The following is a 43,811-nucleotide window of genomic DNA, read 5'->3' on the forward strand; positions in this document are numbered from 1 at the left end:
CCCTGGGTCAGCTTCTTCGCCGCGACACGCAGCTCGTCCCACGTGGCGGGCGGCTTGACGCCCGCCTTCTTGAGCATCGACGTGTTGTAGTACAGCGCCAACTGGTTCACACCGGGCGCGACACCGTACAGCTTCCCCTGGTACTTACCCGCCGCGACGACGTTCGGATACAGCCCGTCGGTCTTCACACCGGCCGGACCGAGGTCGGTGAGGGCTCCCGTGGCGGCGAGCTGCTGCAGGTCGGGATTGTCGACGAGAATCAGGTCCGGCAGCGCCCGGCTGTTCGCCAACTGGAGCACTTTGGTGCGCAGGTCCGGCACAATCTGCCGCTTGATGGTGACCCCGGCCTTCTTGCCGCACTGGTTGAGCTGCTCACCCAGGGGGCCCCGCCCGGGTGGGGTGTTGTAGTAGTCCATTTCGGTCAGAGTGAGGTTGTCGCCGTCCGCGGACTGCGGCGAGCCATCGTCGCCGCAGGCGGTCAGCAGCAGACCGGCCGCGGTGGCCGTCGCCACCAAAGCCATGGCTGACCGGGTGCGACGGGACTTCACAGAGGTACGCATGGCGGCTCCAAGGGGTAACGGTGTGCAGGCGTTGATATGTGCGGCTCAGGCCTTCTGCCGACGTGAGAAGAGGCGCACACGGATCACCACGCGAAGGACCACAGAATTCGCAGCGGATCATCCGTGGACGCTGCTCCTGGGCATTCCGGACGTGTGGCGCAGAACTGCGGGTGAAAGCTCGGCGTCCAGCCCTGCACGGCGGGCGTATCGCGGGAGCCGGGCCAAGTCGCCGGGATGCCGCGAGCTGCCGGATCAGGGCGGAATGGGCCATGGGTGGAAGGCACTGCCGGACTGACCACCGCATGGAGCAACGCCTCAACGGATTCGCGAACCGGTTCAACAGAGGCATTACAGGCACGCCTTGTCGGCAATGTCAAGAAATGTCCTGCATTTCCCGTAAAAGGCATATGATGGCTGAGGCAAAATCCTGGTGCCCGGGCTCCGGGCCGGAGGCGATCACGCCGATCGGTCTTCTCCACCCGGACCGACGGCTCGCCGGTGGGGAAAGGGATACCGGACCGCCGGATCCTCCGGACGTCCGAGATCCGGGCGCTTGCGTTCATCGCTTCTGCGGGCACGGCCCGCAGGGCCCGGTCGTGACCGGTGGACTCCGAACAGGAGCCGGCGCTGCCCCTTGGTCAGCCTCGTCGGGGCCGTCCGGGTGCCCGGCCGGCCCGGTGGAGGAACCGGCGCAGCCGGTCCAGGGGCCAGGTGTTGATCACGTCCTCCGCGGTGAGCCAGCCCCGCTGGGCCGTGCCCACGCCGTAGCGCAGGCAGTCCAGGTGGAGGGTGGAGTGCGCGTCGGTGTTCACGGCGAACTGCACGCCGTACCGCTTGGCCAGCAGGATGTTCTCGTCGGACAGGTCGAGGCGGTCGGGGTGGGAGTTGATCTCCAGGGCGGTTCCGGTGCGGGCGCAGGCGGCGAACACCGCGTCGAGATCCAGGTCGAGCGGCTGCCGCTTCCCGATGAGACGGGTGGTGGGGTGCCCGATGATGTCGACGTACGGGTGCTCGCAGGCGCGGATGAGCCGCTTGGTCAGGGCGTCCCGGCTCTGGTTGAAGTGGGAGTGCACCGAGGCGACGCAGAGGTCGAACCCGGCGAGGAAGTCCTCCGGCCAGTCGACGTTCCCGTCCGGGTCGATGTTGAGCTCGGTGCCGTGCAGCAGCCGCATCCGGCGGTGCCTGCCGTCGAGTTCCCGCACCCGCTCCCGCTGGGCGAGCATCTTCTCGTCGGTCATCTGCTGCATGTACAGGTTGGGCGCGTGGTCGGTGACGGCGTAGTAGCGGTGGCCGCGCCGGGCGGCGGCCTCGACCATGTCCTCCAGGGTGGCGACGCCGTCGGTGAGGTCGGTGTGGGTGTGCAGGTCCCCCCGGATGTCGGCCTCGGTGACCAGGTCGGGCAGCTCGTCGCGCAGTCCGGCGGCGACCTCGCCGCGGTCCTCGCGGAGCGGGGGCGGGATCCAGGGGAGGCCGAGGCGGGCGTAGACCTCCTCCTCGGTGCGGGACACGATCCTCCGCCCGCTCCTGGCGTGGAACAGGCCGTACTCGGACAGCTTGAGCTTGTTGCGCACGGCCATCTCGCGGGTGCGGATGTTGTGCGCCTTCGAGCCGGTGAAGTACTGCAGGCCGGCGCCCCAGGAGTCCGGGGGCACCACCCGCAGGTCGATCTGGAGGCCCTTGGTGGTGCGGATCGAGGTCTTCTTGGCGCCGTGGGCGATGGTCTCGGTGGTGAACGGGAGGCGGGTGAAGGCCTCCATGAACGGCTCCGAGCGCTCCGACGCGACCAGGATGTCGACGTCGCCGATGGTCTCGCGCATCCGGCGCAGCGAACCGGCGTAGGCGCACCTCTCGCAGCCGGGCAGCGCGGACAGTTCGGCCACGATCTCCTCGGCGACCTCCATGGCGGTGTCGATCTGCACCCGGTCACCGGCGGCCTGCATCAGGGAGATGCCGTGCAGGATGTTCTCCTCGGTCTTCGGCCCGAAGCCCTTGAGGTCGCGCAGCCGCTCCTCCGCGATGGCGTCGCGGAGTTCGGGGACGGAGGCGATGTGCAGGTCCTCGTAGAGCGTCAGGGCCTTCTTGGGCCCGAGGGTGGGGATGGCCATCAGCTCCCGCACTCCGGCGGGGATCCGCGCGCGGACGTCCTCGACGGCGGGCATCCGGCCGGTGCGCAGGTACTCGGTCACCTTGTCGGCGATGGAGCGGCCCACGTTGGGGATCTCGCGCAGGCCCGCGGCGTCGAGCCGGGAGACGTCGGTGTGGTATCCGCCGATGGCCCGTGCGGCCTTCTCGTAGGCGCGCGCCTTGAACGCGTCTCCGCCGGTGATCAGGACGAGGTCGGCGTACTCCTGGAGCAGAGCCTCGACGTCCTTGTTGGGTCGGGCCACGTCCCAAGTCTAGATCCGGGGCAGGGGTCCGGCCCGTGCCCGCGGTGGTGTGGGGGCGCCGGACGCGGGGCCGAAGCATGGACCCGGCGCTTGCCCCCGGGCGGCACCGGCCGATGGGGGCCGGTGCCGTGCGGGCCCGCGCACCGGGGGCCGATGTGCGACGGACCGGCCCCGCCGCGGGCGTCGCCCCTCGGGGCGCTCGGGTCACATCGCCAGATGTGCCCGCAGATGCGTGACCTCCTCGATCTCCACCCCCGCCTTGGCCAGCAGCTGCCGGGCGAGGTCGTTGAGGGCGCGGGCCGCGGCGATCTCCTCGCCGACCCGTGGCTGCTCCGGGTCGTCCGGGTGGCGGTTGGCCCGCCCGTGCGCCCGCAGCTCCGTCCCGTCCTGCACGCGCAGCAGGGCGGCTGCTTCGGTCTTGTTGTCGACCTCGCGGAACTCCATGTCGACGTGCCATCCGGTGATGGTCTGCATGACAGTCACCTCCAGCTCAGTTTCCAGGATGCGCCTCGGGGTGCCTCCGGGTCGACGCCGGGCGCGCGGCGCCCGCGGGGGTCTCCGGGCGGACCCCGGCGAGATGCTCCAGGAACCAGTCCCGGGCGAGGTCCGACACGGCGTCCAGGGCGCCGGGCTCCTCGAACAGGTGGGTGGCCCGCGGTACGACGGCGAGCCGGTGTTCGCAGGTCAGCCTGGTCCCCGCCTGGCGGTTGAGGTCGAGCACGGTGGTGTCCCGGCCGCCCACGACGAGCAGGGTGGGCGCGGTGACGTCCGCGAGCCCCGGGCCGGCGAGGTCGGGCCGCCCGCCGCGGGAGACCACGGCGGCGATGCCGCAGTCGCGCCGGGCCGCGGCCCGCAGCGCGGCGGCGGCGCCGGTGCTGGCCCCGAAGCAGCCGACCGGGACGCCCCCGTAGCGGCGGCGCAGCAGCGCGACCGCTCCGAGGAGCCTGCGGGAGAGGGTCTCGATGTCGAAGACGTTGGCCCGGTCCAGTTCTTCCTCGGGGGTGAGCAGATCGAAGAGCAGGGTGCCCAGGCCCGCGTCGTTGAGGGCCGCCGCGACGCTCCGGTTGCGCGGGCTGCGGCGGCTGCTGCCGCTTCCGTGGGCGAACGCGACGAGGCCGCGCGCCCCCTCGGGGACCGTCAGGTCACCGGTGAGCCGGACCCCGTCGGTGTCCACCCCGATCTCGCGCCGCGTCGCGGCGGGCTCGGCCCCGGACGGCGTCGCGGGCGCCCCGGCGGTACGGGGAGCTCCAGGAACGGGATCCGGTGCGGTGGCCGCTGATCCGGTGGTGTCCGGTGCTCGGTCCGGTGCCGTGCCTCCCGGGGCGGCCTCCCGGGAGGCGCCGCCGGGCGGGTCCGGGCCGGTATCGGCTCCGGTGCCGGCCCCGGTGTCCGGGGCCGCCCGGGCGAGGAGGTCGACGACGTCCCGGTCCGGGGTCTGGGCGAAGTCCTGGTACCACTCGCCGACCGCGTAGAAGGCGCTCGGCGTGGAGAGGCACACCAGTTCGTCGACCTCGGAGCGGAGCGCGACGGCGGCGTCCGGGGGCGCCACGGGAACGGCCAGGACCACCCGGGCCGCGCCGTGCGCCCGCGCGACCCGGCAGGCGGCGGACGCCGTCGCGCCCGTCGCGATGCCGTCGTCCACCACGATCGCCGTCCGGCCCGCCAGGGGGATCTGCGGGCGGCCGCCGCGGAACCGCAGCGCCTGCCGCTGGAGTTCCGCCTCCTCGGTCCGCTGGACTTCGGCCAGATCCGCCTCGTCGACCCGGCTCATCCGGATGATGCTGTCGTGCACCACCCGCACCCCGCCCTCGCCGATCGCGCCGAAGCCGAGTTCCCGGTGGTAGGGGACGCCGAGTTTGCGGACGAGGATGACGTCCAGCGGCGCGTCCAGCGCGCGGGCGACCTCGGAGGCGACGGGCACCCCGCCCCGGGGCAGCCCGAGGACGACGGGGTGTTCGGTGCGCAGATGGTCCAGCTGCCCGGCGAGGCGGCGCCCGGCCTCCGCGCGGTCGGCGAACCGCATGATGCACCTCCAGCCCGGGGAGACGACGGCCCGCAGGACTGGGTACCCGGAAGACTGGTACGTATCGAATCAATACGAAATGCGGCGAAGATGCAACCGGGTGGCGGCAGCACGGCCCGGCGGTGCAGGCCGGCGCCACCGGCTACCGGGCAGCCGCGGGACGGCGCGGAAGCGGGTGGCCGGGCGCGGGGCCACCGCCGGCGGGGCGTACCGGCCGCGCGGGGCATACCGGCCGCGCGGGGCGGCGAGCCCCCGGCGCCGGCCGGGCGCCGGCTCAGTCCTCCAGCGCGGCCCGCACCCGGGCGGCCGTCGCTTCCGCCTCGGCGCCGTCCGCGTACCGGCCGCGGGGCCAGAAGAATCCGCGCAGCCCGTCCTTGGGGTTGCGGGGCACCACATGGACGTGGAAATGCGGCACGGACTGGCTGATCCGGTTGTTGGCGGCCACGAACGACCCGGCCGCACCCATCCCCCGCTCCACGGCCCCCGCGATCCGCTGCACCCGGAGGAAGAACGGCCCCACCTCGGCGCCCGGGAGGTCGCCGAGCGTCTCGCTGTGGCGGCGCGGCACCACCAGCGCGTGCCCCGGGAAGAGCGGTCGGGCGTCCAGGAACGCCACCACGGTCTCGTCCTCGAAGACCCGGTGGCTGGGCACCTCACCCGCGACGATGGCACAGAAAACGCAGTCCACGCCCCCAGTGAACCGCCCCCGCGCGGCCTCCGCCGGGCTTTTCGTCCGCACGCCGGTCCCCGCTGGCCGGGAGGGGCGTACCGGGAGCACCCTGGAGGCATGAAGAACGCCGCGAGCGCCCCCGAGCAGGACGTACCGGTCGTGGTGGCGCCGTTCGACACCGATGGCCGGTACCGGCTGGTGCATCTGCGCGGGGTCGGCTGGGAGCCGCTGGAGCGCGAGGAATTCGACGTGCGGGTGCGGCAGGTCTTCCCGGACATCGACTTCGACGATCCGGAGCAGGTCCACTGGACCGACCGGCCCGGCAAGTGGCCGAAGTGGCACCCCGGGGAGGCCTGACGGGAACCGTGGCGGCCGTCCCGTCCGTCCTCTGGAGAAGGTGCCGCGGGGTGTCGTGAGCGGCGTACCGAGGGGAGGGACCGACCGGCATCCGGGCCATGACGGGGACGGCATCCGACAGCGGACGCCGTCCTTTCGTTCCACGCCCCGCGTCCCGTATCCGACCCGGGCGGATCATGCCCGTTCGGGCGGGATGTGACCTCGGGCGATTCCTTTCGCGCTCCATTGAGCACAGAGCGGTCTTCGTCCGTGAATGAGAGTGGGCGCGCGAATGACCGGGACGTGGTGGAGCGGAGGTGGGCGGCATGATGCCGGAGCGGGCGGGCAGCGCCAGTGGGGATGAGCTGGCCGTGCCGATGGCATGGCTGTACGCCGAATACGTCGCCGACGAGGTGCTCCGGCAGGCCGAACTGATGCAGCCCACCACCCTGGAGTTCCGGGCCGGCCGGGACGCCCTGGCGCTGACGGCCTTCCTCTCGGGCGGGGCGCAGCTGTCGGGGGCCGGTGTGGTGTCGCAGCTGGAGCACTGGTGCGATCTGACGGCGGCGGCGGAACCCTGGCACAGCTGGTGCTCCCGCCGCCTCCAGTACCTCCAGCGGGAGGAGCAGGCGATCGGGCACACCGGAGCGGATCTGCCGTTCGCCCGGGCGGCGTGGCGGCGGCTGGTCGAGACCGAACTGCTGTCGGCGGACGAGGACTACGACGCCGGCACCTGGGAGGGTGCCGACGTCGACGAGGACCCGGCCCCCACCGTGTGGACCCCGGCCTGGCAGCTCGGGCTTCCGCTGGCCAGCCTGGCCCTGCAGATGTTCTGACGGGAGACGTTCCGGCGGGAGGTGGCGGGGTAGGCCCCCGTCCCCCCGGTCAGCGTCCGGGCGGGGGACGGGGTCCGGGGACCGGCCGGCGCTTCCCGGCGCCAGAGGCCCCGGCCGGGAGCGCTGCTCGTGAGGGGCTCGGCGCGCCGCGAGAGGCCGCTCGCCCGATGGGGCCGCTCAGCGCCTCGCGGAGCTGCGCGGCCCCGCGGAATCCCCTCAGCCCGTGGCGAGGTCCACGATGCGCTGGACCAGATCGGGGTAGGCCCAGTCCGCGCCGCTGCCCGCGAGCGGCAGCAGGCTCATCGCCGTCAGGCCCGGGAGGGCGTTCACTTCGAGGCACATCGGCTCGCCGGCGGCGTCGCAGCGGAAGTCGGTCCGCGAGTACGCGTCGTCGCCGAACCCCAGCGCCCGGTGCGCGCGCAGCGCCGCCTCCTGCAGCCGGGACGCGAGGGCGTCCGGGATGCGGGCCGGACAGACTTCACTGGCCGCCCCGGGCTGGTACTTGGCCGCGTAGTCGAACAGCGGTGTCGTCAGCTCGATCTCGATCACGGGCAGCGCCCGGTCGCCGACCACGGCCACCGTGAACTCCCGCCCCGGCAGGAACGGCTCCACCAGCAGCTCGACGGCGCCGGCGTGCACCTCGGCCGCGACCCGCGCCAGCTCCGGCAGCGAGTCGACCCGGTGGACCGCCACGCTCGAACCGTCCGCGACCGGCTTGGCCACCACCGGTCCGGCCTCCACCAGCCGCCGTACGTCCCGCGGCACCTCGGACTCCCCGGACGGCCACAGCACCCGCTCGGCCACGGGGACGCCCGCCGCGCCCAGGACCGCCTGTGCCCGGCCCTTGTGCCACGCGGCCGCGCAGGCCGCGCTGCCCGCGCCGGTGAAGGGGACGCCGGCCATCTCCAGCAGCGCCTGCACGTGCCCGTCCTCGCCCCAGCCGCCGTGCAGCGCCAGGAACACCAGCTCCGCGTCGCGCAGCAGTTCCAGGACCGGGCCGCCGGTCAGGGCGGTGTGCATCCGCTCCCGCAGCCGGTGGCGGTCCGCGAGGGACGGCGGTTCCTTCCCGACCTCGAACGCGTGGACCGCGTCACCGGGTCGCAGCGGTCCGGCCAGGACCGGCTCCGCGGCGGCCGGGTCGACGAGCACCACCTCGTGGCCCCGTTCCAGCAGTGCCCCGGCCACCGACGAGCCGGACGCCAGGGAGACGTCTCGCTCCGGGCTCTCTCCACCACACAAGATCACAACACGCATACGGGAATTCTGCCGCACTCCCCCGGCCGGCGCCCACGCCGGCGCCCGGCCCGAAGCCCGCCCGCACCTGCGGCCACCCGTACCCGCAGCCGTCCGTACCCCCGGCCCGTACCCGCGTGTCGGCCACCGGCGCCGGACAGCGGACGTCAACCGCCCGGGGCGCCGGCCCGCCCCGCTCCCCGTACCCCGCCACGGGAACAGCGGGCGCCGTGCGGACCGTCAGTCGGGCAGCCCCAGCTCCCGCAGCGCCGACCGGGCCGCCAGGTGGCCGCACATGCCGTGCGCGCCGGCTCCCGGGGGCGTCGCCGCGGAACAGAGGAAGACGCCCGGGATGCCGGTGCGGTACGGGTCCGGGGTGATCCGCGGCCGCCGCAGAGCCAGTTGGAGTGCGGTGTTGGCCCCGCCGATGACATCGCCGCCCACGCAGTTGGGGTTGTACACCTCCAGGTCGGCGGGCGGCCGGACGAAGCGCGCCACGACGCGTTCCCGCAGTCCGGGCGCGAACCGTTCGAACTGGGCGAGGACCGCCTCCGTCGCGTCCCCCCGGTAGCCGTGCGGGACATGGGCGTAGGCCCAGACGGGACGGACGTCCCCGGCCGACCGCCCGGGGTCGGCGAGGTACTGCTGGGCGACGAGGACGAACGGCCGCTCCGGCATCCGGCCGCGGCCGATCTCCCGTTCGGCGGCGGCGACTTCCTCCAGGGTGCCGCCGAGGTGGACGGTTCCGGCGCGGCGGCAGACCTCGTTCCGCCACGGCACTCCGCCGTCGACCGCGAGGTCGACCTTGAACGCGGCCGGGCCGTACCGCCAGTCGCGGTAGGCCCGGCGCACCCGGGGCGGCAGCCGGTCGCCGGCGAGGTCCACCGCGGCACGCGGGGAGAGGTCCAGCAACACCGTGTCCACCGGGGGCAGTTCGGCCAGCGAACGCACCCGTACGCCGGTCTCCACCGTGCCCCCGAGGTCGGCGAGGAGTGCGGCCAGGGCGTCGGTGACCGCCCGCGATCCGCCGCGCGCGACGGGCCAGCCGGTGCGGTGCCCGGCGGCGGTGAGCAGCAGCCCGACGGCGGCGGTCAGGGGCCGGTCCAGCGGGCCGAGGGTGTGGGCGGCGGCACCCGCCCACAGGGCGCGCGCCTCCTCGGTGCGCCACCGGCGGGCGACCGCGGTCGCCGGGAGGAGCGCCCGGCTGCCGAACCGCGCCAGCGCCACGGGGTGGCCGGGCACCCGGAGCACGGGCCGCAGCACGTCCTCGGCCAGCCGGCCGAGGTCGGCGGCGAGCGGGGCGAACAGCCGCAGCCAGGCGGCCCCGTCCGTTCCCAGACCGACGGCCGTCTCGGCGGCGGAGCGCACCAGCGCCGGGGCCGCCCCGGAGTCCAGCGGATGGGCCAGTTCGACCTCGGGCCGCCGCCACAGCAGCCCGTACCGCTCCAGGCGGAGGGAGCGGAGGAACGGGGAGAGCGGACCGAGCGGGTGCACGGCCGAGCAGTGGTCGTGCAGCACGCCGGGGACGGTGAGTTCGCCCGACCGCGTCCCGCCGCCGATCGTCGGCGCGGCTTCGAGGACGGTGACCCGCAGACCGGCCCGGGCGAGGGTGACGGCGGCGGCGAGCCCGTTCGGCCCGGCGCCGACCACGATCGCGTCGGTCATCGGAGGCCCCCGCGACCGTGCGTCGCCGAGGTACCCGGCCGCCCCGCATGCCGCGGCCGCGTGGCCTGTCCCGGGCGCGGCGGCTCCCGCCCGCCCCGGGAGGCCGCGGCAGCCGGAAGGCGGCGGCCGCGTCCGCTGTCCGGCGCCGGAGTCATGGGCCTGCCCTCCCTCCGCCCGCGGCGTCGCCGGGCCCGGTGCCCGGCGCCCCGGAAGGGGTGGCCCCGGCGGTCCCGCCGGATTGTGGCGGGTGCGGCGGCCACACCTTCGAGGGTAGCGAGCCCGCCGCGTCGGAGGCGTCGGCCCCGGCGGAGGGTCGCCGGGACGCCGGGGTGCCGGGATACTGTGCCGGGCCCCGGGGCAGGTGCCCCACTCTCGGCACCCCGCTCGGGGCTCCGCTCTCAGGGCCGGGCCGGACGCATGGCCTACGAACCCGCCTCGCGGAACGCGTCGAGCAGCCGCTCCGCCGCCAGGGTCGCCGTCAACGCGCCCTCGCGGACCCGCTGTTCGAGCTCCGGGGCCAGCCGGCGCACCTCCGGGTGCTCACGCAGCCGGGCCAGCAGCTGGTCGTGGACCATGGACCAGGTCCAGTCGACCTGCTGGTCCCGGCGCTTGGCGGCGAGCCGGCCGGTGGCGTCCAGCACCTTGCGGTGCTGCTCCACCTGCTCCCACACGGTGTCCAGGCCGGTGCTCTCGCGGGCACTGCAGGTGAGCACCGGCGGGTTCCACTCCGCGTCGTGCCCCTGCAACAGCCGCAGCGCGCCCGCCAGTTCACGGGCCGCCGACTTCGCGTCGCGCTCGTGGGGGCCGTCGGCCTTGTTGATGGCGACGACGTCCGCGAGCTCCAGCACGCCCTTCTTGATGCCCTGGAGCTGGTCGCCGGTGCGGGCCAGGGAGAGCAGCAGGAAGGTGTCGACCATGTCGGCCACGGCCGTCTCCGACTGGCCGACGCCGACTGTCTCCACCAGCACCACGTCGTACCCCGCGGCCTCCATCACCACGATGGTCTCGCGGGTCGCGCGGGCCACCCCGCCGAGGGTGCCCGCGCTCGGCGAGGGCCGGACGAAGGCGTCCGGGTCGGCGGAGAGCCGCTCCATCCGCGTCTTGTCGCCGAGGATGGAGCCGCCCGTCCGGGTGGAGGACGGGTCGACGGCCAGCACCGCGACCCGGTGGCCGAGGCCGGTGAGCCGGGTGCCCAGCGCGTCGATGAAGGTCGACTTGCCGACACCCGGTACCCCGCTGATGCCGACCCGGCGCGCCCGGCCGGTGTGCGGCAGCAGCTCGATCAGCAGGCGCTGCGCCGCCTCCCGGTGGTCGGGCCGGGTCGACTCCACGAGGGTGACGGCCCGGGCGATGTACGCCCGGGACCCGTCGAGGACGCCCTTGGTGTACGCATCGATGTCGATCGTCCGCGGCATGGGCTCACAGCTCGTGGCCGAGGGACCCGGCCAGGCCCTTCAGCAGGTCGTGGGCGGCGTCGGGGATGACGGTGCCGGGCAGGAAGACCGCGGCGGCGCCCATCTCGCGGAGGGGCTCCACGTCCTGCGGCGGGATGACCCCGCCGACCACGATGGTGATGTCCTCCCGGCCCTGCTCGGCCAGTTGCTCGCGGAGCGCCGGCACCAGGGTGAGGTGGCCCGCGGCGAGCGAGGAGACCCCGACGATGTGGACGTCGGCCTCGACGGCCTGCCGGGCGACCTCCTCCGGCGTCTGGAACAGCGGGCCGACGTCGACGTCGAAGCCGAGGTCGGCGAAGGCCGTGGCGATCACCTTCTGGCCGCGGTCGTGGCCGTCCTGGCCCATCTTGGCGACGAGGATCCTGGGCCGCCGGCCCTCCTCGCGCTCGAACGCCTCGACCAGCGTCCTGGTCCGCTCCACGCCGGACGACGCTCCGGCTTCCTCCCGGTACACACCGGAGATGGTACGGATCTGGCCGGAGTGCCGTCCGTACACCTTCTCCAGGGCGTCCGAGATCTCCCCGACGGTCGCCTTGGCGCGGGCCGCCGTGACCGCCAGCGCGAGCAGGTTGCCCTCCAGGCCCTGGCCCGATCCGGCCTCGGCGGCGGCGGTCAGCGCCCGCAGCGCGTCCTGGCAGACGGCCTCGTCGCGCTCCTCGCGCAGCCGGCGCAGCTTGGCGATCTGCTGGGACCGGACGGAGGAGTTGTCGACCTTGAGCACCTCGATGGCCTCGTCGCCGCCGACCCGGTACTTGTTGACGCCGATGACCGGCTGCCGGCCGGAGTCGATCCGGGCCTGGGTGCGGGCCGCGGCCTCCTCGACGCGCAGCTTGGGGATGCCCGCGTCGATGGCCTGGGCCATGCCGCCCGCGGCCTCGACCTCCTCGATGTGCTGCCAGGCCCGGCGGGCCAGGTCGTGGGTCAGCCGCTCCACGTACGCGCTGCCGCCCCACGGGTCGATGGACCGGCAGGTCCCGGACTCCTGCTGGAGCAGCAGCTGGGTGTTGCGGGCGATCCGGGCCGAGAAGTCGGTGGGCAGGGCCAGCGCCTCGTCGAGGGCGTTGGTGTGCAGTGACTGGGTGTGGCCCTGGGTGGCGGCCATCGCCTCGACACAGGTGCGGGTGACGTTGTTGAACACGTCCTGGGCCGTCAGCGACCAGCCGGAGGTCTGCGAATGGGTGCGCAGCGACAGCGACTTGGCGTTCTGCGGGTCGAACCGCTTGACGAGCTTGGCCCAGAGCAGCCGTGCGGCGCGCAGCTTGGCGATCTCCATGAAGAAGTTCATGCCGATCGCCCAGAAGAAGGACAGCCGCGGCGCGAACGCGTCCACGTCGAGCCCGGCCCCGAGCCCGGCCCGCAGGTACTCCACGCCGTCGGCGAGGGTGTACGCCAGCTCCAGGTCGGCCGTGGCCCCGGCCTCCTGGATGTGGTAGCCCGAGATGGAGATCGAGTTGTAGCGCGGCATCTTCTGCGAGGTGTACGCGAAGATGTCGGAGATGATCCGCATCGAGGGCTGCGGCGGGTAGATGTAGGTGTTGCGGACCATGAACTCCTTGAGGATGTCGTTCTGGATGGTCCCGGCCAGCTTCTCGGGCGGTACGCCCTGCTCCTCCGCGGCGACGATGTAGAGCGCCAGCACCGGCAGCACGGCGCCGTTCATCGTCATCGACACGCTCATCCGGTCCAGCGGGATGCCGTCGAAGAGCTGCCGCATGTCGTAGATGGAGTCGATGGCCACGCCCGCCATGCCGACGTCACCGGTGACCCGCGGGTGGTCGCTGTCGTAGCCGCGGTGGGTGGGCAGGTCGAAGGCGACGGAGAGGCCCTTCTGGCCCGCGGCGAGGTTGCGGCGGTAGAAGGCGTTGGACTCCTCGGCGGTGGAGAATCCGGCGTACTGACGGATCGTCCACGGCTGGTTGACGTACATGGTGGGGTACGGGCCGCGCAGGTAGGGCGCGATGCCCGGGTAGGTGCCCAGGAAGTCCAGCCCCGCCACGTCCTCGGAGGTGTAGAGCGGCTTCACGCCGATCCCCTCCGGGGTCTCCCACAGCAGGTCGGCGTCGCCCTTGCCGGTGCTGTCCTGCAGCGCGGCGCGCCACTGCTCGGCGTCGGCCGCGGACGCCCCGGCCGGCTCCAGGCCGATGCCGGTGAAGTCGGGGATCGCTGCCTGCTGTCCGGTGCTGCGCTGCATCACGCCACCCCCAGGTCGTCGAGTGCGGAGGAGAGGACGGCGACCGCGTCGCCGCCCGCGGTGACGAACGTGTCGATCCCCGCCTGCCGGTACGCCTCCCGCCGCTCGCCGGGGCGTCCGGCGAGGAACACCCGGCGGGCACCGGCCGCCGCGAGGGCGGCGGCGACGGCCTCGGCCTGTTCGGCGTAGACGGCGTCGCTGGAGACCAGACAGGCGACGCCCGCGCCGCTGCGGGTGAAGGCGTCGGCGGCGGACTCCGCGTCCACGGTCACCGGGTCGTGGACCGGTTCGATGCCGCCCGCCTGGAACAGGTTGGCGGCGAAGGTCGCCCGGGCGGTGTGCGCGGCCGGGGTGCCCAGCGCGGCGAGGAAGACCTTCGGCCGGGCGCCGGTGGCGGCGAGGTGGGCGTCGGAGCGGGCGCGCAGCGCCTCGTACGCCTCGTCGCGGCGGACCTGCGGCAGCCCTCCGGACGGGCCGGCGGGCGCGGTCTCGCGCTCGGGGACGGTCTCGGCCAGCAGCGGGAACTCGCTGACACCGGTGATCGGTTCACGGCGCTTGGCGAGGTCCTCGCGGCGCCGCTGCCAGGTGCGCTCCAGGCGCTCGGCGATCAGGCCGGTGCGCAGTCCGGCGGCCTGGCCGCCGGCGCGCTCGATCTCCTGGAACCAGGCCCACCCGGCCTGTGCGAGCTCGTCGGTGAGCCGCTCCACGTACCAGGAGCCGCCGGCCGGGTCGATGACCCGGGCCAGGTGGGACTCCTCCAGCAGGATCGAGGAGGTGTTGCGGGCGATGCGCCGGGCGAACGCGTCCGGCAGGCCGAGGGCGCTGTCGAACGGCTGCACCGTCACGGCGTCGGCGCCGCCGACCCCGGCGCCCAGACAGGCGACGGTGGTGCGCAGCATGTTCACCCACGGGTCGCGACGGGTCATCATCACCGCGGAGGTCACGGCGTGCTGACGCTGTGCCGCGGCGGCCGGTGCGGCGCCGCAGACCTCGGCCACCCGGGCCCAGAGGCGGCGGGCGGCGCGCAGCTTGGCGATGGTCAGGAACTGGTCGGCGGTGGCGGCGAACCGGAACTCCAGCTGTCCGCAGGCCGCGTCGACGGAGAGACCGGCCGCGGTCAGGTCGCGGAGGTAGGCCACGCCGGTGGCCAGGGCGCAGCCCAGCTCCTCGGCGGCCGAGCCCCCGGCCTCGTGGTACGGCAGGGCGTCCACCGCCAGGGCGCGGATGCCCGGGTGGTCGCGGTGGCAGCGGGCGGCGAGGTCCGCGGCGGCGGCCACCCGGCCGGACAGGCCGGTGCCGCTCCCGGTGCGGGCGACGAGCCCGAGCGGGTCGGCGCCGAGTCCGCCGAGCGCGGCCCCGGCGGGCACGCCGCGCTCCGCGAGGATCCGGAACAACTCCGCGGCGGCCGGGGCGAATTCGGCTCCGGCGTCGAGCACGACCGGGGCCAGGTCGAGGTAGACGCCCTCAAGCGCCTGCGACAGGCCGCCGACGGGGATCCCCGCCTCGCCGACGGCGAGCCAGACCGAGGTCACACCGTTCTCGAGGTCGGCGAGCAGCGCCTCGTTGGACCGCTTCGGGTCCGGGTGGGCGTGGCGCTGGCGCACGTCCCAGCCGGACACCGAGGTGCCCTCCGGCCTGCCGCCCCGGACAAACGGGGGGAAGCCCGGGAACCCGGGGTCGTCGGCGCCGTCCTCGGCGGTGTACAGCGGGCGGGTGGCAAGCCCGTCCTGGAGTTCGGTGGCAAGCGTGTCCTCGGCCGCCGCGCCCGAGACATCCGTGGTGCCCGACTTGCGCAGCACGCCTTCGACAAGGCGGTGCCACTGCTCGCGGGTCGCGTCAGGGAACTCGGCGGCCAGGGAGAGCCCGTCGTCAGGCAGGACCGTCATGAGGGAAGGCTAGGCGAACCGACCCCCTGAGCAGCAGTGCGCTCGGATGTGACCTTGCCCTCTTCACCTGCGCCGGCCGGGGCGTTCCATCGGGCAGACTCGGGCAGCGTGAGAAAGATCCGCGTCATCGGCATCGGATCGGGCGACCCCGATCAACTGACCCTGCAGGCCGTAAAGGCACTCAACACGGTCGATGTCTTCTTCATCCTGGACAAGGGACGGGAGAAGTCCGACCTGACCCGGCTGCGGCACGAGATCCTTCAGCGGCACGCCGTGGACCGGCCCTACCGGCTGATGGAGGCTCAGGACCCGGAGCGGGACCGCGCCGTGTCCTCCGCGGCGTACGCCCCCGCGGTCGACGACTGGCGGCGGCGGCGCGCCGACCGGTGCGAGGAGATGATCCGCGACGGGCTCGCGGACGGCGAGTGCGGGGCGTTCCTGGTCTGGGGCGACCCGTCGCTGTACGACTCCACCCTGGCGATCCTGGACGACGTCCTGGCCCGCGGCGGGGTGACCTTCGACTACGACGTGATCCCCGGGATCAGCAGCGTCTCGGCGCTCGCCGCCCGGCACCGGACGGGGCTGAACCGGGTGGGCCGCCCGGTGCAGATCACCACCGGGCGGCGGCTGGCGGAGGGCTTCCCCGAGAGCGCCGACGACGTCGTGGTGATGCTCGACGCGCACCAGGAATTCACCCGGCTGGGCGAACCGGACCTGTACATCCACTGGGGCGCCTATCTGGGCACGCCCGACGAGATCCTGATCTCGGGGCGGCTGGGGGAGGTCGCGGACCGGATCCGGGCGGTGCGCGAGGAGGCCCGGGCGCGCAAGGGCTGGATCATGGACACCTATCTGCTGCGCCGTGAGCGGGGCGACGTCGACCGCTCCGGGGAGTAGCTGCGGGCGGGGGCGGGGGCGGGGGCTTCCGGCGGTGCCGGTCCGGCCTCGCGTCGGCGGAAGGCCCTCCTTCGGCCCGGGCGGCCGCCTCGGCCCCGACCGGCTCCCCCCGGCCCGGGCGGCCCCCTCGGCCCAGGCCGGGCCGGAGGCCCGCGGTCCGCGGCGGCACGTCCGAGCCTCCGGGGCTCCGAGGCCCGCCGGGGCCTTCCCGGGCTTGCGCCCGGTGGCGTCCTCACCGCGGCACATCCGCCGGGTCCCTGCCACGATGGAGGGGGCCGCCGGGTCCCGACCGCACCAGGACAGCGAGGGCTGCTATGACCGGTATCCAGGGCGGGGCGGAGGGGGCTGCCCCGGGCGGCGGCTCGTCCGCGGACGACGCACGGCAGGGCAAGACGTCCTTCGACGCCATCTACGACCGCCCCGACCCCCGTGCCTACTTCCGCGGGCTGCAGCCGCTGGAGTACCAGACACCGCTGCACGCCCAGCCGGTCTTCCGACGGCTGCTGGCCGCCCGCGCCGCGGCTGCGGAGGCGGACGCGGGCGCCCCGGAGCGCGGCAGGACGGGACGCGGTGGACCGGAGCAGGGCGGGCCGGAGCGCGGCCGGCCGGAGCAGGGCGGCCCCGGGCGCCCGGTCACGGTGCTCGACGTCTGCTGCTCCTACGGCATCAACGCGGCGCTGCTCAACCACGACGTCACCCTGGACGAGCTGTACCGCCGCTACACCTCCCCGGACCTCGACGCCCTGACCGACCGCCAACTCATCGAGCGGGACCGGGAGTTCTACGCCGGCCGCCGGTCGGCGGACCCCGCCCCGGTGGTGGGACTCGACGCGGCCCGCAACGCGGTGGCGTACGCGACCGCCGCCGGGCTGCTGGAAGCGGGATTCGGCGAGGACCTGGAACGGAACGATCCGAGCCCGGACCTGGTCCGGGCCCTGGAGCCGGTCCGGCTGGTCACGGTGACCGGCGGCGTCGGCTACATCACCAGCCGCACCTTCGAACGGATCCTCCGCCCCATGACGGGACCGGTATGGGTGGCCGCCTTCGTGCTCAGAACGGTCGACTACGGCCCGATCGTCGACACCCTGACGGACTTCGGGCTGGTCACGGAGCATGCGGCGGACCGCAGCTACCGGCAGCGCCGGTTCAGTGACGACTCCGAGCGGCGGCACGCCCTGGAGGCCGTCCGCGCCACCGGCCGCTCCCCCGAGGGCCGGGAGACCGACGGCTCCTACCACTCCGAGTTCCATCTCTCCCGGCCCGCCGCGCACGCCGAGGCGTTCCCGGTCGAGGACGTGCTGGACGGGAGGTAGCCCATGGCGACGACATCCGCCTGGGTGGTGGAGCGGCCCGGCCCCCTCGCCTCTGGCCCGCTGCGGCTGCGGGAGCGCCCGATGCCCGAGCCGGGGCCGTACGGGCTGCTGCTGGAGGTCCAGGCCTGCGCGGTGTGCCGGACCGACCTGCACCTGGCGGAGGGCGACCTGCCGCCCCACAAGGAGGCCTGCACCCCGGGCCACCAGGTGGTCGGCCGGATCATCGACGCCGGGGACGCGGTGACGGGCTTCTCCGCCGGGGACCGGGTGGGCGCGGCCTGGCTGGCGGGCACCTGCGGCACCTGCCGGTTCTGCCGCAGCGGACGCGAGAACCTGTGCCCGCACTCCCACTACCTGGGCTGGGACCTCGACGGCGGCTACGCCCGGTACACCGTCGCCGACGTCCGTTACGTCCACCGGCTCCCGGCCGGGTGGGGCGCGGAGGAGGCCGCGCCGCTGCTCTGCGCGGGCATCATCGGCCACCGGGCGCTGCGCCGCGCCGAGCTGCCGGAGGGCGGCCGGCTCGGGATCTACGGCTTCGGGGCCTCGGCCCATCTGGCCGCCCAGTTCGCGATCGGCCGCGGCGCCACCGTGCACGTCGTCACCCGCTCGCCCGAGGCGCAGCAGCTGGCGCTGGAGCTGGGCGCGGCCTCGGCGGGTCCGGCCGCGCCGCCCGAGCCGCTCGACGCCGCGATCCTCTTCGCCCCGGTGGGCACCCTGGTACCCACCGCCCTGGAGGCCCTCGACCGCGGCGGGACACTCGCGGTGGCGGGCGTACACCTCACGGCGATCCCGGAGCTGGACTACACACGCCACCTCTTCCAGGAACGGACCCTGCGCAGCGTCACCGCGAACACCCGCGCGGACGCCCGGGAATGCCTCGCCGAGGCAGCCCGCCTGCGCCCCCGCGTCCGTCTGACCCGCTACCCCCTGAACCACGCCGACCGTGCCCTCGCGGACCTGGCGGCGGGACGGATCACGGGGGTGGGGGTGCTTGTTCCGTAGCGGGGCGTCATCGCTTTCCACCGCGGCACCCCGGGGTGCGAGGCGACACCCCCGGCCCGCAGAGACGGATCCGGGAAGGCGCCTGGCCGAGGCGGCGCGCCTGCGCCCACGGGTCCGTCAACTCTCGTAGTGGTAGCGACACTGCGCGATCAGGATCGCGTCATCCTTGACCTTGTAGATGAGACGGTGCTCATCGTTGATCCGGCGCGACCAATAGCCCTGAAAGCCGTGCTTGAGAGGCTCGGGCTTCCCGATCCCCTCGTTGCCGTTTCGCGCCACATCCGCAATCAGCGTGTTGATCCTTTTGAGGATCTTGCGGTCCTGGGCCTGCCACCAGAGGCAGTCCTCCCAAGCGCGAGAAGCAAAGGTGATCTTCACTCCGGGTCCGCCAACTCCCGCACCGTCCCGCCACCGCTCTCCAACTCCTCGATGGAGGCCAGGAGGCGACGGGCATTCGCGGGGCTGCGGAGCATGTAGGCAGTCTCCTTCAAGGACTCATAGTCCTCCAGGGAGACAATGACCACTGGCTCGCGCCCCGCGCGAGTGATCACTATTTCTTCTCGGTCGTCCGTGACGGCGTTGAGCACCTCCGCGTACTTCGCCCGCGACTCCGAGTACGACATGGTCTTCACCGTCACACACCCCTTTCAAGTACAAGAAATTGTACGTCACCCCCTGCGAGCCGACAAGAGACGGCGAGCGAGACCGGGGCAGGCGCCTGGCCAGGGCCGGCGGACGGGGGCGCCCGCCCCACGCTCCCCCTCGAGCAGGTCACCGACGCCACGACGATCGGCCGCACCGCCGGGCCACGCACCGATCAGGCGAGGCCGATCTGCTGGTAGAAGGTCCCGTTGTCCCAGAAGAGGAATTCCTCCTCCATCACTCTGTGCTTGTTCCAGATGCCGACCGTGGCCATGTTGACGGAGAACTTCTTGCCCGTCGGCTGGATGAAGCCGCCCTTGCCGTCCGGCATGGGCCGGGTGAAGGTGCCCTTCATGACACCGGTCACCGAGGTCAGGTTCTCCTTGGCGATGCGGATCGGGTGCTCGGTGATGCGCGTGTCCGGTGCCCAGACGAACTGGCCCTTCATGTCGGCGATGTGCCGGTCGAGGCCGTCCGTGTAGTGGCCGTCGGGCCAGTGGACGCGGATGTTCTGCGCGTGGCTCTCACCGAGCCGGTCCCACTGCTGACCGGAGTAGACGACGAAGTCCAGCTCGTCGAAGACCTCAAGGAGCTTGCGCTCCCCGGAAGTCAGGTTGGGCGGCCAGAGCGACTCGGCCTCCGGGGTGGAGGCGGGGTCGCCGAGCAGTTCCCGGCCGCCTGTGGCCGCGGATGCCGGGTCGGTTCCGCCGGCCACCGCGGTGATGGCGAGGGCTCCCAGGGCAGCGGCGCCTCCGCCTCGGAGGACGTTACGGCGGTTGATCATGTCGATTCCCTTCTACAAGATCACGCTGATGGAAAGGTGGGGTGGACTCAGGCCGACAGGGCCTGACTAGAAGGCGTAGGGGCCGAAGCGGCCCCAGGCCACCACGGCGGCCAGGAGGAGCAGCGCCAGGGCGGCCGGGATCGACGTCATCTCCTTCCGACGCAGGTGCACCGCGGCGGCGCACAGCATGGTCACCGCGAGTCCGAGGGCGGCCCAGGCCACCAGGACCGGCGCGACGCCGAGCACGGCCGGGAGGATCAGCCCCAAGGCGCCGAGCACCTCGACGGCGCCGACCGCCCGCACCGTCCCTGCGGAGACATCCTCGGTCCAGGTCATGCCCGAGGCGGCGAGCTTCCCCTTCGGCAGGCCGGCCTTCATCAGGCCGGCCGCGAGGAAGGCCAGGGCCAGGGCGCTCGCGATGATCCACAAGGTGACGTTCATGGGGACACTCCATTTGCTTGCTTGAATCTTCAACTCGAGGCTAGGCCGATCCAGCTTGAATCGTCAAGTGAATTCTCTTGAGCGTTCAAGTCATGGGAGGTGGGCATACGAGTTGAGGGTTCAAGTTAAAGTTGGGGGCATGAGCGCAGACGAGCCCCACTGGCTGGACGACGACGAGCAAGCGGCGTGGCTGGCCCTGGTCAGCACCGCGGTGCGACTTCCGGCCGCCCTGGACGTCCAGCTGCAGCGCGACGCGAGGATCAGCCACTTCGAGTACCAGATCCTGGCCGGGCTCTCCATGAGCCCGGAGCGCAAGCTGCGGATGAGCACCCTGGCCGACTTCACCGACGGCTCGCTCTCCCGGCTCTCCCATGCGGTCAAACGCCTGGAGAAGGAGGGCTGGCTCTACCGCACCGCCGATCCCGACGATGGCCGCTTCACCCTCGCCGTCCTCACCGACGAGGGCTGGGACAAGGTCGTGGACTCCGCCCCCGGCCATGTCGCGGAGGTGCGCCGCCTGGTGATCGACCCCCTCACCAAGGCCCAGCAGAAGCAGCTCCGCGAGATCGGCCGCCGCATCACCAACGCCATCGATCCCGACAGCCCCTGACCCGGCCGGCGAGCTCGCGGCCCGTCGGGGCGCCTCCCGGCCGGCCGCCGGGCAGCCCGCAGGCCCGGGGTCGCGCCCGTACCGCGCGGCGTGCGCACCCCGATCGGCCGGCACCGGTGCAGCCGAGGCCACCCGCCGCCGGCCGGGGCCACCCGCGGTGTAGCCGGGCCCGCCCGGGGAACGGGACGGGGGAAGGCGATTCCCGTGCAGACCACATCCGCCCCATGCGGCACCCGGCCGACCGTGGTGCCGCGCCAGGCGACCCCGCGGCACCCGGGCGGCGCCGCACCGGCCGGCGCCTCCCCCTCCCCGGCGGCCGGGCCATGAAGCTCGCGCTGGCCGGGGACACCATGCTCGGACGGAACGTCGGGCAGCAGCTGGCCGCGTTTCCGGACGAGCCGCTGTTCACGGACGAGGTGGTGGCCGCGGCGCGGGAGGCGGATCTGTTCGTGCTCAACCTGGAGTGCGCGATCTCGGCGCGGGGCACGCCGTGGCCGGACCCGTTCAAGCGCTTCTTCTTCCGGGCGCCCCCCGTGGCCGCCGAGGTGCTGCGGGATCTCGGGGTCGGCTGCGTCACGCTGGCGAACAACCACGCCCTGGACTTCGGTCCCGACGCACTGGCCGACACCTTCCGGCACCTGTCCGCGGCGGGGATCGCCCGGGTGGGCGCGGGCCACGACCGGAAGGAGGCGCGGGAACCGGTCGTGCTGCACCGCGGGGGCACGGCCGTCGGCATCGTCGCGGTGGCCGACCACCCCGCCGACTTCGCGGCCGGCCGGGACCGGCCGGGCACCGCGTACGCCGACCTGGAGGCCGGGGTCCCCCGGTGGCTGCTCGACGGCATCGCCGGGCTCGGCACCGACATCACCCTGGTCACCCCGCACTGGGGCCCGAACATGGTGACCCGTCCGGTGCCCCACGTCCGGGCGGCGGCGGAGGCGTTCCGCGGTGCGGGGGCCACACTCGTCGCGGGCCACTCGGCGCATGTCTTCCACGGCGTCCACGACCATGTCCTGTACGACCTGGGGGACTTCGTCGACGACTACGCGACCGACCGGCGGCTGCGCAACGATCTGGGGCTGCTCTTCCTCGTCACCTTCGACGGGCGGCACCGGCCGGTCCGGCTGGAGGCCGTGCCGCTGGCCCTCGACCCCTGCCGCACCCGGGCGGCCGAGCCGGAGGAACACCGCTGGACGGCCCGGCGGTTCCGCCGGGCGTGCGCGGCGTTCGGCACGGAGGTGACCGAGGAGAGCGGCCGGCTGGTCGTCACCTGGTAGCGGGAGCCCGCCCCGAGCCCCGCCCCGGCCGCCGGCTCCGTGCCGCGCCCGGGCCGAGCCCCGGCCGCTGGACGGCCGGGCACTGGACGGCCGGGGCGCTAGACGGCCGGGCGCTGCGAGCCGCTGACGAATATCAGCAGCGCGTCGACCAGGTCGTCGGCCGCCGAGCCGGTGGCGAGCCGCCGGAGCTGGATGCCCATCACCAGGGCCACGACGGCACTCGCCGCGCGTTCCGCGTCGGGGACGCCGAGCGCGCTGAGGATCGAGGCGGCCAGCCGGTCGTAGGCGGCGAAGCACTCGGCGGCGGCGGTCCGGAGCTGCGGGTCGCGCCCGGCCTGGATGTAGATCTCGAACGGGGCGATGTGCTCGCTGTCGAAGCCCGTGTTCGCGGCCACCTGTCCGACGAGGGTGCTCGCCTCCGTCAGATCGGTGCCGTCGCACGGGTGCTGGGCGGCGAGTTCGGTGAACCGGCACGTCTCCTCGGAGACGAACGACCGCAGGCTCTCCCGCAGCAGCTCGTGCTGCGTGGCGAAGTGATAGGTGACCGAGCCGAGCGAGACGCCCGCTTCCTTCGCGATGCGGCGATTGGTCACACCGGCCACGCCGTGTTCGCCAATGATCCGCAGTACGGCACGGATGATGCGGTCGCGGGTTTCGGCCGGTCTTGACATGCCGCGCATTCTTCCATTACCGCCGGACCGCATCCGCCCCGGGCACCTCCGCGCCGGAGCTCCGCTAGTGTCCGTTCGAACGAACGGAATCGGATGACAGGGGTTCTCATGCGCATCGCCGGATCGACCGTCCTGCTGACCGGAGCCACCGGCGGCATCGGCCGGATCCTCGCCCGCCAACTCACCGCCCGGGGCGCCACATTGCTCGTCACCGGCCGTCGGCTGGAGGCGCTGCGGCCGGTGGCCGCGGAGCTCGGCGCGCGGCCGCTCGTCGCCGACCTGGCCGACCGCGCCCATGTGGCACGACTCGCGGCGGAGGCCGGGCCGGTGGACATCCTGGTGGCCAACGCCGCGCTCCCGTCCAGCGGCGAGGCACTGGACTACAGCACCGAGGAGATCGACCGGGCCATCGATGTGAACCTCCGGGCGCCCCTGCTGCTCTCCCGGCTGCTGGCGCCCCGGATGGTCGCGGCGGGCGCGGGCCATCTCGCCCTCATCGGCTCCATATGCGGCCGCACCGCCTCCCCCTCGACCTCGCTCTACAACGCGACGAAGTTCGGGCTCCGCGGGTTCGCGCACGGCCTCCGACAGGACCTGCACGGCACCGGGGTCGGTGTGTCGATCGTGCAGCCCGGATTCGTGCGGGACGCCGGGATGTTCGCCGACTCGGGTGCCGCCACGCCCGGCGGAGTCCGTACGGTCTCCCCCGGTCAGGTGGCCGCCGCCACCGTGGACGCCATCGAGCGCGACCGGGCCGAGGTGAACGTGGCACCGCTCGAACTGCGCCTGGGCAGCGCGATCGGCGGGCTCTTCCCCGGGCTGGCCGCCCGGGTGCAGCGCCGCGTCGCGGCCGACGGTGCCCTGCAGCAGATCGTGGAGTCCCAGCGGAAGAAGCGCTGAACGGTCCTTGCACGGTGGGTCCTGCGTGGTGGCGCCGGTCGCGTGCAAGGCCCCCCGGGAGCCGCCCCCGGCGCGGCCCTCGCCCGACGAGGGAATCCTGCAGGGGCCGCCGGTGTCCGCACCGGCGGCCCCTCCCCCCGTCCCGCTCGCAGCGTGTGTCCGGCGTTCCCGGCTGGTCGGGCCGAGGCGGAACGCCGGCCTCCCCGCGAGGAGGCGCCGAGTGGCGTGCGCTGCTTCCGGCGAGCGGGGCGGAACCGTGTCTGCGGGCGGCGCCGGCCGCCGGCTCCGGGGGACACATGTCCCCATCAGGCCTTCCGGCGGAAGCGTTCCACCCGCATGACGTCACCTTGTACGTTGCGCAGTGGAGATCGACTCAGTGAGCCCGCGTCCGGGTGCTGTGGCGTCCCGGTGAGGTGCCGTCCGGGTGAGGTGCGAGGACGCGGTCCGGTTTTTCGACGGAGGAGCGCGCATGGAGACGCCGGATCGGAAACAGGCCGAGCTGGTGGCCCGTCAGGAGGCGGCCCACCTCACCGCGCAGGGGGTCCGCGCGGTGGCCCTCACCTGGGTGGACAACGCCGGGATCACCCGCGTCAAGGTGGTGCCCACGGCGCGGCTGGCCGCGGCGGCCCGGCGGGGCATCGGCATGTCCCCGGTCTTCGACGTCTATCTGGTGGACGACTCCAGCACCACCAGCACCCACATCGGCGGACCCGACGGGGATCTGCGGCTCTTCCCCGACCTCGACCGGCTGACCCCGCTCGCCGCGCAGCCGGGCCTGGCCTGGGCCCCGGTGGACCGGTACGAGCAGGGCGGCGCCCCCTACCCCGCCTGCCAGCGGCAGTTCGCCCGGCGGATGGCGGAGCGCGCCGCGGCGCACGGCCTCCGGCTGCGGATGGGTTTCGAGACCGAGTGGACCGTCGCCCGTGCGGACGGTGCCGAACTCCGGTACCCCACCGAGGGCCCGGCCTACGGCATGGCCCGGGTGGCCGATCTGTCGGACTACCTCGTCGCGGTCTGCGACGCCCTCGCCGCACAGCAGTTGGAGGTGCTGCAGATCCACCCCGAGTACTCGCCGGGCCAGTTCGAGGTGTCGGTCGCCGCGGACGATCCGGTGGGCGCCGCCGACACCGCGGTCCTGGTCCGCGAGACGGTGCGCGCGGTCTCCGTACGGCACGGGATGACGGCCTATTTCGCGCCCGTCATCGAGGCGGGCTCGGTCGGCAACGGCGCCCATCTGCACCTCAGCCTCTGGGAGGGGGAGCGCAACCTGTGCCGGGGAGGCGACGGGCCCTACGGCATGACGAAGCTGTGCGAGTCCTTCCTCGCCGGTGTGCTGGAGGAGCTGCCCGCACTCCTCGCGCTGGGTGCCCCGTCGGTCGCCAGCTATCTGCGGCTCGCACCGTCGCGCTGGGCCGGTGCCTTCCGGTGCTGGGGCCCGGAGAACCGGGAGGCCGCGCTCCGTTTCATCCCGGGCGCGCCCGACGACCCCGAGGGGGCGAACGCCGAGGTGAAGTGCTTCGACGCGGCGGCCAACCCGTATCTGGTGACCGGTGGCGTCATCGCGGCCGGGCTCGCCGGGATCGACGCGGGGCTGTCGCTGCCCGCCCCGGTCTCCGGCGACCCGGCCCTGGTGGGCGGCGCGGACCGGCTCCCGGACTCGCTGACCGGCGCCCTGGAGCACTTCGAACGGTCGGCGCTGCTCCGGGAGGCGCTCGGGGACCCGCTGTTCGACGCGGTGGCCGCGGTCCGCCGGGCCGAGGCGGAGCTGTTCGCGGGGGCCGCGCCGCAGGCGGTCGCGGACGCCACCCGGGGACGGTACTGAATGACGGCCGAGCCCCCGCCGCCGGGCCTCGCACTGCCGCCGCTGGTGGACCACCACTGCCACGGTGTGGCCCGTGCGGACCTCGGCCCGGAGGCGTTCGAGGGGTTCCTCACGGAGTCCGACTCCCCCGCCGCGCCCGGCACCACGTACTTCGACACCCAGCTCGGCTTCGCCGTGCGCCGCTGGTGCCCGCCGCTGCTGGACCTCGACCCGCACTGCCCGCCCGACCGCTACCTCCGGCGGCGCCGGGAGCTGGGCGCGGCGGAGGCGACGCGGCGGCTGTTGCGCGGCGCGGGCATCGGCACGTTCCTGGTGGACACCGGGCTGCCCGGTGATCTGACGGGGCCGCAGGAGATCGCGGAGGCCGGGGGCGGCACCGCGCACGAGATCGTCCGGCTGGAGACGCTGGCGGAGCGGGTCGCGGACGGCTCGGAGACCGCGGGGGCGTTCCTGAGCCGGCTGGACGACGCCGTCACCGGCGCCGCCCGGGACGCGGTGGGCTTCAAGTCGGTGATCGGGTACCGGTACGGGCTGGACTTCGACCCGGCGCCGCCCGACCGGGGCGCGGTGCGCACCGCGGCGGCCCGGTGGCTCGCCGGGCGCCCGGCGGGCGGCCGGCTGACCGACCCGGTGCTGCTGCGCCATCTGCTCTGGTCCGCCGCCGGGACGGCGCTGCCGCTGCAACTGCACACCGGCTTCGGCGACCCGGATCTGCGGCTGCACCGCTGCGACCCGCTGCTGCTCACCGACTTCGTCCGGGCCGTCCGCCCGACGGGCTGCACGCTGGTCCTGCTGCACGGTTACCCGTACCACCGGGGCGCCGGCTATCTCGCCCACGCGTTCCCGCATGTGTACGCGGACATGGGGCTGGCCCTGTCGCACACCGGTGTCCGGGCCGAGGCGGTGCTCGCCGAGATGCTGGAACTGGCGCCCTTCGGCAAGCTGCTGTTCTCCACCGACGCCTACGGACTGCCGGAGCTGTACGTGGTGGGCGCCCGGCTGTTCACCACGGCCCTCACCCGGCTGCTGACCGGCTGGGTGTCCGAGGGGAGTTGGGCGGCCGGTGACGCGGCGCGGGTGGCGGCCCTGATCGGGGCGGACACCGCGCGACGGGTGTACGGGCTGGAGCCGTTCCGCCCCTGATGCGTCCTCCGGTCCCCGCGGCCCGTCCGGGGCCCGCCGGTTGCCGCCCGGGCGCCTCGTCCGGTCGGGCACCGGGTCCCGCCCGGCGCGGCCCCGCCCTGACCGGCTCCGCCCATGATGCGCCCCGCCCATGACGCGCCCCGTCCATGACGACCCCCGCCCGTAAAGCAGTCCCCGTCCGTAGCGGACCCCATCCGTAGCGGACCGGGTTGGGCCATCCGGGGGTTTTTCCGGCACTTCCCGTCCCCCGGACGGCCCTGCCCCGCGGGCGGATCCGCACCTCCCCGCACACGATGAGGGGGACGTGGGCCCATACGGCCGCAGCCGAACCGTCGGGAAGCGGGTAATCCATGGCTCAGAACAAGACGCCGTTCCACAGAACAGGACTGTTCGCCGAACTCTCCGCCGAGTTCGCCGGCACCATGATCCTCATCCTGTTCGGCTGTGGTGTGGTCGCGCAGGTGGTCACCGGCGCGATCCTGGTCGACGGCGCCCTCGGCGACCACGACAGCATCGCCTGGGCGTGGGGCCTCGGTGTCACGCTCGGCATCTATGTCGCCGCGCGGCTCAGTGGTGCTCACATCAACCCCGCGGTGACCCTCTCCCTGGCGGCCTTCAAGGGTTTCCCCTGGAAGAAGGTCGTGCCGTACACCCTGGCGCAGACGGCGGGCGCGTTCGTCGCGGCGCTCCTGGTGCGCTGGAACTACACCGAGGTGCTGGCCGCGTCCGACCCGGGCCACACCCTCAAGACGCAGTTCGTCTTCTCCACGCTCCCGGGCAACGGCGCGCTGCCGGTGAGCGAGTGGGGCGCGTTCCGCGACCAGATCATCGGCACCGCGATCCTGGTGCTGCTGGTCTTCGCCGTCACCGACCTGCTCAACACGGCGCCGGGCGCCAACCTCGGCCCGTTCGTCATCGGCCTCATCGTGGTGGCGATCGGCATGGCCTGGGGTACGGACGCGGGGTACGCGATCAACCCGGCCCGTGACTTCGGTCCGCGGCTCGCCAGCTTCATCACCGGCTACGACTCGGCCTGGCGAGATCAGTACGGCAATCTCTACTTCTGGGTGCCCATCGTCGGTCCCTTCATCGGCGGTCCTCTCGGCGCGGCGCTCTACAAGCTGTTCGTCGGCCGCTTCCTCCCGGTGTCCGAACAGCAGGAAGTGGGCCGGCTGCCCACCCCCGAGGGCTGATCCGCCCCACGTCGCCCGGAGCCGAGGACACATCCCGTACCAAGACGGGCCCGTACGAAGACAGGAGAGGCGGCAGCGATGCCAGAGTTCGTCGGTGCGGTGGACCAGGGAACCACCAGTACCCGTTTCATGATCTTCGACCACGACGGCAACGAGGTGGCGCGGCACCAGCTGGAGCACGCCCAGATCCTGCCGCGGTCGGGATGGGTCGAGCACGACCCGGTGGAGATCTGGGAGCGCACCAACACGGTGATGCAGAACGCCATCCGGGACGGCGGTCTGTCGGCCTCCGACCTGGCGGCGGTCGGCATCACCAACCAGCGCGAGACGACGGTCGTCTGGGACCCCACCACGGGCCGCCCCTACTACAACGCCATCGTCTGGCAGGACACCCGCACCGACACCATCGCCTCCGCCCTGGAGCGGGACGGCCACGGCGACACCATCCGCCGCAAGGCGGGCCTGCCGCCGGCCACCTACTTCTCCGGCGGCAAGATCAAGTGGCTGATGGAGAACGTCGACGGGCTGCGCGAGGCCGCCGAGTCGGGCCGGGCGATCTTCGGCAACACCGACTGCTGGGTGCTGTGGAACCTCACCGGCGGTCCGGACGGCGGCATTCACGCCACCGACGTGACCAACGCCAGCCGCACCATGCTGATGAACCTGGAGACGCTGGACTGGGACGACGAGCTGCTCCAGATCTTCGGCATCCCCCGCCGGATGCTGCCGAAGATCAACCCTTCGTCGCACGCGGAGGCGTACGGCCAGGCCCGTACCTCCCGGCCGCTGCGGGCCGCGATCCCGATCACGGCGGTGCTCGGCGACCAGCAGGCGGCCACCGTGGGCCAGGTGTGCTTCTCCCCGGGACAGGCCAAGAACACCTACGGCACGGGCAACTTCCTGGTCCTCAACACCGGGACGGACCTGGTCCGTTCGCAGCACGGGCTGCTCACCACCGTGGCCTACCAGTTCGGCGACAGCCCCGCGGTCTACGCCCTGGAGGGCTCCATGGCCGTCACGGGCGCCGCGGTGCAGTGGCTGCGCGACCAGATGAAGATCATCACTGACGCGGCCGAGAGCGAGCGGCTGGCCCGCACCGTGGAGGACAACGGCGGGGTCTACTTCGTCCCCGCGTTCTCCGGTCTCTTCGCCCCGTACTGGCGGTCCGACGCCCGGGGCGCCATCGTCGGGCTGACCCGGTACAACACCAACGGACACCTGGCGCGGGCCACCCTGGAGGCCATCTGCTACCAGAGCCGCGACGTGGCGGACGCCATGGAGCAGGACTCCGGGGTGCACCTGGACGTGCTGAAGGTGGACGGCGGCGTCACCGCCAACGACCTCTGCATGCAGATCCAGGCCGACGTCCTGGGCGTGCCGGTGAGCCGTCCGGTGGTCGCCGAGACCACCGCGCTCGGCGCCGCCTACGCGGCCGGGCTCGCCACGGGCTTCTGGCGGGACGAGGCCGAACTGCGCTCCCACTGGCACGAGTCCAAGCGCTGGGAGCCGCAGTGGAGCGAGGACCGGCGGCAGGCGGGCTACGACGAGTGGAAGAAGGCCGTGCAGCGCAGCCTGGACTGGGTGAAGGTGACCTGATCCCGGTCCTGCGGCCGGAGGGCCGGAGCCGTCGTCATCGGCTCCGGCCCTCCGCACGCCGGGGTGCGGACGCGGTCACTCCGGCCATGGGGCTGCTGGACGAGGACGAGTCCGGCGAGGGACGGCCACGCGAGGCACGGTCCCGGCGCGGCCGGGCACGTGCCCTCATGGGCGGACGGCGAGGCCGTCCAGGGTGAGGCCGAGCAGGCGCTCGGCTCGTTGCCGGTGTTCGGCGCCCGCCGAGGTGAGGGCGATGCCTTCGAGGGCGGCGGCGAGGTCCGCGGGCCCGACGTCGGTACGGATCGCCCCGGCGGCCGCGCACGCGTCCATGAGTGAGGTGATGGCGGCCCGGATCATCTCCCGGCTGTGACCGTAGGGGTTGTCACCCGTCGCGGCGATGGCGCGCAGTGCGTCGATCATGCCGTACTTGGCGGTGACGTAGTCCAGGAAGAGGTGTGTCCACGCGCGCAGGGCTTCGGCGGGTGCCTGCTGCGCGAGCAGCGCGGGGGCCGCGTCGCACAGGTGGGCCACCTCGTTGCGGTAGACCGCCTCGACCAGAGCCTCCCGGGTGGGGAAGTTGCGGTACAGGGTCGCGCTGCCCACGCCCGCCTCCTTGGCGATGCGCTCCATCTGCGTGTCCAGCCCCTGCGTCGTGAACACGCGCACGGCGGCGGAGAGGATCTTCTCCCTGTTGCGCTGCGCGTCGGCCCGCAACGGCCGGTGCGCTCCGTCGGTCATCAGTGCTCGCCATCCTCTCTCCGGCGCCATGCAACGCTCGGACGCCATGCAACCCTCAGGTGCCCTTCAACGTGCCGAACGCAGACGTCACTTGCTGAACGGAGGCGCCCCCAGTTAACCTGAGAGATAAGTGGGGACTCCCCCGTTTCACTGTAGGTCAACGCACTGACCGCGCGCACCCACCGAAGGAAGCGGATCATGTCGGGTATCCAGGGCAAGGTCGTTGCGATCACCGGCGCCAGCAGCGGCATCGGCGAAGCGACCGCGACCCACCTCGCCGAAAGGGGCGCCCGGCTCGTACTCGGCGCTCGCCGGGAGGACCGGCTGAACACGGTCGTGGAGAGCATCACGGCCAAGGGCGGCACCGCCACCGGCGTCATCATCGACGTCACGCGCCGCGAGGACCTCCAGCGCCTCACGGACACGGCCGTCGACCGGTTCGGCCGGCTCGACGTCCTCGTCTCCAATGCGGGCACGATGGCCGTCTCGCCCTTCGACGACCTGCGCCAGGACGACTGGGACGCCATGGTCTCCACCCACATCACCGGCCTGCTCAACGGCATCGGGGCGGCGCTGCCCGTCTTCCGCCGGCAGCGCTCCGGCCAGTTCGTCACCGTCGGCTCCACCGCGGCGTACGTCGTCAAGTCCCCCCAGGCCGTCTACGCGGCCACCAAGACGGCAGTGAAGGTGCTCACCGAGGGGCTGCGCCAGGAATCGGGCCCCGATCTGCGCGTGACCCTCGTCTCGCCCGGCTTCACCCACACCGAGGGCGTGGGCAGGGGAGCCGGCCCCGAGGTCGCGGCCGCGATGATCCGGCAGCGCGACGAGATCGCCATGCCGCCCTCCGCCGTCGCCTCCGCCATCGGCTACGCGATCGAGCAGCCCGACGGCGTGGACGTCAGCGAGATCGTCGTCCGGCCCACCGTGCAGGCCTGACAACGCCGCGGGAGCGCCCGCGCCCCGCTGTCGGCGAACGATCGCCACCGACGAACCCGCCCGACCGCGATCGGTTCTCACCGGCCATCGGCGCACCGAGCCCCCGGGGGGGCCGAGCTCGTCACTCGTCCGCGATGGTCAGCACGAGCTTGCCGGTGTTCTCGCCGCGGAACAGCCGGAGCAGCGTCTCGGGAAAGTCGGCGACCGTGCCCTCGACGACATCCTGCACCGAGGTGAGCCGGCCCTCGGCCTGCCACTCGGCCAGCCGGGCCGCGGCCTCGGCGTACCGGTCGATGTAGTCGAAGACCACCATGCCGGTCATGGAGGCGCGATTGACCAGCAGCGACAGGTAGTTGGCCGGCCCCTTCGCCCCCTCGACGCTGTTGTACTGCGAGATCGCGCCGCAGATGACGATCCGGGCGCCGCGCGCCAGCCGGGTCAGCACGGCGTCGAGGATGTCGCCGCCGACGTTGTCGAAGTAGACGTCGACCCCGTCCGGGGCGTGTTCGCGCAGCGCCTGCTTCACGTCCTGGCTCCGGTAGTCGATGGCGGCGTCGAAGCCGAGCTCGTCCACGAGCATCCGGCACTTGCGCTCGCCGCCGGCGATGCCGACGACCCGGCAGCCCAGGATCCTGGCGATCTGCCCCACCACGCTGCCGACCGCGCCGGCCGCGCCGGAGACCACGACGGTCTGCCCCGGCTCGGGGCGGCCGATGTCGATCAGGCCGAAGTACGCCGTCATCCCGGTCGCCCCCAGCGTCCCCAGGTACCGCGGGAGCGGGGCGAGTCCGGGGTCCACCGCGGTGACGCCGCGCCCGTCCGACACGCAGTACTCCTGGACGCCGAAGGCACCCGACACATAGTCGCCCTCCGTGAACTCCGGATGCCGCGAGGACACGACCCGGCCCACGGCGGCGGCCCGCATCACCTCGCCGATGCCCACCGGGGGGATGTAGGACTTGCCCTCGTTCATCCAGCCGCGCATGGCCGGGTCCAGCGATATGTGGATCACCCGCACCAGCAGCTCCCCCTCGCCGGGTTCGCCGACGGGTTCCTCGGTGCGCTCCCAGTCGCCGGGCCCGGGCAGGCCCACGGGTCGTGCGGCGAGTCGGATCTGCTGCTGGGTGCGGGACATGTGAGCGGCTCCTCGGGGTGGCTACCGACAAGATGGCTACCGACCAGTCGGTATGACAGGGGGAGGGTAGCTCCGGGTCGGCCGCGGGAGCAAGGTCCGGGCCACCCGCTCCGGGCCGCTCCGCCCGCGCCTCGGGGGCCGGCAACGGAACCGGCGGCGAGAGCGCCGCGCAGTCCCGGGAGACCCCGGGGACGGGCACCCCTCAGCGGCGCGAAAGCCTCAGGGGTCCTCAGCGGCGGGAGACCCTCCGCGACGGGAGGCCTCAGTGGTGGGCGTGGACGACGGCGTGGCCGCGGCCACGGGCGATCATCCAGCGGTTCACCGGGACGGTCACCACGAAGGCGACGGCCAGCGCGAACGCCAGCGCTCCCCAGAACAGCCCGTCGGCGAGTTCCGCCGCCATGGCCCCGGGGACGGCGATCAGCACGAGGTTGTCGACGAGCTCCATCACCATGATCGACAGGGTGTCCGCGGCGAGGGCGATCCGAAGCGCCTGCCGCAGGGAGACTCCGGCGCGGAGAATGCCGCGCATCGTCAGGGCGTACCCGAAGGCGAAGGCGAGGATCACGGCGAGGGCGATCGTGACGCCCATGGACAGCCCCAGCCAGACCCCGATGATCATGCCGAGGACCTCGCCGATGGCGCAGCCGGTCAGACAGTGCAGCGTCGCCCGGACGGCGATGCCCCACCCGGAGCCGCCGGAGCCGCTCGCGCCGCCGGGTCCGTGATCCGGGGAGCCCCGCGCGGCGCGGTCCGCAAGAGGCTGCCGCCCGGCGCGGTCCGCGCGGGGGTCGCTTCCGGCGCGGGCGGCTCGCCGCCCGGCGTCCGCGGGACGGGGCTCGTCGCGCCCCGGTGCGGCGTGCGGGCGGCCGACGGGTGCGCCATCATCCATGTCACCCTCCGGAGGGGTGCGCACGATCTACTGCCACCTGGGACAACGGGGTACCCCAAGGGAGTATTCCGAAGCAGGGCACCTCCGGCGGCGAGACCTCCGGTCACCCGGAGTCAGCCGTCTCGGCGATCCCCTCGCTGAACTCCCACCAGGCCGGCGGCGGCCCGCCTGCTCGCGGCTCGACGCATCAGCGGTGACCGCATTCGGTCCGACGTGCCCGCGGTCCGACGTGCCCGCGGTCCGGCGTGCCCGCGGTCCGGCGATCGGCGGTCCGGTGCCGCCGGAGTTCGCCACGGTCCGCCCTTTCCCCGCCCCACATTCCCCCATCAGGAAATGACAATACTACTATTTCATGGGGGCAGCGGAATACCGAGGTTGTGCGCCGGGACTACTGGCGGGGCATCAGAAACGAGGCGCCCGCTCCCCTCCTGAACGCGCATCAGAATGCGCTTGATTTCGCTCCCATTCGCCCCGCACGCACCTACCTGACGCGATGTTTCGCGGGTATACCTTAACTGATGCAGCGGCAGCTTTGACGGCCCTGCGAGCATTCCCCCTTCCCGATGCGCTGGGAGGCGAGTGCCATGCCCAAGAAGGTTCTTGTGCTCCTCCGGGGCGGCCCGAGCGATATTCCCGAGATCTGGGAACTACCGCCCGGTGGAACCGATGGGCAGGTGAAGATTCCCCGTGGCAGCGGTTACGAGCATTTCGAATTCGCCCAGGAATACGCCAGGATCGGCGATGAGTTGATGCCCGTGTACCGCTGGTGCTATCGCACCTTCATCGCGGAGTAGGGCTGTTCGCACCCGTCTTCCCTGCCGGACGGTCCCAGCCAGCCGCGCCGGAACAAACCGGCGACCGAGGCTCGTCCGGCCCGCCGCTCCTTCTCGCCCGGTGCCCACGGAGCACCCCGGCCGGTGACGCCGCAGTCCCCGGACCGGACCCTGATCCGCCGGCACCGGGACCAACCGTGGTTTCCAGCGTCGCCCCCTCACCGACAGCACCCGCCGCGCGGCGGGCGCTTCGGCGACCGACTTTCCGGAGGAATCACCATGTCCACCCTGCTCCGTCACGGATGTGCCTCATGAGCGGCGCCGCGGCGCCGGCCGGCGGCCGGAACGCCCGGGACACCGTCGTCACCGGCCTCGGCTTCTGTCTGCCCGGCGGCAGCAGACCCGTCTTCACCGCCGTCGACCTGTGGGACGTCGCCTCCCAGGGGCGCTCCTGCCTCGCCCGGGACAGCGTCTACTACGGCTCCGTCGGCCTCACCCCCGCGATGTTCGACGAACGCCTCCCGGACGTACCGGGGTTCTTCTCCCGGCACTTCACCAACGCGCACCGGTTCGGCCTGGTCTCCCTGGTCGAGGCCTGCGCCGATGCCCAACTCGACTTCCGGGCGGGCGACTTGACCGAGGCGGCCATGCTCGCCGGGCGCGGCGGGGTGGACGCCAACATCGACAGCTATCTCTCGGTGCTGGAGGCCGACCCCGACACCACGCCGCCCGAGGACGCCATGGAGCTGTTCGTGGCCGCCGAGCAGGCGGTGACCCCCTCGGACGTGGCACTGGTCCAGGGGGCACTGACCCGCTCCACCGGGCCCTGTTTCACGGTGTCCTGCGGCTGCGCCTCGTCCGCCGTGCAGATCGGCAACGCCCGCCGCATGATCGCCGCCGGGGATGTCGACATCGCCGTGGTGACCGGGGTGGACGTCTTCAGCGTCACCCTGATCAAGAACATCCAGCGGCTGCTCAGCGGGGCGCAGCGCACCTACGAGGCGATCCGGTCGGACGGCATGCCGGAGCTGCTGCCGTCCTTCGAACGGCTGATGCGGCCCTACGACCGGCGCGCGGACTGCGTGAACCACGGCGAGGGGTCGGCGACGGTGATCCTGGAGAGCCGGGAGCACGCCCATCGTCGCGGCGCCTACACCTACGGCCAGGTCCTGGCCCAGGCCACCACCCGGGACGGGCTCGCCAATCCGCTGGCGAGCGACGAGAGCGGCTCGCAGCTGGTGGCGGCGGTCCGCAAGTGCCTCGGCGACCGGTGGGACATCGGACAGGTGCCGTACGTGCACGGCGGCAGCGACGGCAACGTCGTGGTCACCACCTTCGAGGCGAACGCGATCAGCGAGCTCTACGGCCCGGCCGCCGCCGATCTGCTGATGACCTCCCAGGAGGGCTGCTTCGGCCACAACGGGGCGCCGGCCGGCTGCCTCGGCGTGGCGCTGACGCTGCTGATGATGGAGCGCGGCCAGGTCTGCCCCACGGCCAACTGCGAACAGCCGGCCGAGAACCTCACCTTCGACCCCGTCCCCGGCGTCCGGGCCCGGCCGCTCGACTTCGACTACTCGCTGAGCTTCAACTACCAGGTCGGGGGCGTGAAGAGCGCGATCCTCCTGGGGAGCAACGACGCCGTATAGCGCGGCCGATGACGCCGACGGCGCAAGAGCACGACCGCCCCGCCCGGTGGCTCCGGGCCGGGTCCTCCTGCACCGCCCCCTCGCAGCCGCCCGACCATCGAGAAGGAGGATCCGTGGAACAGCGTGAGAACAGATCGAGTCAGGAGGACCGGAGCATCGCGGTCGTCGGGATGGGGTGCCGGCTCCCCGGTGACGTCGACGCTCCCGGCGCGCTCTGGCGGCTGCTGGTGGAGGGGCGGGACGTCGTCGGCGAACCCCCGCCGGAACGGGCCGAGTTGCGCGCCCCGGACACGCCGCCGCCCGGCCGGCCCGGTACCTGGGTGCCGCGCCGGGGCGGCTATCTGCGCGACGTCTCCGGCTTCGACGCGGACTTCTTCGGCGTGTCCGGCCGGGAGGCCGACGTGCTCGACCCGCAGCACCGGCTGCTCCTCGAAGTGGCCTGGGAGGCCCTGGAACACGCCGGGATGCCGCCGGACCGGCTCGGCGGGACCCCGACCGGGGTGTACGTGGGCCTCAGCTACAACGACTACATGGAGCGCCTGGCCGGCGGGCCGCAGGAGCTGGAGGGGTCGATCCTCACCAACGGGCACTGCGTCGCCTCCGGCCGGATCTCCTATCTGCTGGGCCTCCAGGGGCCCTGCGTCGCCCTGGACACCGCGTGCTCCTCGTCGCTGGTCGCGCTGCACCTGGCGTGCCAGGCGCTGCGCACCGGCGAGTGCGACACGGCGCTGGCCGGCGGGGTCACGATGATGCTCCGCTCCCGGATCACCCAGTCGTTCGTCAGGATGGGAATGCTCTCCCCGACCGGGCGTTGCCGTACCTTCGACGCCGCCGCGGACGGGTTCGTCCGCGGCGAGGGCTGCGGAGTGGTGGTGCTCAAACGTCTCTCCGACGCTGTACGGGACGGTGACCGGATCCTCGCCGTGGTGCGTGGTTCGGCGGTGAACCAGGACGGCCGGTCCGACGGTCTCGCGGCGCCTTCGGCCGCCGCCCAGGAGGCGCTGTTCCGGGAGGCCCTGGCCGGTGCGGGGGTCGACCCGCGCGACGTGGGCATGATCGAGGCGCACGGCACGGGGACCCCCGTCGGGGACCCGATCGAGTTCGCGAGCCTGGCGGCGGTCTACGGCCCGGGCGGGAACCGGTGCGCCCTGGGGTCGGTGAAGACCAACCTGGGGCATCTGGAACCCGCGGCCGGCATCACCGGGCTCATCAAGGCCGTGCTCTGTCTGCGGAACGGTCTGATCCCGCCCAACCTGCACTTCTCGCGGTGGAATCCGGCGATCGACCCGGCGGGCACCCGGTTCTTCGTCCCGGGCGAGCCGACCCCGTGGCCGGCCGCGGACACCGCTCCGCGGCTGGCGGCCGTCTCCTCGTTCGGCTTCTCGGGGACCAACGCCCATGTGGTGCTGGAGCAGGCGCCCGGGCCGCGGTCCCGCGCGGCGCTGCCCCTGCCTCGGGGCGAGGAGGCCGCCGGGGCAGGCTCCGCCGTGCCCGGGGGCGACGGGGCCGGGAGCGACGAGGCCGGGGGCGGCGAGCCCGGCAGCGACGGGCCGCCCGGAGGCACCGCGGCCGAGGGCGCCGCGCCCGACGTCTTCCTGGTCGCCGCCGGGTCCCGGGACGTGCTGCCGGCCGCGGCGGAACGGCTCGCCGACTGGCTGGAGGGCGACGGTTCCGCGGTACCGCTGCGGGACGTCGCCCACACCCTGGCCCTGCGCCGTTCCGCCGGGCGGGGCCGCCTCGGCGTGACGGCCGCCAAGCGCTCCGAACTGATCGGCGCCCTGCGGGCGTTCGCCGCTGACGAGGCCCGTGCCGGGGTGGTCTCCGGGGCCGTGGGCGCCGAGATTTCCCGGCGGCCGGTGTGGGTGTTCTCCGGGCACGGCTCGCAGTGGGCCGGGATGGGGCGCGGGCTGCTGGAGCACGAACCGGCGTTCGCCGCCGCGCTGGCCGAGGTGGACGCGCTGATCGCCGCCGAGGCCGGGTTCTCCGTCCTCGACCTGGTGCGCTCCGGTGCGGAGGTGACCGGGACCGGACGGGTGCAGCCGGCGCTGTTCGCGCTCCAGTACGCCCTGGCCGCCACCTGGCGGGCCCACGGGGTCGAACCGGCCGCGGTGGTGGGGCACTCGATGGGTGAGGTGGCCGCCGCGGTGGTGGCGGGCGCCCTCTCCCCGGCCGACGGCGTCCGGGTGATCTGCCGCCGGTCCGCGCTGCTGACCCGGATCGCGGGGGCCGGCGCCATGGCCACCGTGCATCTGGACCGGGCCGCCGCGGAGGCGGAGCTCGAGGCCGCGGGGGCCGCGGCGGCCGTCTCGGTCGCCGTCGAGGCGGCCTCCGGACAGGTGGTCGTCGCGGGCGACAGCGCCGAGGTGGAGCGGCTGGTGGGGCTCTGGGACGCCCGGGGCGTGCCGGCGCGCCTGATCGCGGTCGACATCGCCTCGCACTCGCCGCAGGTGGAGCCGCTGCTCGGCGAACTGGCCGCCGGACTCGCCGAGTTGATGCCCCAGCGGCCCGGCGTACCGTTCTACTCCACCGTTCTGGACGACCCGCGGCGGGTCCCGGACTTCGACGCCGCCTACTGGTGCGCCAATCTGCGCCGCCCGGTGCGGTTCGCCGCCGCGGTGCGCGCCGCCGCCGCCGACCGGCACACCGTCTACGTCGAGGTGTCCCCGCACCCGGTGGTCACCCGGGCCGTCGCGGAGAGCCTGACGGGCCTGGCGGGCGACCCGGTGGTGCTGCCCACGCTGCGCCGCGGCGAGGACGAGCGGACCGTGCTGCGGACCCAACTGGCCGCCCTGCACTGCGCGGGAGTGCCGGTCGACTGGTCGGTGCTGTACGGGGACGCCCGGCTCGCCGACGTTCCGCCCATCACCTTCGACCGGAAGCACCACTGGGTGGACACCGTTCCGGCGGCCGGGGGCGGCACAGCGGTGAACGGCCCCACCCTGCCCGGGGTGCACGCCGAGGTGCCCGGCGAGACGGTCCGCCACACCTGGCAGGGCGACGCCGGCACCGCCGCCCAGCCGTGGCTCGCCGACCACCGGGTGCACGGGGAGCCGGTGCTGCCGGGCGCCGCGTACTACGCGCTGGCGCTGACGGCCGCCTGCGAGGTGTTCGACGCCGCGCCGCACGAGGTCGAGGTGGCCGACGTCCGGTTCCGGGAGCTGCTGCGGCTGACCGAGCACACCGAGGTCAGCACCACCGTGGTCGCCCGCGGCACCGACCACGCCGAGTGCGAGATCTTCGGGCGGGGCGAGGACGGCTGGGTCCGGCACGCCACCGCCACCCTGCGCCGGCTGAGCGACACGCCCCGGCCGCCGTCCGTGCCGGCGCCGACCCTCGCCTGGCGGCACCCCCTCGCCCTCGAACCGGACACCCTCTACACGCGTCTGCGCGCCCGCGGCCTCGAACACGGCCCCGGCTTCGCGATCCTGACGGACCTGCGCGGGTCCCGGCACGGCGACAGCTACTGGGCGCGGGTCCGGCTGCGGGACGCCGCGCTCGACGCGCATCACGGGCTGCGGATCCACCCGGTCCTGGTCGACGCCTGCGCACAGCTCGCGGTGGCGGGCCTGATGGCGGAGGAGGGGCACGGGCTGGTGCTGCCGGTCGCGGTGCAGGCGGTCCGGCTCTTCGGCGACCCGGCGGACGCGGTGTACTGCCACGCGCGGATCTCGGAGTCGACCGCGGACAGCGTCGTCGGCCATGTGCGGCTGCTGGACGAGGCGGGCCGGCCGGTGATGGGCATCGTGGGCCTGAAGTTCGTCCGGCACGCCGGGCAGGACGCCGCCGGGGTCGACCGGTGGTTCCTCGAAACCGGCTGGCACCCCGCCCCGCGCCCGGCGGCGGCCGGGTCCGCCCCAGCGGCGGGCAGGTCCTCCCCGGCGGAGACGTGGCTCGTCCTCGGCGAGGCGGACGGCTCCGCCGACGAGCTGGCCGACGGACTGCGCGCGGCCGGGGCCACGGCCGACGTCCTGGACCTCCCGCCGGCGGACGACCCGCTGGAGACCCTCCGGGACTCCCTCGCCGAACGCTGGGACGGGCCCGCCGGCCGGCCGCGCGGCGTGGTGCTGCTGTGCGCCCCGCCCGGACCGGACGACGACCCGACCGCCGACGCCCTGCGCCGCGCCCGGCGGCTGCTCGGCACCGCCCAGGCGATGGCCGCGGGCGGAGCCGAACCGCCGCGGCTGTACGCGGTCACCCGCGGCGCCCGGAGTGCCGCCCCCGGCGAGCCGGTGGACCTCGGGCAGGGCTCCCTGCGCGGCGTGGTGCGCGTCCTCGCCTACGAACACCCCGGCCTGCGCGCCACCCTCGTCGACACCGGCCGGGACGGCGACGGCCTGCGGACGCTCGTCGAGGAGCTGCTCGCCGCCGGGCCCGAGGACGAGGTGGCCCTGCGCGGGCCGTCCCGACAGGTGGCCCGGCTGGACTACGCGCCGCTGACCGACACCGAACGCAGCGCCGCCGCCGCCCGCCCGGTGCGCTACGGCGCCGACGGGTTCCGGCTGCGGGCGGGCCGCCTCGGCGACCTGGACCGGCTGGAACTCGCGGCGACCGGCCGCCGGGAACCCGGCCCCGGCGAAGTGGAACTGCGGGTGCGGGCGGCGGGGCTGAACTTCCGCGACGTGCTGACCGCCATGGGCCTGCTGCCCTCCGACGGCGATGTGCGGTACCGGATCGGCTTCGAGTGCGCGGGCGTGGTCACCGCCGTCGGAGCCGGCGTCGACCACCTGCGGGCCGGGGACCCGGTGCTGGCGGTGGATCTGCGGGGCGGCGCCTTCGGCTCGTTCGTCACCGTGCCCGCCACCGCCGTCGCCCCGGTCCCGGCCCGGCTCGGCCCGGTCGCCGCCGCGGGCCTGCCGGTCGCGTTCCTCACCGCCTGGTACGCGCTGCGCCACGTCGGGCAGCTCGCCGCGGGCGAACGGGTGCTGATCCACTCCGCCACGGGCGGCACCGGGCTGGCCGCGATCGCGGTGGCCCGGCGGCTGGGCGCCGAGGTGCTGGCCACGGCCGGCAGCGAGGCGAAGCGCGACCATCTGCGGGAGCTGGGCATCCGGCACGTGATGGACTCCCGGTCGCTGGACTTCGCCGAACGGACCCGGGCCGCCACCGGGGGCGAGGGCGTCGACCTCGTCCTCAACTCGCTCTCCGGCGCGGCGATCGGGGCCGGGATGCGGACGCTCCGCCCGTTCGGCCGGTTCGTCGAGCTGGGGGTGCGGGACATCCTCGCCGACGCGCCGCTGGGGCTCGCCCCGTTCCGGGAGAACATCACGCTGAGCGCGGTGGACCTCATCGGCCTGCAGCGCAACCGTCCCGAGGTGTTCGCCACGGTCCTGCGGGAGGTCCTCGACGAGTTCGCCGACGGCCGGCTGATGCCGCTGCCCTGCCGGACCTTCCCGCTGTCCCGGGCCACCGACGCGTTCCGGCTCATGGCCGGGGCGGGCCACATCGGCAAGGTGGTGCTGACCGTGCCCGACGAGGGCACGGCCACGGCCGTGCTGCCCGGGGGAGCGCCCTCGGTCCGGCCGGGCGGCGCCTATGTCGTGACCGGCGGCCTGCGGGGCGTGGGCCTCGCCGCGGCCCGCTGGCTGGCGGACCGGGGCGCCGCCCATGTCGTCCTCAACGGCCGCGGCCGCCCCTCCCCCGCCGCCGAGCGGACGATCGAGGAACTGCGCGCCGCGGGCACCCGGATCACCGTCGCGCTCGGCGACATCGCCGAGCCCGGCACCGCGGAACACCTGCTGAACGCCGCCTGTGTGGACGGCTCGACGCTCCGCGGGGTCATCCACTCGGCCATGGTCCTCGACGACGCCGTCATCACCAATGTCACCGACGACCAGCTGACCCGGGTCTGGCGGCCCAAGGTCACCGGGGCGTGGCGGCTGCACGAGGCCTGCGCCGGACAGGCCCTGGACTGGTTCGTGGTCTTCTCCTCGATGGCCTCGCTGCTCGGCAACCCGGGCCAGGGCGTCTACGCCGCGGCCAACTCCTGGCTGGACGGCTTCGCCGCCTGGCGCAGCGCGCGGGGCCTGCCCACCCTCGCCGTCAACTGGGGCCCGTGGGGCCAGACCGGAGTGGCGACCGGCTTCGCCGAACGCGGTTACCGGACCATCCCCACGGAGGAGGGCTTCGAGGCCCTGGACGCGCTGCTCGCGCACGGACGCGTCCAGACCGGGGTCATCCCCGGCGACCCGGACAGCTGGATCCTCCCGTCCGGCCGGCACTCGTCGCTGTTCGGCTCGTTCGTCCCCGCCCCGGACGAGGACGGGGCGCCCGCGGCCGGACGGGCGACCGACGTGCCGACGGATCTGCGGTCCATCGCCACCGGACTGGGCCGCCGGGCCGCCCTGGAGGCGTATCTCTCCGACCACATCCGGGCGGTGCTCCGCCTCGGGGGCACCACCCTCGACCCGCAGACCCCGCTGAAGTCGCTCGGCTTCGACTCGCTGCTCGCCATGGAGCTGCGGGCCCGGCTGGAGTCCGGCCTCGGGGTCCGGCTGGCCGCCAACTTCGTCTGGAAGCACCCGACGCTCGCGGCGCTCGCCACGGGCCTGGCCCAGCACATGGGTCTGGAGCTGCGGAACGGCGAGGAGACCTTCGCCCCGGGAGCCGGCCCGGCCGGCGGAACGGAGACGTAGCGCACCCCGCGGCGCGCCTGTCCTCCGGCTCCGTCCGGACAGGCCGGGACCGGCTCCCGCTGAGGTGAGCGGCCCGGAGGACAGGCCTCGAACGCCGGGCCGTCCGGTTGGGTCGCCGGGCGGCCCGGTCCGTGCTGTCCGAAGAGGCGGGCGGTGGGTTGTGGGGGCGGCAGCCTCAGGAGGGGCTGGCGTTGCCGCAGCGGGAGACCTTCTCCTCTTCGGTCATCGGGCGGGACTGCTTTCGGAGGGCGGTGTACGTCACGTCGGCCTCGACGTCCGGGAACTCCCGCGCCGGGAGACCCTTGACGGAATCCCCTTCGTAGGACCAATTGCTGCTGCGACCGACACACAACGAGAATTGGACACATCGCTCATGTTCGGCTCACAATCCGTTCATGGGGCGTCGTTCGCCCGCCGATTCCGCGCCGCCCGCTTCCCCTGCGCAGCTCCCCCGAGGGCACCACCCCACACCCCACGGACCAGCTCACGGCGGTCGGGTACAGCGGTCCCCTCCAGGCCTCGACGCGACCGACTGGGCGCTTATTTCGGGCAGTTGACAACTCATCAAAGATATCGATGCAACCGCCACCGGTGTGCGCCAGCGTGGAAGCCCAACCCCCCGCCGCTTGTTGGATTTTCGTATTCACCACCTCATGCCACAGCAGGCATGAGATACGCCTTCCGACCTTCCAACATATCCGATTCTCTTGATGGGAGAGGGAATTACCCGCCAATTCTCGCGGGCCTTTCGGACTCATCCGGACACCGACCCCCCGCCGGACATCACCCCCGAGGACCGCGAGAGAAAGAAGGAACTCCATGTCCAGTCAGGTCGGTTCACAGCACGACGCGGCAGCGGCACTCGCCGCCGCGCCGCCCATCGTCTTCGCGGTCCTCCTGCCGACCGGCCCGGCGTCGGGCGGCAACCTGGTGACAATCGTCGGATCCGGCTTCACCGGCGCCACCGCCGTCAAGTTCGGCGCCAACCCGGCGACCAGCTTCACCGTGGTCTCCGACAACGTGATCACGGCCGTCGCCCCGCCCGGGAGCGGCACCGTACAGGTCACCGTCACCACGGCCAACGGGACCAGCAACGGCTTCCCGTACCTGTACATCGGCGTTCCGGGGCCAGTGATCGTCACGGCTGTCCCGCCCACCGGTCCGGCGACCGGCGGCAACCTGGTGACGATCGTCGGATCCGGGTTCACGGGCGCCACCGCGGTGAACTTCGGCACCACGCCGGCGACCAGCTTCACCGTGATCTCCGACAACCTGATCGTCGCGACCGCACCCCCGGGGACCGGCACCGTGCCGATCACCGTGGTCACCCCGGCCGGGACGAGCACCAGCTTCTCCTACCTGTACGTGTAGGCGCGGCAGGTCGGCCTCTGTTCTGCTGCGTGGTGGGGCCCGCCCCGGCCGGGGGGCCCCCCCCGGGGGGGTGGGGGGGGGGGCCGGGCCCCCCCCCCCCCCCAAAGCCCCCCCGGGGGGGGGGTGGGGCCCCCCCCCCCGGGGTAAACCCGG

The 43,811-nt window shown here is 73.7% G+C and carries 35 protein-coding genes (1 of these 35 cut by a window edge); 17 read left to right on the plus strand and 18 right to left on the minus strand.

Annotated elements, in window-relative coordinates:
- The 5 genes from ACFYYR_RS20865 to ACFYYR_RS20885 form a co-directional block, all read right to left on the minus strand.
- Positions 1–521 carry the start of an extracellular solute-binding protein gene (locus ACFYYR_RS20865; RefSeq protein ID WP_388855315.1) on the minus strand. The gene continues 682 nt to the left of window position 1, outside the view, so only the first 521 of its 1,203 coding nucleotides appear in the window; it begins with the start codon at positions 519–521; the stop codon falls past the left edge of the window.
- Positions 522–1,198: 677 nt separating this feature from the next.
- Positions 1,199–2,947: a DNA polymerase/3'-5' exonuclease PolX gene (gene polX, locus ACFYYR_RS20870; protein WP_388855318.1), complete on the minus strand. Its 1,749-nt coding sequence runs from the start codon at positions 2,945–2,947 to the stop codon at positions 1,199–1,201.
- 204 nt (positions 2,948–3,151) lie between these two features.
- Complete coding sequence (locus tag ACFYYR_RS20875; RefSeq protein ID WP_351515429.1) at positions 3,152–3,421, minus strand: DUF1876 domain-containing protein; 270 nt, start codon at positions 3,419–3,421, stop codon at positions 3,152–3,154.
- Positions 3,422–3,437: 16 nt separating this feature from the next.
- Positions 3,438–4,970, minus strand: coding sequence for a phosphoribosyltransferase family protein (locus tag ACFYYR_RS20880; RefSeq protein WP_388855322.1), 1,533 nt, complete (start codon positions 4,968–4,970; stop codon positions 3,438–3,440).
- Positions 4,971–5,244: 274 nt separating this feature from the next.
- Positions 5,245–5,658, minus strand: a complete 414-nt coding sequence (locus ACFYYR_RS20885; protein WP_388855325.1) for an HIT family protein — start codon at positions 5,656–5,658, stop codon at positions 5,245–5,247.
- A 99-nt stretch (positions 5,659–5,757) separates the two neighbouring features.
- On the opposite strand from ACFYYR_RS20885, the gene ACFYYR_RS20890 reads away from it, so the two are divergent.
- On the plus strand, positions 5,758–5,997 hold the full coding sequence (locus ACFYYR_RS20890) for a hypothetical protein (protein ID WP_388855328.1): 240 nt from the start codon (positions 5,758–5,760) through the stop codon (positions 5,995–5,997).
- 305 nt (positions 5,998–6,302) lie between these two features.
- The gene (locus ACFYYR_RS20895; protein ID WP_388855331.1) at positions 6,303–6,812 is read left to right on the plus strand and encodes a hypothetical protein; all 510 of its coding nucleotides are present in this window, start codon (positions 6,303–6,305) and stop codon (positions 6,810–6,812) included.
- Between the two features lie 216 nt (positions 6,813–7,028).
- Here the strand turns inward: ACFYYR_RS20895 and ACFYYR_RS20900 are convergent, their stop codons facing one another.
- The 5 genes from ACFYYR_RS20900 to ACFYYR_RS20920 form a co-directional block, all read right to left on the minus strand.
- Entirely contained in the window at positions 7,029–8,066 is a 1,038-nt protein-coding gene (locus tag ACFYYR_RS20900) for a D-alanine--D-alanine ligase (protein WP_388855334.1), read from the minus strand.
- 219 nt (positions 8,067–8,285) lie between these two features.
- Positions 8,286–9,710, minus strand: coding sequence for a phytoene desaturase family protein (locus ACFYYR_RS20905; protein ID WP_388855337.1), 1,425 nt, complete (start codon positions 9,708–9,710; stop codon positions 8,286–8,288).
- 422 nt (positions 9,711–10,132) lie between these two features.
- Positions 10,133–11,125 (minus strand): methylmalonyl Co-A mutase-associated GTPase MeaB, encoded by a 993-nt coding sequence (gene meaB / locus ACFYYR_RS20910; protein ID WP_388855340.1) that lies wholly within the window; start codon positions 11,123–11,125, stop codon positions 10,133–10,135.
- 4 nt (positions 11,126–11,129) lie between these two features.
- Positions 11,130–13,355: a methylmalonyl-CoA mutase gene (gene scpA, locus ACFYYR_RS20915; RefSeq protein WP_388855343.1), complete on the minus strand. Its 2,226-nt coding sequence runs from the start codon at positions 13,353–13,355 to the stop codon at positions 11,130–11,132.
- On the minus strand, positions 13,355–15,241 hold the full coding sequence (locus tag ACFYYR_RS20920; protein ID WP_388855346.1) for a methylmalonyl-CoA mutase family protein: 1,887 nt from the start codon (positions 15,239–15,241) through the stop codon (positions 13,355–13,357). The genes scpA and ACFYYR_RS20920 overlap by 1 nt, the downstream gene beginning before the upstream one ends.
- Positions 15,242–15,349: 108 nt before the next feature.
- Here ACFYYR_RS20920 and cobF point away from each other — a divergent pair, with 108 nt between their 5' ends.
- The 3 genes from cobF (at position 15,350) to ACFYYR_RS20935 (ending at position 18,456) form a co-directional block, all read left to right on the plus strand.
- Positions 15,350–16,138, plus strand: coding sequence for a precorrin-6A synthase (deacetylating) (cobF, locus tag ACFYYR_RS20925; RefSeq protein ID WP_388855349.1), 789 nt, complete (start codon positions 15,350–15,352; stop codon positions 16,136–16,138).
- A 314-nt stretch (positions 16,139–16,452) separates the two neighbouring features.
- The gene (locus ACFYYR_RS20930; protein ID WP_388855352.1) at positions 16,453–17,451 is read left to right on the plus strand and encodes a hypothetical protein; all 999 of its coding nucleotides are present in this window, start codon (positions 16,453–16,455) and stop codon (positions 17,449–17,451) included.
- A 3-nt stretch (positions 17,452–17,454) separates the two neighbouring features.
- Positions 17,455–18,456 carry a zinc-binding alcohol dehydrogenase family protein gene (locus ACFYYR_RS20935; RefSeq protein ID WP_388855355.1) on the plus strand — a complete coding sequence of 334 codons (1,002 nt, stop codon included), beginning with the start codon at positions 17,455–17,457 and terminating at the stop codon, positions 18,454–18,456.
- A gap of 117 nt (positions 18,457–18,573) precedes the next feature.
- Here the strand turns inward: ACFYYR_RS20935 and ACFYYR_RS20940 are convergent, their stop codons facing one another.
- From ACFYYR_RS20940 to ACFYYR_RS20955, 4 genes are all read right to left on the minus strand, one after another.
- The gene (locus ACFYYR_RS20940) at positions 18,574–18,834 is read right to left on the minus strand and encodes a Txe/YoeB family addiction module toxin (RefSeq protein ID WP_388855358.1); all 261 of its coding nucleotides are present in this window, start codon (positions 18,832–18,834) and stop codon (positions 18,574–18,576) included.
- Positions 18,831–19,088 (minus strand): type II toxin-antitoxin system Phd/YefM family antitoxin, encoded by a 258-nt coding sequence (locus ACFYYR_RS20945; protein WP_388855463.1) that lies wholly within the window; start codon positions 19,086–19,088, stop codon positions 18,831–18,833. Before ACFYYR_RS20945 ends, ACFYYR_RS20940 begins: the two co-directional genes overlap by 4 nt.
- 185 nt (positions 19,089–19,273) lie before the next feature.
- Positions 19,274–19,882, minus strand: a complete 609-nt coding sequence (locus ACFYYR_RS20950; protein WP_388855361.1) for an ester cyclase — start codon at positions 19,880–19,882, stop codon at positions 19,274–19,276.
- Positions 19,883–19,948: 66 nt separating this feature from the next.
- Positions 19,949–20,323: a DoxX family protein gene (locus ACFYYR_RS20955; RefSeq protein WP_388855364.1), complete on the minus strand. Its 375-nt coding sequence runs from the start codon at positions 20,321–20,323 to the stop codon at positions 19,949–19,951.
- Between the two features lie 139 nt (positions 20,324–20,462).
- On the opposite strand from ACFYYR_RS20955, the gene ACFYYR_RS20960 reads away from it, so the two are divergent.
- Both ACFYYR_RS20960 and ACFYYR_RS20965 read left to right on the plus strand, forming a co-directional pair.
- A complete protein-coding gene (locus ACFYYR_RS20960) occupies positions 20,463–20,933 on the plus strand; it encodes a MarR family winged helix-turn-helix transcriptional regulator (protein WP_388855367.1) in 471 nt (156 codons plus the stop codon).
- A 323-nt stretch (positions 20,934–21,256) separates the two neighbouring features.
- Positions 21,257–22,210, plus strand: a complete 954-nt coding sequence (locus tag ACFYYR_RS20965) for a CapA family protein (RefSeq protein WP_388855370.1) — start codon at positions 21,257–21,259, stop codon at positions 22,208–22,210.
- Between the two features lie 98 nt (positions 22,211–22,308).
- Here the strand turns inward: ACFYYR_RS20965 and ACFYYR_RS20970 are convergent, their stop codons facing one another.
- Positions 22,309–22,881 (minus strand): TetR/AcrR family transcriptional regulator, encoded by a 573-nt coding sequence (locus ACFYYR_RS20970; RefSeq protein ID WP_388855373.1) that lies wholly within the window; start codon positions 22,879–22,881, stop codon positions 22,309–22,311.
- Between the two features lie 108 nt (positions 22,882–22,989).
- On the opposite strand from ACFYYR_RS20970, the gene ACFYYR_RS20975 reads away from it, so the two are divergent.
- The 5 genes from ACFYYR_RS20975 (at position 22,990) to glpK (ending at position 29,535) form a co-directional block, all read left to right on the plus strand.
- A complete protein-coding gene (locus ACFYYR_RS20975) occupies positions 22,990–23,781 on the plus strand; it encodes an SDR family NAD(P)-dependent oxidoreductase (RefSeq protein ID WP_388855466.1) in 792 nt (263 codons plus the stop codon).
- A 469-nt stretch (positions 23,782–24,250) separates the two neighbouring features.
- Positions 24,251–25,603 (plus strand): glutamine synthetase, encoded by a 1,353-nt coding sequence (locus ACFYYR_RS20980; protein ID WP_388855376.1) that lies wholly within the window; start codon positions 24,251–24,253, stop codon positions 25,601–25,603.
- Positions 25,604–26,746: an amidohydrolase family protein gene (locus ACFYYR_RS20985; protein WP_388855380.1), complete on the plus strand. Its 1,143-nt coding sequence runs from the start codon at positions 25,604–25,606 to the stop codon at positions 26,744–26,746.
- Positions 26,747–27,096: 350 nt separating this feature from the next.
- Positions 27,097–27,939, plus strand: coding sequence for an MIP/aquaporin family protein (locus tag ACFYYR_RS20990; protein ID WP_388855383.1), 843 nt, complete (start codon positions 27,097–27,099; stop codon positions 27,937–27,939).
- Positions 27,940–28,017: 78 nt separating this feature from the next.
- Entirely contained in the window at positions 28,018–29,535 is a 1,518-nt protein-coding gene (gene glpK / locus ACFYYR_RS20995; RefSeq protein ID WP_388855386.1) for a glycerol kinase GlpK, read from the plus strand.
- A 165-nt stretch (positions 29,536–29,700) separates the two neighbouring features.
- Here the strand turns inward: glpK and ACFYYR_RS21000 are convergent, their stop codons facing one another.
- Complete coding sequence (locus ACFYYR_RS21000; RefSeq protein WP_388855389.1) at positions 29,701–30,273, minus strand: TetR/AcrR family transcriptional regulator; 573 nt, start codon at positions 30,271–30,273, stop codon at positions 29,701–29,703.
- 198 nt (positions 30,274–30,471) lie between these two features.
- Between ACFYYR_RS21000 and ACFYYR_RS21005 the strand changes: the two genes are divergently transcribed.
- Positions 30,472–31,209: an SDR family oxidoreductase gene (locus tag ACFYYR_RS21005; RefSeq protein ID WP_388855392.1), complete on the plus strand. Its 738-nt coding sequence runs from the start codon at positions 30,472–30,474 to the stop codon at positions 31,207–31,209.
- 121 nt (positions 31,210–31,330) lie between these two features.
- Here ACFYYR_RS21005 and ACFYYR_RS21010 read toward each other — a convergent pair whose 3' ends face one another.
- Entirely contained in the window at positions 31,331–32,344 is a 1,014-nt protein-coding gene (locus tag ACFYYR_RS21010; RefSeq protein ID WP_388855395.1) for an NADP-dependent oxidoreductase, read from the minus strand.
- Between the two features lie 262 nt (positions 32,345–32,606).
- Positions 32,607–33,026 carry a DUF4396 domain-containing protein gene (locus ACFYYR_RS21015; RefSeq protein ID WP_388855469.1) on the minus strand — a complete coding sequence of 140 codons (420 nt, stop codon included), beginning with the start codon at positions 33,024–33,026 and terminating at the stop codon, positions 32,607–32,609.
- A gap of 794 nt (positions 33,027–33,820) precedes the next feature.
- On the opposite strand from ACFYYR_RS21015, the gene ACFYYR_RS21020 reads away from it, so the two are divergent.
- From ACFYYR_RS21020 to ACFYYR_RS21035, 4 genes are all read left to right on the plus strand, one after another.
- Entirely contained in the window at positions 33,821–34,030 is a 210-nt protein-coding gene (locus ACFYYR_RS21020; protein ID WP_388855398.1) for a DUF5988 family protein, read from the plus strand.
- Positions 34,031–34,320: 290 nt separating this feature from the next.
- The gene (locus ACFYYR_RS21025) at positions 34,321–35,655 is read left to right on the plus strand and encodes a beta-ketoacyl synthase N-terminal-like domain-containing protein (protein ID WP_388855401.1); all 1,335 of its coding nucleotides are present in this window, start codon (positions 34,321–34,323) and stop codon (positions 35,653–35,655) included.
- A 113-nt stretch (positions 35,656–35,768) separates the two neighbouring features.
- A complete protein-coding gene (locus ACFYYR_RS21030) occupies positions 35,769–42,287 on the plus strand; it encodes an SDR family NAD(P)-dependent oxidoreductase (RefSeq protein WP_388855404.1) in 6,519 nt (2,172 codons plus the stop codon).
- 819 nt (positions 42,288–43,106) lie between these two features.
- Positions 43,107–43,658, plus strand: coding sequence for an IPT/TIG domain-containing protein (locus tag ACFYYR_RS21035; RefSeq protein ID WP_388855407.1), 552 nt, complete (start codon positions 43,107–43,109; stop codon positions 43,656–43,658).
- Positions 43,659–43,811: the final 153 nt, after the last annotated feature.

This window comes from Streptomyces sp. NPDC001922 (genome assembly GCF_042891165.1).
Lineage (GTDB): Bacteria > Actinomycetota > Actinomycetes > Streptomycetales > Streptomycetaceae > Streptomyces.

What these genes read in the sequence shown, in the direction of transcription:
- ACFYYR_RS20875 (WP_351515429.1), bottom strand. Translation starts at nt 3,421, where the DNA reads ATGCAGACCATCACCGGATGGCACGTCGACATGGAGTTCCGCGAGGTC.
- ACFYYR_RS20880 (WP_388855322.1), bottom strand. Translation starts at nt 4,970, where the DNA reads ATGCGGTTCGCCGACCGCGCGGAGGCCGGGCGCCGCCTCGCCGGGCAG.
- ACFYYR_RS20890 (WP_388855328.1), top strand. Translation starts at nt 5,758, where the DNA reads ATGAAGAACGCCGCGAGCGCCCCCGAGCAGGACGTACCGGTCGTGGTG.
- ACFYYR_RS20895 (WP_388855331.1), top strand. Translation starts at nt 6,303, where the DNA reads ATGATGCCGGAGCGGGCGGGCAGCGCCAGTGGGGATGAGCTGGCCGTG.
- ACFYYR_RS20900 (WP_388855334.1), bottom strand. Translation starts at nt 8,066, where the DNA reads ATGCGTGTTGTGATCTTGTGTGGTGGAGAGAGCCCGGAGCGAGACGTC.
- ACFYYR_RS20905 (WP_388855337.1), bottom strand. Translation starts at nt 9,710, where the DNA reads ATGACCGACGCGATCGTGGTCGGCGCCGGGCCGAACGGGCTCGCCGCC.
- meaB (WP_388855340.1), bottom strand. Translation starts at nt 11,125, where the DNA reads ATGCCGCGGACGATCGACATCGATGCGTACACCAAGGGCGTCCTCGAC.
- scpA (WP_388855343.1), bottom strand. Translation starts at nt 13,355, where the DNA reads ATGCAGCGCAGCACCGGACAGCAGGCAGCGATCCCCGACTTCACCGGC.
- ACFYYR_RS20920 (WP_388855346.1), bottom strand. Translation starts at nt 15,241, where the DNA reads ATGACGGTCCTGCCTGACGACGGGCTCTCCCTGGCCGCCGAGTTCCCT.
- ACFYYR_RS20930 (WP_388855352.1), top strand. Translation starts at nt 16,453, where the DNA reads ATGACCGGTATCCAGGGCGGGGCGGAGGGGGCTGCCCCGGGCGGCGGC.
- ACFYYR_RS20935 (WP_388855355.1), top strand. Translation starts at nt 17,455, where the DNA reads ATGGCGACGACATCCGCCTGGGTGGTGGAGCGGCCCGGCCCCCTCGCC.
- ACFYYR_RS20950 (WP_388855361.1), bottom strand. Translation starts at nt 19,882, where the DNA reads ATGATCAACCGCCGTAACGTCCTCCGAGGCGGAGGCGCCGCTGCCCTG.
- ACFYYR_RS20955 (WP_388855364.1), bottom strand. Translation starts at nt 20,323, where the DNA reads ATGAACGTCACCTTGTGGATCATCGCGAGCGCCCTGGCCCTGGCCTTC.
- ACFYYR_RS20960 (WP_388855367.1), top strand. Translation starts at nt 20,463, where the DNA reads ATGAGCGCAGACGAGCCCCACTGGCTGGACGACGACGAGCAAGCGGCG.
- ACFYYR_RS20965 (WP_388855370.1), top strand. Translation starts at nt 21,257, where the DNA reads ATGAAGCTCGCGCTGGCCGGGGACACCATGCTCGGACGGAACGTCGGG.
- ACFYYR_RS20970 (WP_388855373.1), bottom strand. Translation starts at nt 22,881, where the DNA reads ATGTCAAGACCGGCCGAAACCCGCGACCGCATCATCCGTGCCGTACTG.
- ACFYYR_RS20975 (WP_388855466.1), top strand. Translation starts at nt 22,990, where the DNA reads ATGCGCATCGCCGGATCGACCGTCCTGCTGACCGGAGCCACCGGCGGC.
- ACFYYR_RS20980 (WP_388855376.1), top strand. Translation starts at nt 24,251, where the DNA reads ATGGAGACGCCGGATCGGAAACAGGCCGAGCTGGTGGCCCGTCAGGAG.
- ACFYYR_RS20985 (WP_388855380.1), top strand. Translation starts at nt 25,604, where the DNA reads ATGACGGCCGAGCCCCCGCCGCCGGGCCTCGCACTGCCGCCGCTGGTG.
- ACFYYR_RS20990 (WP_388855383.1), top strand. Translation starts at nt 27,097, where the DNA reads ATGGCTCAGAACAAGACGCCGTTCCACAGAACAGGACTGTTCGCCGAA.
- glpK (WP_388855386.1), top strand. Translation starts at nt 28,018, where the DNA reads ATGCCAGAGTTCGTCGGTGCGGTGGACCAGGGAACCACCAGTACCCGT.
- ACFYYR_RS21000 (WP_388855389.1), bottom strand. Translation starts at nt 30,273, where the DNA reads ATGACCGACGGAGCGCACCGGCCGTTGCGGGCCGACGCGCAGCGCAAC.
- ACFYYR_RS21005 (WP_388855392.1), top strand. Translation starts at nt 30,472, where the DNA reads ATGTCGGGTATCCAGGGCAAGGTCGTTGCGATCACCGGCGCCAGCAGC.
- ACFYYR_RS21010 (WP_388855395.1), bottom strand. Translation starts at nt 32,344, where the DNA reads ATGTCCCGCACCCAGCAGCAGATCCGACTCGCCGCACGACCCGTGGGC.
- ACFYYR_RS21020 (WP_388855398.1), top strand. Translation starts at nt 33,821, where the DNA reads ATGCCCAAGAAGGTTCTTGTGCTCCTCCGGGGCGGCCCGAGCGATATT.
- ACFYYR_RS21025 (WP_388855401.1), top strand. Translation starts at nt 34,321, where the DNA reads ATGAGCGGCGCCGCGGCGCCGGCCGGCGGCCGGAACGCCCGGGACACC.
- ACFYYR_RS21035 (WP_388855407.1), top strand. Translation starts at nt 43,107, where the DNA reads ATGTCCAGTCAGGTCGGTTCACAGCACGACGCGGCAGCGGCACTCGCC.